69 protein-coding genes (2 of these 69 running past the window's edge) are annotated in these 55,312 nt (G+C 41.4%); 43 read left to right on the top strand and 26 right to left on the bottom strand.

Annotated features, from left to right (window positions below; all coding sequences use genetic code 11):
- From KF872_06045 to KF872_05985, 13 genes are all read left to right on the top strand, one after another.
- On the top strand, positions 1–32 hold the 3' end of the coding sequence (locus KF872_06045) for a hypothetical protein (GenBank protein MBX2903103.1). The gene continues 172 nt to the left of window position 1, outside the view; 32 of the gene's 204 nt are visible here — the last part of the coding sequence; its start codon lies off the left edge, out of view; it ends in the stop codon at positions 30–32.
- A gap of 12 nt (positions 33–44) precedes the next feature.
- Complete coding sequence (locus KF872_06040; protein MBX2903102.1) at positions 45–695, top strand: DUF3164 family protein; 651 nt, start codon at positions 45–47, stop codon at positions 693–695.
- Positions 692–922, top strand: coding sequence for a hypothetical protein (locus tag KF872_06035; protein ID MBX2903101.1), 231 nt, complete (start codon positions 692–694; stop codon positions 920–922). Before KF872_06040 ends, KF872_06035 begins: the two co-directional genes overlap by 4 nt.
- Before the next feature lie 66 nt (positions 923–988).
- Positions 989–1,255, top strand: coding sequence for a hypothetical protein (locus tag KF872_06030; protein MBX2903100.1), 267 nt, complete (start codon positions 989–991; stop codon positions 1,253–1,255).
- 50 nt (positions 1,256–1,305) lie between these two features.
- Positions 1,306–2,106 carry a site-specific DNA-methyltransferase gene (locus KF872_06025; protein MBX2903099.1) on the top strand — a complete coding sequence of 267 codons (801 nt, stop codon included), beginning with the start codon at positions 1,306–1,308 and terminating at the stop codon, positions 2,104–2,106.
- A gap of 92 nt (positions 2,107–2,198) precedes the next feature.
- Entirely contained in the window at positions 2,199–2,438 is a 240-nt protein-coding gene (locus KF872_06020; GenBank protein MBX2903098.1) for a hypothetical protein, read from the top strand.
- A 167-nt stretch (positions 2,439–2,605) separates the two neighbouring features.
- Complete coding sequence (locus KF872_06015; GenBank protein MBX2903097.1) at positions 2,606–2,899, top strand: hypothetical protein; 294 nt, start codon at positions 2,606–2,608, stop codon at positions 2,897–2,899.
- Positions 2,900–3,048: 149 nt separating this feature from the next.
- Positions 3,049–3,360: a hypothetical protein gene (locus KF872_06010; GenBank protein ID MBX2903096.1), complete on the top strand. Its 312-nt coding sequence runs from the start codon at positions 3,049–3,051 to the stop codon at positions 3,358–3,360.
- 66 nt (positions 3,361–3,426) lie between these two features.
- The gene (locus KF872_06005) at positions 3,427–3,621 is read left to right on the top strand and encodes a hypothetical protein (protein MBX2903095.1); all 195 of its coding nucleotides are present in this window, start codon (positions 3,427–3,429) and stop codon (positions 3,619–3,621) included.
- Positions 3,622–3,781: 160 nt separating this feature from the next.
- Complete coding sequence (locus tag KF872_06000; protein ID MBX2903094.1) at positions 3,782–4,189, top strand: hypothetical protein; 408 nt, start codon at positions 3,782–3,784, stop codon at positions 4,187–4,189.
- Between the two features lie 94 nt (positions 4,190–4,283).
- On the top strand, positions 4,284–4,502 hold the full coding sequence (locus KF872_05995) for a hypothetical protein (protein MBX2903093.1): 219 nt from the start codon (positions 4,284–4,286) through the stop codon (positions 4,500–4,502).
- A complete protein-coding gene (locus tag KF872_05990; protein MBX2903092.1) occupies positions 4,495–4,791 on the top strand; it encodes a helix-turn-helix transcriptional regulator in 297 nt (98 codons plus the stop codon). Before KF872_05995 ends, KF872_05990 begins: the two co-directional genes overlap by 8 nt.
- A gap of 44 nt (positions 4,792–4,835) precedes the next feature.
- Complete coding sequence (locus tag KF872_05985; GenBank protein ID MBX2903091.1) at positions 4,836–5,315, top strand: hypothetical protein; 480 nt, start codon at positions 4,836–4,838, stop codon at positions 5,313–5,315.
- Here the strand turns inward: KF872_05985 and KF872_05980 are convergent.
- From KF872_05980 to KF872_05955, 6 genes are read right to left on the bottom strand one after another with little or no spacing between them, the layout of a single operon-like run.
- Positions 5,289–6,032 carry a minor capsid protein gene (locus tag KF872_05980; protein MBX2903090.1) on the bottom strand — a complete coding sequence of 248 codons (744 nt, stop codon included), beginning with the start codon at positions 6,030–6,032 and terminating at the stop codon, positions 5,289–5,291. The two genes, KF872_05985 and KF872_05980, sit on opposite strands and share 27 nt — an antisense overlap.
- 41 nt (positions 6,033–6,073) lie before the next feature.
- A complete protein-coding gene (locus KF872_05975) occupies positions 6,074–7,270 on the bottom strand; it encodes a DUF935 family protein (protein ID MBX2903089.1) in 1,197 nt (398 codons plus the stop codon).
- Positions 7,271–7,275: 5 nt separating this feature from the next.
- Positions 7,276–7,749, bottom strand: coding sequence for a hypothetical protein (locus tag KF872_05970; protein MBX2903088.1), 474 nt, complete (start codon positions 7,747–7,749; stop codon positions 7,276–7,278).
- Positions 7,746–8,177, bottom strand: coding sequence for a hypothetical protein (locus tag KF872_05965; GenBank protein ID MBX2903087.1), 432 nt, complete (start codon positions 8,175–8,177; stop codon positions 7,746–7,748). Before KF872_05965 ends, KF872_05970 begins: the two co-directional genes overlap by 4 nt.
- A 3-nt stretch (positions 8,178–8,180) precedes the next feature.
- Positions 8,181–9,566, bottom strand: a complete 1,386-nt coding sequence (locus KF872_05960) for a terminase family protein (GenBank protein MBX2903086.1) — start codon at positions 9,564–9,566, stop codon at positions 8,181–8,183.
- Between the two features lie 2 nt (positions 9,567–9,568).
- Complete coding sequence (locus KF872_05955) at positions 9,569–9,973, bottom strand: hypothetical protein (GenBank protein ID MBX2903085.1); 405 nt, start codon at positions 9,971–9,973, stop codon at positions 9,569–9,571.
- Between the two features lie 100 nt (positions 9,974–10,073).
- On the opposite strand from KF872_05955, the gene KF872_05950 reads away from it, so the two are divergent.
- From KF872_05950 to KF872_05820, 27 genes are all read left to right on the top strand, one after another.
- Positions 10,074–11,000, top strand: coding sequence for a hypothetical protein (locus KF872_05950; GenBank protein ID MBX2903084.1), 927 nt, complete (start codon positions 10,074–10,076; stop codon positions 10,998–11,000).
- 28 nt (positions 11,001–11,028) lie between these two features.
- Entirely contained in the window at positions 11,029–11,973 is a 945-nt protein-coding gene (locus KF872_05945) for a hypothetical protein (protein MBX2903083.1), read from the top strand.
- A 68-nt stretch (positions 11,974–12,041) separates the two neighbouring features.
- A complete protein-coding gene (locus KF872_05940; protein MBX2903082.1) occupies positions 12,042–12,464 on the top strand; it encodes a DUF1320 family protein in 423 nt (140 codons plus the stop codon).
- 17 nt (positions 12,465–12,481) lie between these two features.
- The gene (locus KF872_05935; protein MBX2903081.1) at positions 12,482–13,021 is read left to right on the top strand and encodes a hypothetical protein; all 540 of its coding nucleotides are present in this window, start codon (positions 12,482–12,484) and stop codon (positions 13,019–13,021) included.
- Between the two features lie 72 nt (positions 13,022–13,093).
- Positions 13,094–13,288, top strand: coding sequence for a hypothetical protein (locus KF872_05930; protein ID MBX2903080.1), 195 nt, complete (start codon positions 13,094–13,096; stop codon positions 13,286–13,288).
- A gap of 18 nt (positions 13,289–13,306) precedes the next feature.
- Positions 13,307–13,954: a hypothetical protein gene (locus KF872_05925; protein MBX2903079.1), complete on the top strand. Its 648-nt coding sequence runs from the start codon at positions 13,307–13,309 to the stop codon at positions 13,952–13,954.
- Entirely contained in the window at positions 13,947–14,159 is a 213-nt protein-coding gene (locus KF872_05920) for a hypothetical protein (GenBank protein ID MBX2903078.1), read from the top strand. Before KF872_05925 ends, KF872_05920 begins: the two co-directional genes overlap by 8 nt.
- Positions 14,160–14,164: 5 nt before the next feature.
- Entirely contained in the window at positions 14,165–14,659 is a 495-nt protein-coding gene (locus KF872_05915; GenBank protein ID MBX2903077.1) for a hypothetical protein, read from the top strand.
- The gene (locus KF872_05910; protein MBX2903076.1) at positions 14,631–14,942 is read left to right on the top strand and encodes a GPW/gp25 family protein; all 312 of its coding nucleotides are present in this window, start codon (positions 14,631–14,633) and stop codon (positions 14,940–14,942) included. Before KF872_05915 ends, KF872_05910 begins: the two co-directional genes overlap by 29 nt.
- 14 nt (positions 14,943–14,956) lie before the next feature.
- Positions 14,957–16,192 carry a phage tail sheath subtilisin-like domain-containing protein gene (locus tag KF872_05905; protein MBX2903075.1) on the top strand — a complete coding sequence of 412 codons (1,236 nt, stop codon included), beginning with the start codon at positions 14,957–14,959 and terminating at the stop codon, positions 16,190–16,192.
- 30 nt (positions 16,193–16,222) lie between these two features.
- Positions 16,223–16,729 (top strand): phage major tail tube protein, encoded by a 507-nt coding sequence (locus KF872_05900; protein MBX2903074.1) that lies wholly within the window; start codon positions 16,223–16,225, stop codon positions 16,727–16,729.
- A 5-nt stretch (positions 16,730–16,734) separates the two neighbouring features.
- Entirely contained in the window at positions 16,735–17,388 is a 654-nt protein-coding gene (locus KF872_05895) for a hypothetical protein (protein MBX2903073.1), read from the top strand.
- Between the two features lies 1 nt (position 17,389).
- The gene (locus tag KF872_05890; GenBank protein MBX2903072.1) at positions 17,390–17,941 is read left to right on the top strand and encodes a hypothetical protein; all 552 of its coding nucleotides are present in this window, start codon (positions 17,390–17,392) and stop codon (positions 17,939–17,941) included.
- 29 nt (positions 17,942–17,970) lie between these two features.
- A complete protein-coding gene (locus KF872_05885) occupies positions 17,971–18,255 on the top strand; it encodes a phage tail assembly protein (protein ID MBX2903071.1) in 285 nt (94 codons plus the stop codon).
- Between the two features lie 76 nt (positions 18,256–18,331).
- Positions 18,332–20,173: a hypothetical protein gene (locus KF872_05880; GenBank protein MBX2903070.1), complete on the top strand. Its 1,842-nt coding sequence runs from the start codon at positions 18,332–18,334 to the stop codon at positions 20,171–20,173.
- 2 nt (positions 20,174–20,175) lie between these two features.
- Positions 20,176–20,706 (top strand): phage tail protein, encoded by a 531-nt coding sequence (locus KF872_05875; protein MBX2903069.1) that lies wholly within the window; start codon positions 20,176–20,178, stop codon positions 20,704–20,706.
- Between the two features lie 3 nt (positions 20,707–20,709).
- Entirely contained in the window at positions 20,710–20,925 is a 216-nt protein-coding gene (locus KF872_05870) for a hypothetical protein (GenBank protein MBX2903068.1), read from the top strand.
- 1 nt (position 20,926) lies between these two features.
- Entirely contained in the window at positions 20,927–21,877 is a 951-nt protein-coding gene (locus tag KF872_05865) for a hypothetical protein (protein ID MBX2903067.1), read from the top strand.
- Entirely contained in the window at positions 21,874–22,386 is a 513-nt protein-coding gene (locus KF872_05860; protein ID MBX2903066.1) for a hypothetical protein, read from the top strand. The genes KF872_05865 and KF872_05860 overlap by 4 nt, the downstream gene beginning before the upstream one ends.
- A 5-nt stretch (positions 22,387–22,391) precedes the next feature.
- Positions 22,392–23,228: a baseplate J/gp47 family protein gene (locus tag KF872_05855; protein ID MBX2903065.1), complete on the top strand. Its 837-nt coding sequence runs from the start codon at positions 22,392–22,394 to the stop codon at positions 23,226–23,228.
- The gene (locus KF872_05850) at positions 23,225–23,746 is read left to right on the top strand and encodes a hypothetical protein (GenBank protein ID MBX2903064.1); all 522 of its coding nucleotides are present in this window, start codon (positions 23,225–23,227) and stop codon (positions 23,744–23,746) included. The genes KF872_05855 and KF872_05850 overlap by 4 nt, the downstream gene beginning before the upstream one ends.
- Positions 23,743–24,540, top strand: a complete 798-nt coding sequence (locus tag KF872_05845) for a DNA adenine methylase (protein MBX2903063.1) — start codon at positions 23,743–23,745, stop codon at positions 24,538–24,540. Before KF872_05850 ends, KF872_05845 begins: the two co-directional genes overlap by 4 nt.
- Positions 24,541–24,584: 44 nt before the next feature.
- The gene (locus KF872_05840; GenBank protein ID MBX2903062.1) at positions 24,585–26,723 is read left to right on the top strand and encodes a T9SS type A sorting domain-containing protein; all 2,139 of its coding nucleotides are present in this window, start codon (positions 24,585–24,587) and stop codon (positions 26,721–26,723) included.
- 104 nt (positions 26,724–26,827) lie between these two features.
- Positions 26,828–27,100, top strand: coding sequence for a hypothetical protein (locus KF872_05835; protein MBX2903061.1), 273 nt, complete (start codon positions 26,828–26,830; stop codon positions 27,098–27,100).
- 8 nt (positions 27,101–27,108) lie between these two features.
- Positions 27,109–27,366: an IS30 family transposase gene (locus tag KF872_05830; protein ID MBX2903060.1), complete on the top strand. Its 258-nt coding sequence runs from the start codon at positions 27,109–27,111 to the stop codon at positions 27,364–27,366.
- 98 nt (positions 27,367–27,464) lie between these two features.
- Positions 27,465–27,848, top strand: coding sequence for a hypothetical protein (locus tag KF872_05825; GenBank protein ID MBX2903059.1), 384 nt, complete (start codon positions 27,465–27,467; stop codon positions 27,846–27,848).
- 14 nt (positions 27,849–27,862) lie between these two features.
- Complete coding sequence (locus KF872_05820) at positions 27,863–28,738, top strand: alkaline phosphatase (protein MBX2903058.1); 876 nt, start codon at positions 27,863–27,865, stop codon at positions 28,736–28,738.
- A gap of 24 nt (positions 28,739–28,762) precedes the next feature.
- On the opposite strand, the gene map is transcribed toward KF872_05820, so the two are convergent.
- From map to KF872_05760, 12 genes are all read right to left on the bottom strand, one after another.
- Positions 28,763–29,563, bottom strand: coding sequence for a type I methionyl aminopeptidase (gene map / locus KF872_05815; protein ID MBX2903057.1), 801 nt, complete (start codon positions 29,561–29,563; stop codon positions 28,763–28,765).
- Positions 29,564–29,653: 90 nt separating this feature from the next.
- On the bottom strand, positions 29,654–31,003 hold the full coding sequence (gene secY / locus KF872_05810) for a preprotein translocase subunit SecY (GenBank protein ID MBX2903056.1): 1,350 nt from the start codon (positions 31,001–31,003) through the stop codon (positions 29,654–29,656).
- 17 nt (positions 31,004–31,020) lie between these two features.
- Positions 31,021–31,470 carry a 50S ribosomal protein L15 gene (rplO, locus tag KF872_05805; protein MBX2903055.1) on the bottom strand — a complete coding sequence of 150 codons (450 nt, stop codon included), beginning with the start codon at positions 31,468–31,470 and terminating at the stop codon, positions 31,021–31,023.
- Between the two features lie 35 nt (positions 31,471–31,505).
- Positions 31,506–31,685 carry a 50S ribosomal protein L30 gene (gene rpmD, locus KF872_05800; protein MBX2903054.1) on the bottom strand — a complete coding sequence of 60 codons (180 nt, stop codon included), beginning with the start codon at positions 31,683–31,685 and terminating at the stop codon, positions 31,506–31,508.
- Between the two features lie 32 nt (positions 31,686–31,717).
- A complete protein-coding gene (gene rpsE / locus KF872_05795; protein MBX2903053.1) occupies positions 31,718–32,236 on the bottom strand; it encodes a 30S ribosomal protein S5 in 519 nt (172 codons plus the stop codon).
- Between the two features lie 121 nt (positions 32,237–32,357).
- Complete coding sequence (gene bioD, locus KF872_05790) at positions 32,358–33,008, bottom strand: dethiobiotin synthase (protein MBX2903052.1); 651 nt, start codon at positions 33,006–33,008, stop codon at positions 32,358–32,360.
- Entirely contained in the window at positions 33,005–34,150 is a 1,146-nt protein-coding gene (locus KF872_05785; protein MBX2903051.1) for an 8-amino-7-oxononanoate synthase, read from the bottom strand. The genes bioD and KF872_05785 overlap by 4 nt, the downstream gene beginning before the upstream one ends.
- Positions 34,151–34,266: 116 nt before the next feature.
- Entirely contained in the window at positions 34,267–35,217 is a 951-nt protein-coding gene (locus tag KF872_05780; GenBank protein ID MBX2903050.1) for an NAD-dependent epimerase/dehydratase family protein, read from the bottom strand.
- Between the two features lie 28 nt (positions 35,218–35,245).
- Positions 35,246–36,529 (bottom strand): ABC transporter permease, encoded by a 1,284-nt coding sequence (locus KF872_05775; protein ID MBX2903049.1) that lies wholly within the window; start codon positions 36,527–36,529, stop codon positions 35,246–35,248.
- 8 nt (positions 36,530–36,537) lie between these two features.
- Complete coding sequence (locus tag KF872_05770; GenBank protein ID MBX2903048.1) at positions 36,538–38,076, bottom strand: ABC transporter permease; 1,539 nt, start codon at positions 38,074–38,076, stop codon at positions 36,538–36,540.
- 120 nt (positions 38,077–38,196) lie between these two features.
- Positions 38,197–39,657 (bottom strand): cysteine--tRNA ligase, encoded by a 1,461-nt coding sequence (gene cysS, locus KF872_05765; GenBank protein ID MBX2903047.1) that lies wholly within the window; start codon positions 39,655–39,657, stop codon positions 38,197–38,199.
- Positions 39,658–39,730: 73 nt separating this feature from the next.
- Entirely contained in the window at positions 39,731–40,531 is an 801-nt protein-coding gene (locus KF872_05760; protein MBX2903046.1) for a tetratricopeptide repeat protein, read from the bottom strand.
- Between the two features lie 219 nt (positions 40,532–40,750).
- Here KF872_05760 and KF872_05755 point away from each other — a divergent pair, with 219 nt between their 5' ends.
- Positions 40,751–42,196 carry an amino acid permease gene (locus tag KF872_05755; protein MBX2903045.1) on the top strand — a complete coding sequence of 482 codons (1,446 nt, stop codon included), beginning with the start codon at positions 40,751–40,753 and terminating at the stop codon, positions 42,194–42,196.
- Positions 42,197–42,231: 35 nt separating this feature from the next.
- Here KF872_05755 and uvrB read toward each other — a convergent pair whose 3' ends face one another.
- Genes uvrB through KF872_05740 form a run of 3 tightly spaced genes read right to left on the bottom strand, consistent with a single transcriptional unit; the run spans position 42,232 to position 46,068 of the window.
- Positions 42,232–44,274, bottom strand: coding sequence for an excinuclease ABC subunit UvrB (gene uvrB, locus KF872_05750; GenBank protein ID MBX2903044.1), 2,043 nt, complete (start codon positions 44,272–44,274; stop codon positions 42,232–42,234).
- A 5-nt stretch (positions 44,275–44,279) separates the two neighbouring features.
- On the bottom strand, positions 44,280–45,545 hold the full coding sequence (locus KF872_05745; GenBank protein ID MBX2903043.1) for an aspartate kinase: 1,266 nt from the start codon (positions 45,543–45,545) through the stop codon (positions 44,280–44,282).
- Between the two features lie 37 nt (positions 45,546–45,582).
- On the bottom strand, positions 45,583–46,068 hold the full coding sequence (locus tag KF872_05740) for a GNAT family N-acetyltransferase (protein ID MBX2903042.1): 486 nt from the start codon (positions 46,066–46,068) through the stop codon (positions 45,583–45,585).
- Positions 46,069–46,279: 211 nt separating this feature from the next.
- Here KF872_05740 and KF872_05735 point away from each other — a divergent pair, with 211 nt between their 5' ends.
- Positions 46,280–47,530 carry a sterol desaturase family protein gene (locus KF872_05735; GenBank protein ID MBX2903041.1) on the top strand — a complete coding sequence of 417 codons (1,251 nt, stop codon included), beginning with the start codon at positions 46,280–46,282 and terminating at the stop codon, positions 47,528–47,530.
- Between the two features lie 5 nt (positions 47,531–47,535).
- Here KF872_05735 and KF872_05730 read toward each other — a convergent pair whose 3' ends face one another.
- The 5 genes from KF872_05730 to KF872_05710 form a co-directional block, all read right to left on the bottom strand.
- Positions 47,536–48,858 carry a TolC family protein gene (locus KF872_05730; protein MBX2903040.1) on the bottom strand — a complete coding sequence of 441 codons (1,323 nt, stop codon included), beginning with the start codon at positions 48,856–48,858 and terminating at the stop codon, positions 47,536–47,538.
- Between the two features lie 102 nt (positions 48,859–48,960).
- The gene (gene recG, locus KF872_05725; protein MBX2903039.1) at positions 48,961–51,069 is read right to left on the bottom strand and encodes an ATP-dependent DNA helicase RecG; all 2,109 of its coding nucleotides are present in this window, start codon (positions 51,067–51,069) and stop codon (positions 48,961–48,963) included.
- A gap of 2 nt (positions 51,070–51,071) precedes the next feature.
- On the bottom strand, positions 51,072–52,316 hold the full coding sequence (locus KF872_05720; protein MBX2903038.1) for an ABC transporter permease: 1,245 nt from the start codon (positions 52,314–52,316) through the stop codon (positions 51,072–51,074).
- Between the two features lie 35 nt (positions 52,317–52,351).
- Positions 52,352–53,122 carry an AMP nucleosidase gene (locus tag KF872_05715; protein ID MBX2903037.1) on the bottom strand — a complete coding sequence of 257 codons (771 nt, stop codon included), beginning with the start codon at positions 53,120–53,122 and terminating at the stop codon, positions 52,352–52,354.
- A 91-nt stretch (positions 53,123–53,213) separates the two neighbouring features.
- A complete protein-coding gene (locus tag KF872_05710) occupies positions 53,214–54,446 on the bottom strand; it encodes an iron-containing alcohol dehydrogenase (protein ID MBX2903036.1) in 1,233 nt (410 codons plus the stop codon).
- A gap of 214 nt (positions 54,447–54,660) precedes the next feature.
- On the opposite strand from KF872_05710, the gene miaB reads away from it, so the two are divergent.
- Positions 54,661–55,312, top strand: partial view of a tRNA (N6-isopentenyl adenosine(37)-C2)-methylthiotransferase MiaB gene (gene miaB, locus KF872_05705; GenBank protein MBX2903035.1) — the 5' portion only. 830 nt of this gene lie beyond the right edge of the window; the window shows 652 of its 1,482 coding nt (coding positions 1–652); the start codon lies at positions 54,661–54,663; its stop codon lies off the right edge, out of view.

Here is a 55,312-nt window from a genome sequence, read left to right as displayed (position 1 = left end):
ACGATGTAGAGAAACAAATTTCAAAACCATAAAAAACAAACAAAATGAAAAACAATGTAGATTTATCAACGGTTACAACCGAAGAGTTGGAAGCAATTTTAAAGCAAAAAAAAGCGCAAGAAATTGAAGCTGCCGCACAAAAAAGAGCGCAGTACGAGCAAGAAAGAGATTACTTAATTACTATGCTTGGCTTTCAGGCAAACGAGGCGTGGGGCGTACTTCGTGAACTCAAATGCGAAGCTATGCTTAGGCTTAAAGAGTTTCGCTCACAAATGCTTGAGTATGGCGATTTAAAAGGAGGCGAGAAAAACAAAGGAAACTTTCAAATCGAAAACGAAGCATTTAAAATTTCGTTTTCCAGCCAAGTTAAAAAAACGTTTGATGAGCGAAGCCAAACAGCCGAAGAGCATTTAAAGTTGTTTTTAAACGGCTTCGTAAAAAAGCGCGACCAAAAGCTGCATAAGTTCATTATGGGGCTGCTCGAAAGAAACAAGAAAACAGGCGAATTGGATATCGACAATATCAATCGTTTATACTCTATGGAAACCGATTTTGATGATGAAAATTGGCGCAAAGCAATAGAGCTATTTAAGGAAAGCTATAACCCCACAGAAACAAGCGAATACGTGCGTATTTACCGCAAAACAGAAAGTGGAGGTTGGGATTTAATTAACCTAAACTTTAGCAGCTTATGAGAACCTTAAAATTAACACCCGAAGAAATAGCGTTTATTCAAAGGGCTTTGGGCATCGCAGAAATGAAGTTTAATGAAATGAGGAAGAATTATCTTGAACAAACAGTAAATGTTCGCGGAGTAGATAACCTAACCGAAGCAAGAAAGGAAGCAGATATTATGCTTGCGATGGAAAATGAATGTTGCGATTTATTGCTTTCGATAAAAAAAGGTGAACGAGATGTTTGAAGAAGTGGGTAAAACGTTTCGGGTGTTTATGCTGTGCTTTTTAAAAAAGGTACAAAAATTTTTAAAATGAATATAGTAGAAAAGTGCGCAAAAAAAATAAAAATGATAAGCGAATTATTAGAAGCAACAATTACAGAATTAATGGATTCAAGGTTTGAAATTACAGAGTTTCAATTAGGCAAAACACCTTACGAAATATTAAAATTAGAAGCCGAACAAATTGCAGATTTCAAAGTGGATATTGCAAAAGTCAATTCATTTAAAAATATTCCTGTCAGTCTGCATAATTCTGATGATGCAGTTATGTATTGTTTAAAATTAAAAACCAAATAACGGTTTGGGTATTGCCGAAGGCAGGGATTTACAGCACAAAAGTAACATAGATGCAGAAAGTTGAATTACATACCAAAGTTTGTTCGGAGCAGGTCAGCCCTGCTTTTGGCAATACCTTGTTAGCACCAGTGCCTTTATCGGTGGTGTTCAATGAGGATTGTATGGTGGGGTTAAAACGCTTTCCTGATGGCTATTTTGATTTAGCAATTTGCGATATTCCTTATGGTATAAATGTGGGTAAAATGGCATACCTGAGGGAAACGAAAACCACAGTAAAGCAAAAGAACGGAACAAGGCTAAACGGCAATAAGAACAAGGAAGTTTATACTCAAAAGGATTGGGATAAAGAACCGCCAACACAGGAATACTTTGACGAACTGAAACGAGTAAGTAAGGAGCAAATAATTTTTGGTATTGAATACGTGAACTGGCAAATGGTAGGAACTGGCAGAATAAAGTGGAATAAAGGCGTTGCTGAAGGATTGAGTTTTAAGAAGTATGAACTTGCTTATTGCTCAATGATTGATGAAGAAATTGAATTGCCTTTATTGTGGGCTGGGATGTGCCAAGCTAAGAGCCTAAGCGAACCAATGACACAGCAAGGCAATAAGCAACTAAACGAAAAGCGAATACACCCTTGCCATAAACCTACTTTGTTGTACCAAAAATTAATTGCGGATTATGGATTTGAAGGATGCAAAATACTTGATACCCACGTTGGCGGTGGTAGCAGTAGGATTGCAGCAAAAAAAGCAAATTGCGAATATGTGGGGTTTGAAATTGACCCTGAATATTGGCACAAACAAGAAAAGCGTTTTAACATCTATGTCAGTCAGCTCACTTTATGGTAGGGTGTCCGCTGGCATTGGTGCTAACGTCCCGACAGCTTTGTGCAGTTTGGGGATAGAAAGTACAAATGTTTAATTTATAAATTAAGTTCAAAATGGAAAATAAAGTTCAGGTTAGCAATTCAGCCCAAATTGCACAAAACTGTTTGTTACCAGAAGTGCCTTTGTCAGACACTGAATTGGTAGCAAAATGTTCGGAATGGATTTCTAAATTATGTGAGAGTGGTGGCAAGGCTTGGTCTTTGCGTGTGCCAGTAGATTTTAAACACGACCCAGACGTTTTGTTCAGTGAACTTATTAAAAGGTTTGAAGCAAGCCGTAAGCGTGTCGGATAGGCATTTCTGGTAACGTTTCCGAGCATTGGCGAAGAAGCCGAATTTTAGTACAAAATTAAAATAGAAATACAAATGTTTAACCAAGCACAACAGTTCAATGATAGCACTTCAACGGCTTTTTTGCCAATGCTATGTTATGTGCCGTTTTTATTCAAAATTTCAAAATTATGATGTTACCAAGTGAGTGGTTAGAAAGAGCAACCACATTTGATTTAGGTACTTGTATTTTTTACAACCGCCCTATAAAAATAGAAGCAAGAGACCAAATTGACGGGAATAGATTATGGGTTCTCAAAATGCACGAGTGGGTTTTAGGAAAGGATGGTAAATTCCATTATGAACCAATACCGTCAAGTAGAACAGACAAATTTATAAAAAACACAAGGTTTGACAGTCCGAATGAAGCACACTCATTTTGGGTTGAAAACATTACGAAAGAAGAACCGCTGTATGTGTCTTAAAATGGCACATAACGGTACAATGCTTTGCGAAGAAGGGGATTTATTGCACTTCGCTTGGCATACTTACAAAAGTTGATTTATAAACAAATGCTGACTTACATCCGTCTGCCCCTTTTTTGCAAAGCAGATGTTAGCAGCAGCCTTTTAGTATGGGATATTCATTTTATATAGCAAGTAAAGAAAAGCCGATTAGTCAAAATGATTTTGATACGGCAATGGTCAATTTGTCAAAGTTTAGTAAACAAGGTTTAGCAGGTTTGCCTGTATGCGATGTTTACTTTGATAACCCGAATTACATTAGAGTAAGTGGCTCTTTTGGTGTTAGTGGTCAATATGCAGAAGGGTTTGTATTGAACCTTGTAATGTGTCTGCTTGATTTAGATTACAAACCAAAGGTATTGTCACACGACTGGGAATATGGCACTAAAGAAGATTTTGAATGGTTAGATAGCGTCCGTTAAGGTTGCTGCTAACTCCCAAATATGCGAAACAAAACACCATAGTATTAACTGCATAATGCCTGTATAATGCCAAACAAAGCCAAAATAACTGTAGAAGTTCCTTTGTACTTAAAGGAGTGGATAGATAATCACGATATATCGCAAAACGCCCTTGTGGTTATGGCGCTGCGTAGATTATACAGAGAAGACACCACAAACACACCACCGGAGCTGATGAAGGCACTACTACAAGAACTAAGCAACCATAAGCTACCATTTTAATTCTTTGGCGCAAAACAAGCATTTGCGCCACTTTCTTTTCTTCACCATAAATTTAATTGTTAAAAAACAACCTAAGTTTAATTTTTAACAATTAACCACTTGACAATATCAAAATTGATATTACTTTTGCATTATCATTTAAAACAAAAAACAACACAAAATGAAAACGCAAATTTCAAACCTCAGAAGCGGAACTAAGAACCAAATTCTAAACCCACAGATTGATTACGCAACATTGCCAAATGCTACATCACACGTTGGCTATAGTGGAAGTAATCGTAATGATGTTGATCAAGTTTGGGAGCAAATAATAGCTGAGAACCCCGAAACAATGAAAGTAGTTGTAAAGGGCATTGAAGTGGATTTGAAAGCTCATTGGAGTGTGTCGCGAAAATCTGTAAGTTACTTTGGAACTCTTTCAAAGGAAGATTTGGAAGATAAATTTTATTTTAAAGCATCAAAAAAAGAAACGCCATCAATTTCCGTTCAAAACGGGAATATTATTATAGTTTCTAATGGCAAAAATAGCTTTACACACATTTGCCCATCTTTAATTGAGATTTTATGAGGTTACAACTGGAAATGTGGCTGGTGAAATACCAGCCACATTAAAACATAAAAAACAACCCAAGTTTAATTATTAACCAACAAAATCAAACCAAATGAGTGAAATAATAATCAAACAAGCATTGGAAGGCTACACAAGAATTTCGTACAGAGGCGAAGAAATAGCTAAGCATCATTTATCTCCTACCACAGATGGTACTCGAGAAGCTTTTGAAATACCGGAAGAACAAAGTGTAGTTTCTTGGATTATGGAGAATTTTGCCGAAGAAATAAAAGCTATTGACGAAGCCAAAAGCAACGAAAGCAATGAATGATATTTCCAATCCAAAAGTTCAAATTCAACGCCAAGCGTTATGTAGCTACCTCCACAGGGTAGCTACATCGCGTAATATCACACACTCGCAAATAGCCGATAAAACAGGGCTTTTGCAGCCAAACGTAAGCCGAATGTTATCAGCCAAAAATTCACTTTCTTTAGATAACTTCTTAAAGCTGTGCGATGCCGTTGGCGTTCATGTTTTTGTAATAGATAAAGAAAAAGTTAGCTCGGATTTTGCAAAAACATTGCACAGTTACAGCAGCCAATCCGGCAATAAAGGTTAATGTTTTAATTTCAATTTTAATTCAATTTAAAACCAATTTTAAAAATGAAAACTACGGTAATTATAGCAGCAACACTATTGCTGCTTGCGGCTTGCTCGGAGCAGGCGGCAAACATGCGCAAAATGCAGCAGGTGCAACGCCAGTATATTTTGGATAGGGCATTTAAGGGAGATGGCGAAATAGATATTCAAGAACTAAAATCTTTAGAGGTAATTGCCAGTAACTATAATTATGTGGACACTTTGAGGGCTTCTGCCATACTTACCACAGGCAGCAAGTATATGGAGCTTTACAAAACTACCTCCAACAGCCGCTACTTAGATTCTGTGCAAGAATATTACCGAAAAGCCCGGCTTGCAGTTATTTTCCCCGAAATAGACCCAAAACCTGCTTTGCTTTACCGATACTTCATAAAGGCTTCTATATACGAAGGTGCAGGCGCAAGCCGCAAATTTTTGCGCAATTATATGGATACTTGCGTAGTGCCATTCACCACATCACTTGAGCGTATTGATATTGACTAAAAGTTCCTTCGCGGCATTTAGCAGCAAAGTCTTTGTTTTCGGCTCGGCTTCTTCGGCTCGGCTTTTTATCCATTTCACGAAATTTTTTTGTTTATTGCCTATAAACTCGCTGTTTTGCAAAGGCTCGTTTATGTTTTGCTTTTCGGAAACAAAATAATTCGGGTTTATTCGCTCGGCTTGCAAAGCTGTGAGCGGTATGGCTGTGCATCTGCAATTAAAGCCTATTGGAGGGTAAAACCTTTGGTCGCCTGTTTTAAATATTTTACCGTGCAGTGCCGCGTGGCTCGGGCGTGTAACGCTATCCATAATCGCGCTATATTGCCAATACGGAAAGTCATCAGATACTTCTATCATTTTGGCTTGCTGTGCAGCGCCAAACGCCAATGCCTGATTGGTTTCAAAGGTGGTTTTTAGCTTGCCTTTAAATGCCGCCAATTTTTTGGGCAAAGCCTTCAAAAAATCTTTCTTGGTAAGTCCGTTTTTTAACGCCTCTTCGAGCGACTTCTTTATGTTTAGTCGCAGCTTTTCATCTTCCACAACTGCCGTTGTAAACGATTGAAATTTAAGCCATTTCGCAGCATCAATGTTGCCGCTTTTTAGCTGCAAAGTATTAAAAGGCTTTCCGTGCTTTTTTTCGGAAAACGAAATATTGCGTTTTAAGGCTTTTAAAACACTTTCCTGCCCTTGTGTCCAACTATGCCACAAAGCCTCGTACAAGAGGCTGCTAAGCCCGCCTATGAAGGCGATAGACGGGCTTTCTACTTTGGGAAGAAGTTGTCGAAAAGCGTATCTAAATCACGGGAAGAAAACTCCGCATTACCCGGCAATGCCGAAATTGGATTTCCTATTTCAAATTCGCTTGGCGAGTAGCCTCTGTTTACGAAGAACTCTTTGGTAGGTTTTAAGCCCATTTGGAAGTAGATATTATCAACTTCGGCTTCTTCTTTAGTTACGCTTCGCGGACTGGTTAAATTAAGCCCTATATCTTCCAATAAAGAGCCGTTTATAGAAGCGATAAATTGGTTTATTTGCTCAAAGCAATCGCGCACCAAATTTACACCTTGAGCCAAAGCATCTTCGCGAATGTTAAAGCCTGTATTGCTGCTGCTGTAGCCGCCTTTGCCTTGCACCTGCATCATTAAGTCTGTGCCAAACCAAAGGTGTTCTATTTTGCGCAAAAACATTTCATCTATATTACCGTAAAGCTCGCTGGAGGAGGTTCTGCCTTTATACTCTATTGCCTCTACTTGTGAGCCTTGCGGCAAGGTTGCAACGCTGTTTTTTTTGAGCGTCAAAAGCGAGTTGAGCATTTCTGATTTTTCGGCAGGCGTGGCATCGGGATTGTAGTAGCCAACCCATTTATCAGCGCCATCGTATTCGCTTAAAGTGATAATACTTTCGTAGTTGCCGTTTAAGCCTACTGCTATCCAGTAAGCAATATCCAGCAGCGCAATACCGTAAGGCGAATTATCGCTTGCTTCGTTTTTTACCCAAATAAATTTATTTGGATAATCGGCTTGTATATCTATGCCTTCGGGTCCTGCATGTTTGGCTAAATAGCGCAATTCGCCTTTAGTGCCTATTGCAAATCTTTCGGGCTTGCAAAGTTTAAATTTGGTAGGCACGGTTTTGCCTTCCACAATATCGTAAGCAGTAATCTCTATAACCGCATAGCCGTAATCGCGAGCGCTCACTACCCAGCGAATTAACTCTCTAAAGTTTATGCCTTTGGTGCTTATGTATTTTTGAAAGAAATTGCTTGTAGATGTAACCGCCATGCCGCTTATAGCATCTTTGTAATTCTGCGAACGGCTAAATATATCATGCTGTTTTGCTACCTTGTGGTAAAGCTCTACCGTTGCCGATTTTGAACTTAAAACCGCAGATGGATTAGGCAATACTTTTAGTGCGCTATTTATGTTTTCGGCAGTAATTATTTTTTCTTGTTTTGGCATAAATTTTATTTTGAAAGTTTATTCATTCGTCTTGTAAAGGCATCGGTTACAAACCTCATAATATCAGGCACATCGCTGTTTCTAATGGTAAAAATCGGGCGGTGTGGCGCGGTGGACTTGCCTCTGTTCTCGAACTGGTGATATTTGGCATAGTCCATTGCCGTTAAATAGATAGTATCGCCTTTGCCTAATTCGTAGCTAATGGAGTTGCGCAGTACACCACTCATTACACCTTTTTGTTTTGCGCCAATAAGCGGCAGCGAAAAGCCTTTTTTGGCAACGGTTTTAGGGCTTAAAAGCGCATAGCTTGCAATGCCATCGGGCGAACCTTCGTTTATATTTCGCTTGCCTCCGCTTGCGAGTAGTTGCCCCACGGCTCTGCGCAACCTCGTTTCTTCTATAAACGAGGGCAGTTGCCGCTGCATAGTTCGCAGCTTTAGCCAGTCGCTTTCGTTAAACTGTACACTTATACCGCTCATGGCTTCACAATTAAAATATCGTTTAATCCAGTCCAACGGCAATCTAAGTGTACCCAAGTTGGCGCAAAATCTTGATGCTCCAGCGTGGTAAGTCCAAGCTGCATGTATCGTTCTTTGTGCTGCATTATCCATTCGCGCACCTCGTTTGCGTGAATGCCTGAAATAATAGTATCGGAAGCTCTGCCATGCCTGTGCTGGCTGTTTTTGCCTCCGATAATACTTGTAGGCGGTCGGTAGCCGCAGTATTGGCGTGTGCCTTTCACACTCCAATTATTGATAATTACGGCTCGATTAAAATCCTTCTTTAGCTCTGCGTTTATCCTCACAATACGTTCATCAATAAACCACCAAGAATTAACGCCATATCTATCGAAGATTTCTTTTGGCACAAACTCGGTTGCAAAGAAACCATGTTGAATTGCTTCCATAACTTAACTTTTAAAATCTTTTGAAAATCCTTTTAAACTGTATTTAAAATGCTCTTGCAAATTGCTGCTTGGTGTGCCAACTTCAAATTTTACAAAGGGCATAATTGCCCATGCTTCGGCTGCTAATGCTGCTGCCCAAAAGTAGTCGGCATGGCTTCCGGTATCGGCATCAGTATCTGCAATAAGCCTAATGTTGCCACCGCTTGTAGTGCTTTGTTTTACGCTGCTAAAATCTTCTTTTATGGCGTTATCGTTTGGCAAACCGAAAGCGTTATCTTCCATTAGTTTTTTAACTCTAAAACCTAACGCCTCTTTGTTTGCTTGCGTAAGCGTAACACCTTCTATACGTGCAGTGCCAAATGTTTTTTGAAGATAATCGGTAAGACCAATACCCATGCCCGTTTTATCCGTACAAACGCGGTGCAGGTTTGGCAGTTGCTTAATCAGCTTGCTTATTTCCCTTTCTTGTGTTGGAAAGTCAATGTTTTGCAGGGTTAAAATATACCGCACGGTTAGCGCGTTTTTGTTTGTTTGCTCTGCAATCCAAAACACCGTAAGGTTTTTAAAACGTCCAACGTCAATGCCGCCATACAGGCTTCGGCACTTCTTTAACTCTTCCAAAGAAAGCAGCGTATTTCGGGCGTTTAGCTCAATTATAGAGTACGGAATAAAAGACGCGGCATCTTCTGCCGGAACGCAGCAAAACTGCTGCTGCCACACTTGCTCATCGGCAACCGTTTCGCGCAGATTATCTAACCAGTTTTGGCGTTGTTTTGGTGTTAGCTTTTTGCCTTCAACCTTATCTGCCAAGCCTTGCGCAACGGCATCGTGTATAGAAGTTTTAAAGTGCTTCCACTTTAATTTGCCTTCGTGTATGCGGCTTATGAAGCCTTTAAACATTGACTTATTGCCGTTGTGCGTACTAATTATGCGCATTGGTCGCCCCCAAATTAATGCGGCTGGCGATGCTGCTTCCCACACATCAAATTCGCTATCTCTACGTGCAAATTCATCTAAGATTATTTTGCCGTTTTTGCCGTGAAGCTGCTCAGGATTAGAACTAACAGCAGTTATGCGTTTGCCGTTTGTAAACTCAATGCAGTAAATAGTTGTATCGCTCACAAAGTCGTGGCTTGTAAGGTCGTTTACAACCATTTGCAAGGTTTCTGCAAAACGCTTGCAATACCTTATGTATTCACGCGCATTGCTATCGCTGTTTGAGGAGAACCAAACATCGTAAAGTGCGTTAATCCCTGCATCTTCCACATCTTCAAAAGCCTGTGTGCGGCTAATGCCCACCTGCCTCGATTTCTCGTAAATTTTTATTTGCGATTTATCTTTTAAATAGGCAACCTGATAGGGCAAAAAGCCAAATTTTGAGTAATTCATAATTAGCTAAATGCTTGTTTTATGGCGGCTTTGGTAATCTCTTTTAAATCGGGTTTCTGCTGCTGCTCTTCGGCTTCTTTTTCCTTTTGTTTATCGAAGTCTTTCGCGGCTTTTAGTTCGCGCACAAGTCCGCGATAGGCTTGCAATGCCGGAATACTCGGCATTTCTTTTTTTGCTAATTGTTCGCTTAATAATTCGCCTAAGCTCTTGGTTACATACTCCGCTTGCAGCAATGTTGTTTTCTGGTTGGTGAGTACATCTTTTTTTATTGCAAACCAATTAAACTCCTTCGCCCATTTGCGTATGGTTTTATCGCTCACAGGAATTATTTCACTAATTTCCACAAACGTTTTATGCTCATAAATATATAGCCTCTTCGCCTGCTCCAAATAATCTCCTCTACTCATGTATGTGCGCTTTTTCCGTGCAAAATAAAATCATTGGCAGGGGTTTATTTTTTCAGCGTATTGATTAAAAAGCGCCACGCGCAACGCTTTTTTTTGCAGCATGAAATTTCGTTTATTTACGGCAGGCACGCACAACGGCTTAACCTTCTCTAACGAAGATGTGGCTGCAATACACACAGCTACCGTTGGTGCCGGCAAATTGCCCTTTGTAATCGGGCATCCTAAAAACGATTTGCCAATAGTTGGCTGGTTGCCAAAATCTGCAATTTCTATTTACGAAGAAAACGGCAAAAAAAGCATTGGTTTTAATAGAAGCGATGCCGAATTTAGTGCAGAATCCATAGAGGCATTAAAAGCTACTAAACAAGATAAAATTTCTGTTCGCTTGCTGCAAGGAGCAATTACGCACATCGGGCTTGTGCGCACGGCAGCCGTTGCTGAAAATAACTTTCAAAATTTTTCAGCCGAAGAAAAAAGCGGCATTGTTTGCTTTGGCGACAATATAAATTTTGAAGCCGAAACCGAAACCCCTGCTTGGTTTGAGAAGTTTAAGAGTTTAATTTTTTCCAACATAAAAAAAGAAACACCAATGAGTGAAGATTTAAAAAAGTTGCAGCAGCAATTAGATGCTGCCAATGCTCAAATTGCTGAATTTCAGAAAAAAGAAGAAGACAGCAAAGCTAATGCAGAGTTAGCCGCGTTAAAGCAAAAAGTTGCCGATTTCGAGAAAAAAGAAACGGAGGCTTTACAAGCTAAACTTAAAACCAAAGTAGAAGCATTAAAGCTATCGGCAGAAGATGCTAAAGCCAAAATGGACTTTGGCACAAACCTAATTAAAAGCAATGTGGATTTGGCTAAAACTTGGATTGCCGAGTTAAAACCTGCTGCACCTGCTGCCAACGTAAAGCAAGGCAGCGTAACCGATGCAGATGATGCTGCATTTGCAGCTAAGCCAAAAGACGTTTACAAAGCTGCTGAAGAGGAAGCCCGCAAACGTTTTGAAAGCATTAAAAAACAAAACGCATAAATTTTTAAACCAAATAAAATTTTAAAAAGTGAACATAAGACAAATAGCATCGGGGAATGCCAACACGGCATTGTTGCTTGAACGCATGTTGCGTTACTCGCCATTACTTGATTTATATGTGGAGTTCTTTCAAGGAAGTGGCGATGCTACTTCGCAACGTAAAGAGCAAGACGGTGTAAGTGCCGAAGCGCGTGCGTTGGATAGCCCATACACAGGCGAAGTATTATCGCCTTCCTACTTCACAAGCGGCAGAAAGCTAATTGGTGAAGAAATAAAGGTGGACGTGGCTCGCGAGCTGATGGGCAGTGATATACCAAGCGAGTTTACTGCACAATTAAGCAGATTAGCTCCGGGATTGGCAAACATTTTTAACGACACGCTTGTGAATGGCGATTCAGCCATTACGCCAACCCAATTTAACGGTTTAAAAAAGCTATCCACAGGCGGGCAAATAATTACCGCAGCAGCCAATGGCTTAGAAGTAATTCTTGGCAATAGCGATAACGCAAGAGCATCGCAGCAAGAGTTTTTGGAGCGTTTAGATGAGGTAATTGCTACCTGCAAAGGCATAAACAAAGTAGTTATTTTGAATGGCAAGGCATTGAGCCGTTTAAATACGATTGCTCGTGAGTATATCCAATACACCGACACTACTTTTGGAAAGAAAATTCCTGTGTATAATGGTGTGCCATTGGTAGATATTGAAGCAAACGGACAAACAGTATTGCCGTTTAACGAAACGGTAGGTACTTCTGCCGATACTTGCAGCCTTTATGTGGCTTCTTTTGAAGAGCGTGCAGGCTTTAGCTTCTTTACCACACGCGAAGGCTTAAAGGCTTACGATATGGTGCAGCAATCGAATTTCTACAAGTCGCATGTAGATTTCATTTTGGATTCTGCACTTTACCGCGACAAAGCCGTGGCAAGACTAAAAGGCTTAAAATTTGCGGCATACGTGCCTCCGGTTGAGTAGGTAATATATCGCATAGTGCCGGGTTTTTTTGGGAGGATTTTCCCGGCACTTTTTTTAAAAAAATAACCATGCAGTATCTATCGCAAGAAGAACTTAATTCTATACTTACGGAGCGTGATTTATTTGACCTTACGGACAATAAAGATGCTACCGAGCAAGCAGCTTTGTTGCTTGCAGTAAACGAAGATGCTGTTGGCTTAATACACGGTTATTTGCGCGGCAGATATGTACTGCCTGTTGCCTCGCCCGATTTGTTCTTTAAAGGCATTGTAAAAGACGTAATGAAGTACATGCTGTACAAACGCAGAGATGCTTTAAATGTGCCGGACACCTTGCTAAAGCTGCACGCGCAAACTTTGGCGCTGCTTAAAGATATACAAAGAGGCGTAATTGTGCTTGATGCCGACAAGGTAGAAACCACAAGCGGCAACAACGGAGGAAATCAAATTCTTTTTGGAGATCGAACAACTTTTAAAACAAACATTTTTTAAACCAACTTAAAAACGAAATGAAAAACTTTTTAACCGCAATTTTAATTGCATTTACGGCACTTGCCGCGCAAACAACAAACGCGCAAACGCAGGTCGAAAAGCCCGAGCAGGTAGTGGTAGCAATGCCTCACCAAGATTATGAACTTACAACCGTTGGCGAAATTCTTAACACCACCAAAGTGGCAACGTTTGCCGATAGCCTGCAAGTTGTTGCAAAATCGGTGAGCGACCCGGAGTTCAAGAGCTTGCTGCTGCAAGCTGCGCAAGCGGTAAACCAAAAGCCGTTATCCTCTTCACCGGAAAGCTGGATAAGTTGGATAGGCGCACTGGTGCTTACACTTGGAGCAGCGATAGGCTATTTAATAAGGGCATTGAAGCCATTAGGCAAAATACTGGCAGTGGTGTTGCTATTCCCGGCTTTGGCTCAATCGTGTGTTACTTGTGCATTCACAAGCGATTACAGCCAACAAAGCGATAGTGTGAAAGGTTGCGTAGAGTGCTATGGCGTAAGCAAGGCTCTAAAGGTGCAACCGCGATTTTTTAAGCTACAAAATTAACTCATAATACAAACACCGATAAGCGCGAAAGCATGGTGGCGAAAGCTGCCATGCAAGTAGCACCAAACAGCCATGAGCGCAACACAAACAATAGTAGTAGATACTGTAATGTACGGATTAACCAGCGTGGGCGTGAGCGCCACACCGGCAGTAACAAGCAGCGACCCTTTGGTGCAAATAGTTAGTATAGTATGCACAATGCTCGTTGCCGTTGCCAACATAACATTTGGCTATTTAATGCTTAAAAGTAAACGAAATAAAAATTAAAAAAAACGAAGAAAAAACATGAAAAAGGCATTGTACTTAATAGTGTGTGTAGTGTGCGCAATGCAAGCATCTGCGCAGTTTTACTACAACATGAAACCCTATAAATACTACTACCCCGATACCATACGGTTTAAAGGCGTGCGCGTAGAGAACCACTTGGAGCTTAGCAAGCTGCCTGTAAGCGGCAGCGATAGTGTGCTAACTATAAACAACGGCATAGTTGGCAAAAAGAAGCTAAATGCAAATGCAAATGCAGATACTGCCGCCATTAAAATCTACTCCAAAATGGTAACTGTGGATAGTGCGCAAATAGCTAACTGGTCGGATTACACAGGTTATGTTTTGGCACTAGACACTGCTCCCTATGGCTTTCATTATGATGTTTTCTCTGTATATGGGGTGAGAATTGGTGGAGTGACCGATACAGTTGGTTATATGGCGCTCGTTACCGGAGATACTGTATCAATAGGGCGTGGGGTCATCTGCTTTTCATCTCCCCTGAATGTGGACGAACCTAATTTTGTGTTTGAACGACTAGAAAATGGTATTGATATTTCTTACAGGAAAGGACCCCTGTATTTATCAGACGGGGAGGCTGTTTGGGAAGTACCTTCCGGCACGTATTTTAAAGTTTACATAATCTACGCATTGGTAAGAGATGAATAAACGAAGTGCAAAGTGGTATTACACAAGGTTTGTAAACGCCATGATATTGATTATAGTGCCTGCAACAGGAAGTGCAGTAGCGGCAATACCTGCCGATGTACTTAGCGATAAATGGAAGGTGCTGGCAGGCATTGCGGTGAGTTGGTTGGTGGCAACGCTTAAAGGCTTGCAGTATGTAATTGGAGAAACACAAGAAGCTAAATAAAAGATATGCAAGAAGTTTGGGAGCAAGAATTGATAAATGCCATTTCCGCAGCCACTCCGTGGTGTGGAGTGTTGCCTTATCCCGAGCGACCGGAGCAATATTTTTTAAAACACCAAGTGGGCGAAGTGCTGGTGCGTTACGAACGTACAAAATACAGCGAGGGCGATGCTGAGCAAGTGTTTCAACCGAGCGATGTGCAGATGGAGTTAATACTGGTGTTTAGGCGTTTGCGCGGCAAAGAGGCAGGAGCGCAAGGCTTATACTACACCACTACCGAGCTTCGCAATGCCTTGTATGGCGAAAGGCTAACCAATGCCACAAGCGGCATACAGTTTGTGCAAGAAGATATGCTTGGTGAGCATAACGGTGTTTGGCAGTATGGCATTAAATTAGGATTTAAAAGCATTTTGGTAAAAGGAGCAGAAAGCGAGTACCCTGCACCAACCGAATTAGATTTAACCTTAGAGCAGCATGAATATAATTTTAGCGGCACAGAATGATGAAAGTATTGCGCAGTGCATACGCACCATATTGCTTACCAATAAAGGCGATGTGCCTTTTTTGCCGAGCATGGGCGTTGGCTCGCACTTGCTGCTCGATAAGAGTTTAGATAAAATGGCTATGGCACTCGAAATAACTAACCAAATAAACACTTACGAGCCTCGCGTAAATGTGAAGCAAGTATTGTTTATGCCAACCGATACAGTTGGCAGCGTGCGGATAGCAATTAAATACAACAATAAAATTACGGGCATTGATGCCGCTTATTTTCATAATAACTAAAAAAAATAAAAGCTATGAGCTACTTACACGGAGTAGAAATTAAACAAAAAGACACGCTAAAGATTTTCCGCAACAGCGAAACATCATTAGTGGCATTGGTGGGTGTTGCTGCCGAAGGCGATAATGAGCTAACACTCGTTACCAATTTGGAGCAGGCAGAAGCAAAGTATGGCTTAGACCTTCCCGGTACAACGATTTTAAACGCTTTAAAATCGCTGTATAAAGACGGCAACGCTCCGGTAATAGTACTAAACGTGGCAGATGCCACAGACCAGTCTGATATGCTCGATGGCACTGCTGTGGGCGTAGAATCAAACAAGTACTACACCGAAATAAACGAGGAATCGCTCGGAGCTTTGGGTAACTCTTTAAGCGGCTTAGAAGCCAAACTAATTGCGGGTATTGAGTTGCTAAAAACAGCCGAAGCCAAATTTGGCATGAAGCCGAATTTCATAATTGCACCCGGCTACTCGCAAGTGCTAAGCATTGGTGCTAAAATGCGCTCCGTAGCCGCAACGCTAAAGGCAAAGGCGCTTATTGATATTTACGCGGCAAGTGTGGTAGATGCGATTATTTCGCGCAATACCAATTACAGTTACAGCGATAAGCGTGTAATACTTTGCTTTCCAAACATGTTGGTGCTTAACGAAGATTTTGGCGTAGATGTGCAAGCTCCTTTGAGCCAGTTGCTGGCTGCCGAATTTATTGCCACACACGAAGATGTTGGCTTTTGGCAAAGTCCGAGCAACCGCGAACTTACCAACGTAAAAGGCTCTGCAGTAGCTATTATTGGCAGCCTTACAGATAGCGGAGCAGATAACCAACTTTTGAACGCCAAGGGCATTGTAACTATTTTTAAAACGCAAGGCAACGGCACACGCCTGTGGGGCAACTGGACGGCTGCTTTCCCAACTGATGCGAGCCTAAAAGGCATGATTGCAGCTTCTATTGTGGAAGATGTGATAGAAGAAACCATACAACGAGAATCGCTTAGCTTTATGGATAAAAACATTGGCTATGCTGCGCTTGATTTTATAGTTGCCAGCGTGCAGAACTACTTTAACACCATGAAAGCGCAGGGTGCTATTTTGGACGCTAACATTTGGTACGAAAAAGCGAAAAACCCGATTGCCAATGTGCAAGCAGGGCAGTTTGTTTTCTCTTACGATTTCTGCGCCCACCCAAGTTTAGACAGGCTTACTTACGAAAGCTATTTAAACGTGCAGTATTTGGAGCAATTATTTCAATAAATTTTTAAAACGTTTTTAAAATAAAAAAAGATGGTAGCGTATAAAGTAACCAACGGCAATGTGTATGTGGAAGGAGGAAAGATTGCAGGTAAATTTTCCGAAATTACCTTTCCCGATTTTAAGTATAAAATGTCTGATTTTAAATCGCTTGGAATGTTAAGCGATATAGAGCTTCCGGCAGGCGTGGAGAAATTGGAAGTGCAGATTAAATTCAACTCGATATTTGCAGATGAGTTTAAAAAGCTAACCGATATAACCAAGCCGTGCAAGCTCATTTTTAGAGGCAACAAAGAAGGTTTTACACAAGCAGGCAGAACCACCGAAGAAAACATCACTATTGCCGTAACGGGCATTGGTAAAAACATACCGCTCGGAGGTTTTAAGGCAAACGAAATGAGCGAATTTACACTCATTATGAGCGTTTGGGCTTGCTCTGTAACCGATAGCGGAAAGCCTGTACTTTCTTTTGATGCCTTTAGCAATACTTTGGTTGTGGGAGGTAAAGATTTAACTGCCGGGTTTAGAATTAACGCGTAAGAATTATGTACGATATAGACGAAACAGATGCCGCAACGGTAGATTGGAACGAAGCCGTGCAAGGCTTTGAAGAAACCGACCTTGTGCAAGGAGGCGTGGGAGGTGTGGATAATATACCTCTTAGCCTGCTTGCGCTGCGCACCAAGAATTTGCACTTGCGCATGGCAGATGCAGAAGGTAAGGTGTTTGGCTTGGGCGGTGGCACTGTAGAAACGCTGCCGCAGCTTGTGAGTATATTTGCAGGTTGGGACCCTGGTGATGAACTTGAACCGATGGTTAGCGGACTTAGCAGCGCGGTAGCAGGTTTAATTTTAGACAAGGCAAACAAAACCGGAAACAACATTACCGATGCCGCTACATGGCTAAACAAGTTGGGTATTACGCACAAGGTGATAAGAAGTGGGGTAAGTCCTGATACCTATGTTAGTTCAGGAACTAATGTGCTAACTGTTTATTTGCCAAGCTCGTTTGTATTTGACCCGGCAAAGCACCGAATACTTTTAACGGTGGAGCATGTAGATGCTTATGCTGATTTAAGTGTGTGTTTAGATGGTTATCCTTCGGCAGGTGTATTGTCTTCATTTCCTGCGAGAGTACGGTCTTTTATACCGGGAAGTATTATTTGCAGAGTTCATTACATAATTACTGAAAAGCTATAAGATGCTATACGCCATAATAGACGAACTAACTTACGAATTTAAGGGGTTTTACGATACCGAAGTTGGCGGCTTAACGCCCGATGATAATTTTATTGAAATAACCGAAGAGCAGCGAACAGCCTTGCTCACAAACCCTAAGCAGCAATGGAGCGGCAGCGAGTGGGAGGTAATACCCGCCACGCTCGAAGAGCTAAAAAACGGCAAAAAGAAAGAGTTGGAAGCCATGCGCATAGCTGCGCTTACTTTTAACTGGGAGCGTGGAGCAGAAAGCGGCAGCGCATACATGAGCCGCTTGGAGCGAATGGAATTGAGGCAGGTGAGCGAATGTAGCGGAGGCGATACGTTTTACGTTTTTGGTTTTGCACTTGTAATTGACGTAACTAACCCTGTGCGCGATGCCATTGATGAAATGGAGGCTTACGAATACGCGCTGGATAATTGGTATAGAAGCAAGACAAACAACATAAATGCGGCTGCCGATTCTTCGGCATTGGATAGCATTGATTTGGCAGCAGGTAAACCTTCGGTAATAACCATTACGCTACCTATTTAAAACAAGTTTAAAACTCTTTTAAAACAGTTATGAAAATTACAAAGAAAGAAAGCACCTCACCTAAGTACAACGAGGTAGATATGCGCGAACCGCTGGTTGCGGATATGGTGCAGGCGCAACGGGTAAGCGGAGCAACCGAAGGCGCTAAGTTTGAAGCCGCTTTAATGGCTCAAATATGCACATTTGACGGGAAGCAGCTTGCTATGGAAGATGTGGAAGCTCTGAGTATAGATGATTTTTTTTTGCTAAAAGACACACTGTTTGGCGGGGCTTTGACGGCATTGGCAAAGCAGTTATCTACTTCGCAAGGGTAAGCGGCTTTAAGCCCGAAACGCTGCTTGCATTTACTATTAGCGAATTTAATTACTGGGCGAAAGAAATAGCCACATTATGAGTGCAACAGCAACCTTTTCTTTATCGGTAGTATTATCGGCAATAAACCGCACGGGCGGTGCTTTTGCCGCCTTGGAGCAAAACGCTAACCGCGTTCAGCACTCGTTTAGCCGGGCGAGCGATTCTTTTTCAAAAATTTTTAGTTTACAAAATGCCATACCTGTGGCAATGGGTGGGTACTTTGCTAAGCTCGGCATGGAGTTTGAGAAAACAAACATGCGGTTTAATGTTTTTTTGCGCGATGCCGATAAAGCCAAAATAATGATTGCAGAGTTAAACGACTTTGCAAACAAAACAATTTACAATAGTCGCGAAACATTTGCGGCAGCCACACCTTTAATGAACCATTACAAAGATGCCGATGTGATGCGCGAAAAGCTAATGATGCTTAGCGATGTGGCGCAAGGCTTAGGTACAATTACATTGCCGGAGCTTGCACAAAAGTTTGCAATATTTCGTTCGCAGCAAACGCTGTACTCGCAAGATATAAAAGAGATGACCAACAGAGGTTTCGATATGGAGTACTTTGCAAAGGCGCTCAATACTACCGCAGACAAAGTATTTGATTTTGCAAGCGAAGGGAAAATTAAGTTTAAAGATTTTGAAAAGGCGTTGCAGCTTGCCACGCAAGAAGGTGGTGCTTTTTACCAAATGACGGAAAAGATAAGCACTACATCTGGAGGAAGGTTTGATGCCGCCATTGGTGAAATGCAGCAAAGTTTAACCGAATTATCTATACACGGATTGCCGCTTATTACATCTATGGTAAAAGAGCTGGTAACGCCATTTGCGGCATTTACGAGCGAAGCGGTAAAGGCACACCCGGCACTATCTAAATTAGTAGCAAGCAGCTTGCTGCTTGGAGCGGTTGCAGTGCCTGTTTTTAATGTTGCAAAAGGGTTTTGGTTTTTGGGCGCTGGCATGGTAGGCGCAGCTACAAAGGCGGTGCAGTTTACTAATGTGGTGGCTACACTTACCAAAGCTATGGTTACTGGCGATATAGTGGCATATTACTCCAACATTGCCAAAGCAAGCCCGGCAGCACAGGCATTGGCAAGAGGTTTGAGCGCGGTAACTTTGCAGCAGTATGCTTGGAACGCTGCAATGGCTGCAAACATTGCGCTTGGAGCGGTTGCGGTAATTGCAGCGCTTACCGCAGGTGTGGCTTACTATGTATGGCAGAAGAAACGTGCAGCCGATGCGGTTGCTTACGAAAATAGGCTAAATATTGAAGCCCAAAAACGAGCGCAAGAAAGTACGCTTGAAAAGAAAGCAGAACTAAAAGAGCAAATGGAAGCGCTGCGCAAAATGCGAGAAGGCAGCGAAGAATTTAGAGGCGCTTTGCGAAAATTAAAATCTGAATATCCAGAATATCTGAAGAACATAAATGTAGAGAAGGCTACCATGCAAGATTTGCCCGGCATATATGCAAAAGTAGCGAAAGGACTTGATGATTTAGCAATGGCGCAAGCACTTGCAGATATGAAGAAGGAAGCATTTATGGAGATGGCGAAAGCCGAAAAGGATAAGCAGATTGCGCTTATGAGCGAAAACAATTTTGGCGATAAACTTGTGAATACTTTCGGTGTTGGTAACGCATTTGGAAATATAGGTTGGGAGTTTAGCACCTTAAAAGATATCGCAGATGCCAACGAGCGAAAGAAAAACGCGGAGTTTGATAACGAAAACATCAATAAAATGATTGAGCGCCACAAAGCAGATACACAAGGAAGTCCGCAGCAAATAGTGATACACTCGCACTTAAATTTAAACGAAAAAGAAATAGCCGCAGCCACCAACAGAGTAAACAGAGTAGATGGCAGAGGCTCGTACAATTAGCCATGATTAGAGATAGTAGAGATTATTTGCAATTTGGGAATTTAAAGCTGCCTGTAATGGGCGGCTTACATGCGTTTGAAGGCGCTCGCGGCTACGATTATGCAGAGTATAGCATTGCTACCGGAAAGCCTCTTCTTGGCTCGGTTGGCGCTAAACTGAATGAGCTAACCTTGCGCGTATCGCTACACTACTATTTAGGTGATAAAATTAGCGAAGTAATTAACCAGCTTGAAGAAATGCTGCTTAGTGGCGATGCGTTTGATTTGATATTTGTAAATGGCTTGTATAAAGGCAAATACAAGATAGTAAGTATAAGCGATTCGATTAAAAGAACGCTGCCAAACGGAACGATTACTCAGTATGATTTTGATTTAAACATTAAAGAATTTGCCGCACGGAGTGCCGTTGCTTTAACCGAAAAGAAAAAGGTAGCAAAGGGCAAAGGCTCAAAAACAAAACGGCAGGCAACAAAAAAAATAAACGAGAAAACACACCAAGTGTATAGTAATTATCCTGTGAATGTAATTTTTTAAAAAATGATGTACATAGAACACACAACTAAAGAGGGCGAAAGGTTAGATACTATTGCGTTCAAATACTGGGGCGATACTAATTTAGTGCCGCTGCTTGTGCTTGACAATCGCCATTTGCCCACCTACGAAGAAGCCGCTCCCGGTACTGTGGTGTATGTACGCGATAGTGTGGAAGATGTAACATTGATAAATAAAGAAAGTTTACCGCCTTGGAGATAAAATGAAAGCAGTATTCAGCATAATATATGAGGGTAAAGATGTAACGAATGACCTAAGCGATTTGGTTGAACGTATAGAGTTTACAGATTGTTTGGAGGGTAGAGCAGGTTCGCTATCTATAACTTTTGCAGACCATGAACAAAACTTTTTAAAAGCGTGGATGCCGCTTGCAGGCGATACCATGCAAGTGTATTTGGGGGTAGAAGGCAGCGCACTTTTAGACACACAAACATTTTGGGTAGATGAATTTAGTATGAGTGGCAGCAGAGGCGGCAGCAGGTGTGTAATTAAGGCGTTAAGCACTTCGCCCAAAAACATTGTAACTACGCCAAAAAGAAGCAGCGCAAGCCAGTCGCTGCAAACGCTTGCAAATACGGTTGCAAGTCAATTAGGATTAACTTTAAAAGGCAATGTGAGCGGCAATGTGGTTGGTAATCAAAATGCCGCCAATCTTCAATATTTAATGCAGCAATGCCACCGCAACGGCTACATACTAAAGGTTGAAGGAGGTAATCTTGTATCTTACGAATACAGTAAGCTGCGCAATTCAAATTCATTAAAAATAAGCCTGAATGATGTGGTAGATTGGGACTATGAAAGTAAGGCAGAAGGCAGGTTTGCAAAGTGCGAAGTTCGCTGGTATGATGCTCAAAAGAAGAAGCTGTATAGCGGTGTTGCCAATGCAGGTGGAGAAGGCTCTACGGCAACGATATACGAGCAAGTGGATAGCAACGAAGATGCAGCCAAACGAGCCACCAAATGGCTGGAAAACAGAGCAAAAAAAGAAGTAGATATACGCTTGCGGCTTGCCGGAGATGTGCGGCTTTTAGCAGGTGTGGCGGTAGAGCTAACCGATGCCGGTAACATTAACGGTAAATATGTAGTTAAGGAGGCTCGCCATCAAATAGATAGAGATGTATTATTTGAAACCGAAATAGCACTTCAAAAATGATAGTATTTGGAAAGATAAAATCGCTGAATGACACCACCGCCAACGTGGAAGTAGAGGAGCATGGCAATGCGGTGTATGAGTGCTATATTTTGCAGCCATCTACCGGAAAGAATAAAGTAGATTTCCCTTACCACACCGATGATTTGGTGTGTGTGATTTTGGCAGACCGAAATTTGATTTTAGGGGCTATTTACAGCGATATAGACACTCGCGATGCAGATGCAGGAGAAGAAACGATAGTTAATTCTGCAAAGAAGATATATGCGAAAGCAAGCGATTTATTTCAATTTAATGATGGCGCAAATGGCGGCATCATTAAGAATGAAAATCTTGTAAATAATTTGGATAAAATAAAAACCTATTTGACGGCATTGGTATCGGCTACTTCAACAGCTATTGGAGCAACAGGCGCAACAGGAAGTGCAGGCGCAAAAACTGCTTTTGACACCGCTATGAGTTCGCAAGAAATAACTTACGAAAACATGAAAAACGATAAAGTAAAACACTAAATAATATGGCATTTCAGTTTTTAAATGTAAATCCGGCACAAGCTATTGCCGAAACAAAAGCATACTACGAAGGGCTTGCAGGTTACCCACTAAGCACCGCAGATGTAGAGATGATAATGATTAACGTGATTGCATATCACGAACAACGAGTTTTAGCCAAAATGGAATCGTGCTTGCAGCAATCGTTTCCGCAGCTTGCCAACGGTGTAGCACTCGACTACTGGGGCGAAATTTTTAATGTTGCGCGGCTTCCAAACGAAGAAGATGATGATTACCGCGTGCGCGTGATGGCGGCTAATGGTTTTGCACCAATAGGCACAAGAGCAAGCTATATAGCCAAAGCTAAAGGTGTGCTGGGTGTGCTTGATTGCAATTTACAAACGAAGCAAGATAATCCTTCTATGGCTCCGGGAGTGATAAAAGTGTGTGTATTGCAACGGGTGATAGATATTGGCACAGGAACGGTGCGCGGCACTCCGGCAGATGCCACAACCAACGGTTTTGTATTAGATGCTTTATCGGACACCAAACAAAACATAGTGGGCGATATGTTTACTATTGAAACAGCCGTTGGCGTGTCTTTAGATGGTACTATTGAATTTAAAAAAGTGATTGGAAGCAACAGCGTTACTGTTGCAAACGATTTGCAGTTTGCAGCCACAAAGTATCTGAATGAAATTAGCGTAAAATTCAAAGGTTCGTTTGATATAAATGAGCTTCACCGGAGGCTGCTCGCTGTGCCTAATGTGTATTCTATCGTGAATGTAAATTTCCCTTCAGTTCCGGTTCTTAGCTGGAAACAGTTTTACGAAAAAGGCAGCATTGTAATTACAGAGGTATGAGTAATATAGTCCCAAATTCAATAAAAGACAATCGCACCGCAGCGTATGAAGATACGCTGCTGTACAGATTAAAAGGTATTAGTTTGCTACAGCTAAAAGTGTGGGTAACAACGGAGCAAAACCCGATAAAGCTGCAAATGTTGCTGGAGGTGTTTGGCATTGATGCTACTATATTTAATTTCTTGTATTTAAGCGAAGCAAGTAGGCTTGCGCTATTCAGAACTTTGCTGGAAGTGATGCGGTTTTCCGGTACTGAATGGAGCATCATAAACATGGCAAAGGCGCTTGGTGCAAGTGATGCAACCATAACTTACGCTCCTGCTTTGCACAGAGATGGAACTGCGCATTACAACGCTGCTTACACGCACGGATTTGGCTCTTACAGCCGCTTCTCAATAACGGTAAACGTGCAAGGTGTGCCTGTGCATTTGCGCACCGCTTTTGAGAGCAATTTCAGAAAGCTAATGACACGCTGGCAGCCTGTGCGTATTCACTTAAACGAAGTAGTATTTACATGATGAAAACACCTATAAAGTATTGGGGAGGAAAACAGCAGTTGGCGGATTTGATATTGTCGCTACTGCCGCCACATAAATGCTATACGGAAGTGTTTTTTGGCGGGGGCGCAGTATTTTTTAAAAAGCCAATTTCGGAGGTAGAGATAATTAACGATATTAGTGATAATATGGTTAATTTCTATCGTGTGATTAAACGAAACTTTGAAGGCTTACACGATGAGATAGATGTAACGCTGTATAGTGAGTTTCAGTATCGGGAAGCTCGCAAACTGTGGCTTGCAGGCATGGGTAATGATGTGCTTAGGGCGTGGGCTGTATATGTATTATCGCACCAGTCTTTTAGCGGTAATTTGGGGCAGAGTTGGGCGCACTCCGACACCAAGAACTTGGCTAAGAAATTCGACAAAGAAAAGAAGATGTTTGACCAGCGATATGTGAAGCGATTGGCTAATGTGCAGATATTTTGCAGAGATGCACTATCTGTGCTTGCTGCTTGCGATGGTGTAGATGTTTTTCACTTTATAGACCCTCCTTATTTTAATGCAGATATGGGGCATTACGATGGCTACACCGAAAGCGATTTTAAAGAGCTTTTAAATCTACTTGAAACGTTGGAGGGTAAGTTTATGCTAACCACTTACCCAAGCGAGCTACTCGCTGAATACACGGCAAGAAACGGCTGGCATACGATAAACAACGAGATGCACTTAACCGCCTCAAACAAACCGGGTAAAACAAAAACGGAAGTATTTACAATGAACTACAAACCAACTACCCAAGCTAAATTATTTTAAAATATACATTTTGTTTTCCAATTTTTTCGCGCAGCTTTGGAAATATGTACTATACATTTTGTTTTGGTAGAAATATTACCCAAGCCCAAGTTGGCGGCACTTTTGATTTGAGTTTTAATAACACGGGTTACCGCCTTGCAACTATTAGTGGAGGGGTTTCAAAAGCCAGAGCTATTGCATTGTTGAATGATGGTTCTTTTTTGGTTGCCGGCTCAACTTACAGCAATAGCACAGGAGAGGATGTTTTTGTTTTAAAATTAGACAGCGTAGGAGCATTAGTTACTTCATTTGGCATAAATGGCGTGGCAAAAGTGGACGTTCAATCGGGCAGTGATGATATTGCCTATTCGATTGCTGTGGATGAAAACACCGGGAGTTTTTTTGTGGGAGGAAGCACTAATAACGGAACTAAACAATCGGGAATGGTTTTAAAATTTAACTCCACAGGAAGTTTGGACAATACATTTGGAAGCAGCGGAAAAGCGATCACAAGTGTATCGGGATCAAACACAGAAACTTTTTTCAAAATTAAATTCCATCCCGCAACAGGAAAAGTGGTGGCAGTAGGTTCATCAATGGTAAACAGCGCTTCATCAAAAGGAGCAGTAGTGCGCTACAAAACCAACGGAACGTTAGATAGCACTTTCGCCACAAACGGTGTTTCTACACTTACGGGTTTGGGAAACAATAAAGATTACCTGCGGGATGTACATGTTTTCCCTAATGGAAAAATTCTTGCAGCAGGACACAGCTATAGGAATTATTTAAGTGTTCTTTACGGTTGGGTAATTCAAGTGAACGAAGACGGAACTGCCGACAATTCTTTTGGAACCAACGGTCAAACGCTTTGGGATGCGCACACTTACATCAACGCAATTTTGTATGATAATGCCAACAGCAAAATTTACCTCGCTGGTGGGCACAACTCCTACTTTGATGGTTTCAATCGCGAAACAAGATTAAAGTTAACTCGCTTAGGCACTAATGGCACAACCGATTCTTGGAACGCTTCAGGAGGCACTTCGTGTTGTTATTACATAGGCGGCTACTATGAAGGCGAGGCCAATGCTGTTGCTTTTAGCCAGGATGGTGGTTTTTTTATGGCAGGCGAGGGCTACGAAGTGGGTGAAAACATTGGCTTTGTTTCAAAATCAAAGAGCGATGGCAGGCCCGATTTAACCTTCGGAACCGACCCTAATGAAAATGATATGTTGTTTGGAAGCGCCAACGATAATTTTAAGTTGTTTGACATGGTGATTCAGCCGGACAATAAAATTGTGGTGGCGGGCTATTCCGATAATAATTACATAGTGGCAAGGCTTTTTGGCTCAACAGTGCCACAGTTAGATTCATTCAAACTTCTTGCCCCCGCAAACAATGCCTTGGAGGTGCCAAACGATACGGAATTGAGATGGACAAGAGCGATTGGGGCGGATAAATATGAGGTGAGTTTTGACACTTTGCCTTCCTTCCAAACAGCCAAAACTTTTGAACTATCAGATTCAGTGGCGCCTGCCTACATGACGAACTTTAAAATCAATAAAACTTATTATTGGAGAGTGCGCGCAAAGAATGGAAACCAAGTGGGTGCATGGAAAGGTCAGTGGGCGTTTTCAACTGTTAAAGATTTAATAACTCTGCTTAGCCCACCAAATGGCGCAAACAATGTAAATCCGGCTTCCGCATTCTTTGATTGGACAGATGTAACCTATTTTCCCTCAATTGTTTCATTACATCTGTTTGAGGGAGAGGTTGCCAACAATCCTAATTTTAATGGCTCTATGCCGCTTAGTATTTCTATGCCGCAGAGTAGCTACACTTCGGTGAATCAGCTTGGATTCAACACTACTTATTTTTGGCGTGTCCGCACAAGAAGGGGAACTGAATTTGGACCTTGGTCGGCTGCATTTTCTTTCACCACCATCAATCCAACTTCTGTTGCAGAGGTTGAAGACAACAACTTGGTTGTTTTGTTTCCCAATCCGGCTTGGAACACTGTTACCGTGCTTTCAGCTAAGCCAATAAATGATAAAGCTATTCAGGTGTTTGACATTCAGGGCACAGCAGTTCCTGTTGAATTTGTTAATGGAGTGGCTGACATCAGTAACCTGTCATCGGGTTTTTACTTTATTCAAAGTGCAGAGAAAGATAACAGTTTCAGATTGAGGTTTGTGAAAGAGTAAAAGTTATTACAGACCTTCCGTTTTCTTTCATCATGCAATAAGCATTTAACTATTCGTAGAAGAGGGGACGAGCCATAATTGGGTTCGGTTAAAACCTTTTCAAAATGTCTGGCGAAGGCGTTGTAAAACTTGATGAAACTATCACTGCGGAAAACGTGTCTGCCAAGGTGCACACCATGTTTTCGCAGGCGCAAAGTTTGGTGAACATAGACGCCAACCTTGCGCTGAGCTACATCAGGCAAATCACTGCAGCTTCCAATAAATTCAAATATGATTTGGGCATTGGCACATCCGAATTGCTTTATGGCGCATACCATTGGTTTCATGGCGACATTGAAAGTCGCTGGAAGCTAACCAAACAGCATAGGAATTTATAAAAGCCTTAATGCCTATCAAAGATTATATACACACTATCACATCTGACAACGGAAAAGAATTTTCCCAACATGAGTTTGTTGCCAAATCTTTAGACGCATCCCTTTATTTTGCCACACCTTATCATAGTTGGCAAAGAGGTGTAAACGAAACCTATAATCGGTTGCTTCGCCAATATTTCCCAAAAAGACTTCTTTTGAAGACATCACACAAGAACAACTACTGGCTGTTCAACACAAACTCAACAACAGAGAAAGAAAACGACTAGGATTTCTTTCTCCTATTAAATATCTTCAATCTTTATTATTAACCCAAGTTGCATTTGCAACTTGAATCTTGCAATTACAAACTAAACAATGAAATGATATGAAAGCAGTTTATCTTTTACTTGCAGCTGTATGTTTTGCCACAACTGTTTCTGCACAAGTGGCAAGCACACTAAAAGCAAAGCCGGATTCCACCCAAAAGCTATTGGTAGTAGAGGCTTCGTGCGGAGAGTGTAATTTTGGTCTTCCGGGCAACGATTGCGATTTAGCCATACGCATGAATAAAAAGGCATATTATGTAGATGGCGTAGGCATTAAAGAGTATGGTCATCCACACGATAAAAATGGGTTTTGTGTAGCTGTAAGAAAAGCGGAAGTACAAGGAGAAGTAGTTGATGGGCGATTCAAGGCAACCTATTTTCACCTCTTGGATATAGATACTAAAGGCGCTAAAGGTCCTAAAGAATCCAAAGGCAAAAAATAAGCAGCATAGTTATTATGAAGTATGTATCGCTTATTGTTGCTTCACTCATTGTATTAAGCACAGCAGCACAAAAAGTAATTGTATTGGGTTTTGATGGTATGAGCGGCATGGGTGCACAGCGAACTCATACGCCTCATATAGATTCATTGAAGGCTCATGGAGCTTATACCTACAAGGCTCGCGCAGTGGTGCCTACTATGAGTGCGCCCAACTGGGCAGCTATGATAAGCGGTATGCCACCTGCCCGCACTACTGTTCTTAGCAATGGATGGACGCGTGCTAAAATTGCCAACCGAAGATTTTGTGGACAGCCAAAGGGAGCATTGTTTCCTACAATATTTAAAGTATTGCGCACGCAGAAACCAACTGCAACTATTGCATGTGTGCATCAGTGGAAAGGCTTTGCGCCATTGGCAAACACCGAAGCTATGGATACTATTATTCACACCAAAGATGAATTTGCTACCTGTGCCCAAGCTTGCGAGCTTATTAAAAATATGAAGCCCGATTTTCTGTTTGTGCATTTCGATCATGTAGATCATACAGGGCATACCATCGGGCATTTTACCGAAGCCTATTATAGAAGTATTGAAGTAGCTGACTCCTTGGTTGGTGTGGTGCTGCAAGCAGTAAAAGAAGCCTCGTTAGACAAAGAAACTTACATACTCATTACTGCCGATCACGGAGGTATATTTAAAGGGCACGGAGGACTAACCAAAGCAGAATTTCAAATCCCGTGGATATTGAGTGGCCCCAAAACCAAGAAGAATTACGAAATAAAAAAGAAGGTAAAGCAATACGATACCGCAGCTACCTTGGCACACATTTTCAACCTTCAAATTCCTGCATGTTGGAAGGGGAAATCGGTAGCCGATGCCTTTGCGGAATAGCGTGTAAACTTTTTAAAAGTGTTGCTACACGAATATAAGTTCCTTATTGCCTTTTATACCGGCTTCAATAAATTCAAAGGAGGTTAAAATTTCGGCCTTGTTTGGTTTTACGCAAACTGTATGTTCAAAGTGAGCAGAGGGTTGCCCATCTCGGGTTACTACCGTCCAGTCGTCTTCTAAAGTATAAACATCTCTTACGCCCATATTCACCATAGGTTCAATGGCAATGGTAAGATTGGTAATTAGCTTTTTGCCGTCACCTCTTCTGCCTACATTAGGCACTTGCGGGTCTTCGTGCAGTTCTTTACCTACGCCATGCCCAACTAGTTCTTTCACACAAGTGTATGGGTGTTCCTTTTCGCAAAAATGTTGTACTGCAAATGAAATATCGCCTACACGGTTATTGGTAATGGCTTTTTCTATGCCCAGGTACAAACTTTGTTTAGTTACGCGCATAAGTTCCAATGTAGGCTCTTTTACTTCGCCAAAGGCAAAGGTATAAGCCATATCACCGTGGTAGCCATTCAAATATACGCCACAATCTACGCTCACAATATCGGTTGGTTCATAAGGGCGGTTGTTGGGAAAGCCATGCACTACTGCCTCGTTTACCGAAATACAAAGTGTGTATGGATAGCCATGGTAGTGTAAGAACGAAGGTTTTGCTCCGTGGTCGCTAATCATCTCAAATGCCAGTTTATCTAATTCTAAACCGGTTTTGCCTACTTTTATTTCTTTGGCAATTTCGCCCAATACTTTACTTACCAACTTGCCGCTTTCGCGCATTTTAGCAAGTTCTTCTTCTGTTTTTGCCTGTAGTCCCATAATTGTTTTAATAAACGAAAAAATCACTTTTAAAGGAAATTAAAAACCCTCTCTGTTTAGAGAGGGTTTTTTCAAAATAATGCTTATTGTTTACATAGAAGCCATGGCATACCCTTGTCTTCCTTTTATTCTGCCGGAAGAGGTTAAACCATCGTAATGGCGGTTCAATAAATGTGTTTCAATACTTTGTAAGGTATCTAAAATTACACCCACCATGATAATAAGTGAGCTGCCTCCGTAGAATAATGCAAAAGATTGTTGCACGCCTACTAGCATTACCAATGCAGGCATAATAGAAACAAATCCCAAGAAAATAGCTCCGGGGAGTGTGATTCTAGAAATTACCACATCAATAAAATGAGCCGTTGCTTTGCCCGGTTTTACTCCCGGAATAAATCCATTGTTGCGTTTCATTTCGTCAGCCATTTGTACCGGGTTAATAATTAACGCAGTGTAGAAATAGGTGAAAGCAACAATAAGGATAAAATAAGTTACGTTGTAGGGAATAGATTGAATATCGTTGAAGGCAATCAAGAATTTGCTGTTTTGATCCATACCTGGAAGAAACTGTGCAATAGTTGCCGGTAAAAACATAATGGCTTGAGCAAAGATAATTGGCATTACTCCAGCTGCATTTATTTTTAATGGAAGGTATTGGCGAACGCCTCCTGCTTGCATCATTCTGCCGCCTTGCACAATATTTCTTTTAGCGTATTGTACAGGAATTCTTCTAGTGCCTTGTACTAAAATAATACAACCAGCAATTACAACCAGCAAGAAAGCCAACTCCAATACAAATACAATTAAACCACCACTTTGCAAGCGCGAAGTAGCTTCTTGTATAAGCGACTCTGGCAAACGTGCCAAAATACCAATCATAATAATGAGTGAAATACCATTGCCTAAGCCTTTATCGGTAATTTTCTCTCCCATCCACATTACAAAAAGTGTTCCGGTGGTAAGCACAATTACAGTTGAAATAGCAAACAAGGTAGAAGGAATTAAAATTGCCTCGCTATCTACGCTGGTTAAGTAAACCACATAGCCCATACCTTGGAAAGTAGTAACGGCAACGGTTAGCCAACGAGTATATTGGTTAATAAGTCTTCTGCCGCTTTCGCCTTCTTTTTGTAGCTTCTGGAAAAAAGGAACTACAATAGTTAGCAATTGCATGGCAATAGAAGCAGAGATGTAAGGCATAATACCCAATGCAAATACAGAGGCACGGCTAAATGCACCACCTGCAAATAAGTTTACTAAGCCTAAAATACCTCCGCTGCCTTGGCTTTTTACAGTTGCCAATGCACTAGGGTCAATACCCGGAAGGGTAATATAGGTTCCAACTCTGTAAATTAAAATAAGCCCAAGCGTGAGTAAAATTCTCTGCCTGAGCTCCTCGATTTTCCAAATGTTCGAGAGGGTTTCAATAAGTTTCTTCATCGAAAGTAGATATGATATTATTTCACAATTGTAACAGTACCGCCCAATGCCTCAATTTTTTGTTTAGCACTTTCGCTAATGGCATGAACACTTACATTTACTTTTGTTTTCAACTCACCGTTTCCTAGTACTTTTACAAGTTCGGTTTTCCCTAATTGTTTGTTGGCGCGAAGATTTTCAACTGTAACTTCAGTTAAGTTTAATTTCTCTGTTAAATGCTGAATTTTACCTAAGTTCAATTGTGTGTATTCTACACGGAATGGATTTTTAAATCCAAATTTAGGTAAACGTCTTTGCAATGGCATTTGCCCGCCCTCGTGTCCTTTTTTGGTTTTGTAACCAGAGCGGCTTTGTGCACCTTTATGACCACGTCCGGCAGTACCTCCGGTAGTGCTTCCTTGTCCGCGACCTAATCTTTTTTTAGTTTTTGTTGCGCCTTCGGCAGGTGCTAAATTGTATAATTCCATTTCGCTTAATTTCTTTTTGTGTTGTTGGGTGAAAATTAAATGGCTTCAACCTTTAGTAAGTGTTTTACTTTGGTTATTTGACCTTCAATAGATGGATTCAATTCCACTTCTTTTGAAGAGTTCATTTTCTTTAAACCAAGAGCCGCAAGCGTTCTTTTTTGTCTTCCGGTATGGTCTATTTCACTTTTTACTTTTGTGATGCGAACTTTAGACATGTTGGTTGCTGTTTTTAATAGTTTTGGTAGAATTAACCTTTAAACACTTTTTCTAACGAAACAGTTCTGTTTCTTGAAATAGTAACTGGGTCGCGCAAACTACTTAATGCAGAAAGCGTAGCCTTAATTACGTTTGCAGGGTTAGAGCCGCCTAAAGATTTTGCCAATACGTTTTTAATGCCGGCACTTTCTAAAACTGCACGCATAGAACCTCCGGCAATTACTCCGGTACCGTGTGTAGCTGGTTTTAGCATTACTTTTGATGCTCCAAATTTTCCGTGCTGTACGTGAGGAATTGTTCCGTTGTGAAGCGGAACGCTTACTAAGTTTTTCTTAGCATCGTCAATAGCTTTTTGGATTGCTTCTTGAACCTCGCGGGCTTTTCCAAGACCTTCGCCCACAATTCCGTTACCATTACCTACTACTACTGTAGCTGAAAAAGAGAATGTTCTGCCGCCTTTAGTTACTTTGGCAACTCTGCGAACATTTACTACCTTTTCTTTCAGTTCAAGTTCGCTGGCTTTTAATTTTGTTACGTTTAAACGCGCCATTTTTATTGATGTTTTACTTAAATTTTCGGACTATTTCCGAAAAAAGGACTGCAAAGATAGTTTTTTGCTACATAAATGCAATAATGTAGTTTTTTTATTTTGAAGTTGTAGCTGTGTGCCTTTAAAATTCGTAGCCGTGTGCCTTTAAGTGGTGGGTTAATTGTATGGTTTCTGCTTGAATAAAGTCGGAATTGATGGTTTTTGCCATGCTTATTTTTCCTAAAAGGGGCAGATTGGTATAATTTAGAATAAAATTTTCGGATGCTTCGTTGGCAATGCCGTTAAAAATAATTCCCGCAATTGGTACTCCTGCTGCGTGCAGCATTTCGCAACTGAGCAGGGTGTGGTTAATGCTGCCAAGGTAGTTTTGCGATACCAGCACTACAGGTATTTGCCATTCGGCAATTAGGTCTAAAACAACGGTTTCGCTGTTGAGGGGAACCATAATGCCGCCAGCGCCTTCTATTACCAACTTGTTTAAAGTGTAGGGTGGTGTTATTTTTTCTATTTCAATGGTTTGGTTTTCTAAGGCTGCTGCCTCGTGTGGCGAAACTGGGGCTTTTAAATTATATACCGATGGATGTATAGTGGTATTTTCTGTAGTAAACTGCTTTACAAAATGGCTGTCGGTGCCAAGAGAACTGCCACTTTGCACCGGTTTCCAATAATCGGCTTTTAGTGCGCGGCAAAGTATGGTTGCCGCTATCGTTTTACCCACATCGGTGCCAATGCCGGTTACAAAGATATTTTTCGGAAATGCTTGTGTTTTCATGTAATGGCAGCAATGGTATGCATTAAATACTTAATTTCTTCGCTTGTGTTGAAGCTGTGTAGGCAAATGCGTATTCTTTCTGTTCCTTTTGGTACTGTGGGCGAAAGAATGGCTCTTACTTCCAGCCCTTTACTTCTTATTTGCATGGCTGCATTTTTGGCTGCTTCGTTACCTGCAATAAAAAGGGTTTGTATGGGTGAATCTGAAACTGCAAACTGGTAGCTCTTTGTTTCGCTAGCCAATTGCTTAAAGTATTGTATGTTCTGTTGCAGTTGCAGGCGCTGTGCTGCGCAGGCTTTAGATTTCATAAAGTTATAGCTGCATTGAATGCTGTGTACTGCGTATGGCGGCATGGCGGTACTAAAAATAAAAGGGCGGCAGTAATTGATTAAAAATTCTTTGGTGGCTTGGGTGCAAAGTGCCACTGCTCCGTGTATGCCTGCCGCTTTGCCAAAAGTGTGTATGCGTATAAATATGTTTTTATGCAGCTGCAAACTTTGTGCATAGCCTTCGCCTTGTGTGCCATAAATGCCGGTGCTGTGGGCTTCGTCTAATATAATGGCAGCATCGAATTTTATTGCCAATGCAATAATTTGCTCTAAGGGGGCAAAATCGCCATCCATAGAGTATAGTGCTTCAATAGCAATAAATTTTAGTTCGGCAGGGGTGTGTAGTTTTTCTTCTAAATCGGCAATGGAGTTGTGTTTAAAAGAAACGGAGTGTGCCTTGCTCATATTGATGCCGTCTAACATGCTGGCATGTACCAATTCATCGTAAACAATAAGAGCGTTTTTATAGGGCAAAGCACTTAAAATACCTAAGTTGGCATTGTAACCAGAATTGAATAGCAGTGCGGCTTCTGTTTGGTGCAGTGTTGCCAGTTGCTGCTCTGTGGTTTCAAACAAGGTAGAATTTCCGGAGAGTAAACGCGAGCCGGTGGCACCATGTATAGGTGTGTGTTCTGGTGTGTTTTCTAGTTGTTGTAAAACAGCGTGGTGCACACTTCGGTTGGTGGCAATTCCTAAATAATCGTTGGAAAAAAAATCTGTTTTTCCTTCGGGAAGAAAGAGGCTTCGGAATGTATTTTGAGTTTTGCGTTCCTGTATTTTCCCAATAATATATTGATGAACAGATTGGCTCATTCTTTAAGTAGAAACAGCAATACTACAAATTGTTTAGTTGTTTTAATTTTTTGAAAAGCAATAGCACTGTGTACATTGCGAGTTGCAGTAAATATGGTAGGAGTAAATAATATTATTTACACAACCGATTCGGGCAATTTTACATTGCTAAGCATATCTGCCACGGTTTTATCTAAATTGAAATTTGGTTGCCAATTCCAATCTAGGCGGGCAAAAGAATCGTTGATGCTTTGGGGCCAACTTTCTGCAATTTGCTGGCGAAAATCGGGTGTGTAGTTTATGGTGAAATCGGGTAAGTGCTTCTGGATGGCTGCTGCCATATCTTTGGGCGCAAAACTAAAGCCTGCAAAATTATAGGCGGTGCGCACGGTTATTTTTTCTGCCGGTGCTTGCATGAGTTCTATGGTGCCGCGCACGGCATCGGGCATATACATCATGGGCAGAACGGTATCGTCTTTTAAAAAGCAGTGGTAAGGTTTTCCGGCTAAGGCATCGTAAAAAATTTCTACGGCATAATCGGTAGTACCGCCACCTGCTTTGGTTTTGTAGCTAATTAAACCCGGATAGCGCACGCTGCGCACATCTAAACCTTTATTTTTATGATACCATTGGCACCATTGCTCGCCAGCTTGTTTGCTAATACCGTAAATAGTATTGGGTTCCATGGCGGTATATTGCGGAGTATCTATTTTAGGTGTAGAACTTCCAAATACGGCTATGGTAGAGGGGAAGAAAACTTTTTTTACACCAAAGGCAGCACTGGTATCCAATACATTCCTTAAGCCTTTCATGTTGATGCGCCAAGCCAATTCGGGTTGCTTTTCGCCAGTGGCAGAAAGTATGGCGGCTAAATGGTAAACTTGGGTTACATGTTCCTTTTCAATTATTTCTGCCAAACTTGGCTTGTGGAGTACATCTAATTTTCTAAACTCTGTATTGCCTAATGCCGGAACTGCATCTTTTAAATCGGTAGCAATTACACGTTTATGAATAGTGCAAAGGGCTTCTGTAAGTTCGGTGCCTAATTGTCCGCAGGCTCCGGTAATTAAAATAGTTTCGTTCGTCATGTTCTTTCCAATAAAATTGAAAAGTCCTTTATTGTTTTAAGCGAGGATCCATAGCATCGGTTAAGCCTTCGCCCAATAAATTGAAAATGGTAACGGTAACAAAAATAGCAAGTCCTGGAAACACTGCCAACCACCAAGCGGCTGAGTTTTCGCGTGCACTACTTAGCAGTTTTCCCCAAGTAATTACTTCAGCTTGCACACCAATTCCTAAAAACGATAAAGAACTTTCTACCAGAATAGCACCTGCCACACCAAACGCAATTGCAATCAACACGGGAGTGAGTGCATTGGGAATAGCATGTTTTAATATAATTCTCCATTCGCTGAAACCGAGAGCTTGTGCTGCTTCAATATACTCTAAGCTGCGAACGCGCAAAAGCTCGGCACGAATGTATTTGGCAATACCTGTCCATCCGGTTAAACCAATAATGACCATAATAAGAATAATGGAAGGTTTTTTTACAATAGCCGTAATGGAAAGAATTAAAAGTAGGGTTGGAATGGAAATGATAATTTCGATAGCACGCGAAATAATTATATCTACCGGAACCACCACCTTAGCCGAAAGGAATGGTATCTTCTTTAATGGTATTGCCAATATGTTGGGAATAACCATAATAAAGCAAAACAACACTAGCGACCACAAAAACTGCAAGGTAAATGTACCAAAACCTTCTGCCAGAGCCTGTTCCATTACATAGCCACGTACACTAAATGCATAGAACCAAGCAAAGAATATAAAGAGGATATTAAGCAGTAAGCGAACTCTTGAAACCTGTAAGCGACTATCGCCAAAATAGCCGGCAATTGCTCCCAACAAAATTCCAATAACAGTAGCTATAACCATACTTACCACGCCAACAAGCATGGCAATGCGCGTGCCGTGAATAAGTCCTGAAAGTACATCGCGGCCAATTTGGTCGGTTCCCAAATGGTGCCTCCAGCGCCACGAAGCTACTTCTTGTTCGCCACCCGGGCTGGCATAGTCGCCATTGGTTAAATCTACCGTGGTGGGTAAATATGGAATTGGAGGGTGTACGGCAAAATCATATTGCATGTTGAGCCAATCGGCATTTTGTAAATCTTTAGGCCAAGCACCTACGCCTAAATCTACTAAATACTGCCTAAAAATAGGGAAGTAGGTATTGCCTTTGTATTTACAAACAAGTGGTTTTTCGTTGGCAATAAAATCTGCCATCAACCCAATAAAAAGCAATACATACAGCACTCGCAGCGATAGCACCGCCATTTTATTTTTTCGGAACTGCCGCTTTACAATATCCCAATAACTTTCGCCAGTTTTCGCAGCCATTTATATTGTTATTTCTTTTTAGTGAATGAAATTCGAGGGTCTATAACTCCGTATAAAATATCGCTGAGTAAGTTACCTACCATCGTTAAAATGGCAGAAAACATCAGCAAGGTAAACAGTACAGGGAAGTTACGCGCTACCACACTTTCGTAGCTTACTCTACCCATGCCCGGAATGGTGAAAATATATTCAATGATTACCGAGCCGCTAATCATGGCAGGTAAAAAGCTGGCAAACATGGTAATAATAGGAATGAGTGAGTTGCGGAAAGCATGTTTCCAATAAACAGTGCCCGGCTCTAAACCTTTGGCAAAGGCGGTTCTAATAAAATCTTGCCTTAATACGGTAAGCATACCACCACGCATTTGGCGCGAGATGTAAGCAAAAGAACCATATACCATACAGAACAGTGGTAAAATAAAGTGGTAACTACGGTCTGTAAATTGTTCCCAAAAACTGTAATCGTCTCCGGTTTTTCCTACTCCGTGCGTAGGGAATAAATCCATCCAATTGGCATAGTAATCGCTGGTAAAGAATGTAATAAGTAAAGTAGCTATCCAAAAAGTTGGCAGCGAGTAAAGTATAAAATTAACGGTAGTAGTAATACGGTCGTAAGTAGTATCTTTTTTTACAGCCAACGAAACGCCCATTGGAATAGAAACTGCATAGGTAATAATGAAGGCAATTAAATTTAATAGCAATGTCCATTTTATGGCATCGCCAATAATAGAAACCACCGGACGACCATCTAAATAAGAATGACCAAAATCGCCTCTAAAGAAACCTTTGGATGTTTTAGTTGGATCGTTGTTTTCGCCAAACCAAGGTTCATCGCCAAAAAGCCAGCGGTGATATTGGTTAGCCGTGCCATACCAATAAAATGCAGGAATATATTTTGCGCTGTTGTTTGCATTGGCTCGTACGGCTTCATAGTTTTTTTCTACATTATTTACCAAAGGAAGAATATCGACCAAGCCATTATAGGCGGTGGTTTTTCCGGTGGCAGAATCTGTAATTTGTATGCTTGAAGCAGCGGCAGTTTTTATTTCGGAAATATGCAGTAATATGTCTCCATGGTCGTGGTTGCGGTACAAATAATTGCATGCCTCGCGAATGGTGCGCGTGCGTTCAAACAGTGTATTGTCAATTGTATCGGGATGGCGATCGTAGAGCGCAAATTCTAATTGCTTGGCAGAATAAAAATATCGGCTGATGTCGTTCCAGTTTCCGTATTGCTCAATTAGCTTTTCGAGATTTTCGCGCTGGTCTTTTTTATAGATTTTATACAGCGTATCGGGAAAAGCCTTAGAAGTAATGCTGAAATAGAATGGAGGTAAGTGCCTGCCCAATTTTTGACTTAGTTCAAAATAGGCTTTTTCGCCTGCAATTTTTTCGCTGGATTGACCACTATCGCCTCGCAAACCACCTTGCAATTTTAGTTCTACAGGGTCGCCAGGAGCCATTTGACTTAATAAAAAAGTAAATAGCGATATAATAAAGAATGTGGGAATGAAATATAATATCCGCTTGAGTATGTATGTAAGCATATCTAAATGAACGGGCAATTATACCAAAGTAAAAATAAAATTGAACAAAATGTTAGCAACAGGTACTTAATTCCGGTAAAATGAAGGCATAAATGTTGATTATACATGCATTTGGAGTACTTAATTGCTGATGCTCCAAGTGGCTCCTTCTTTACTGTCTTTTATTTGAATACCGTTTTTTAGCAATTCATCGCGTATTTTATCGGAGGTAGCAAAATCTTTTTTGGCTTTTGCCTCGGCTCTTATTTCTAAGATAACTTTCATGATGCCGTCTATATTGCTGCCGGTTTGAGTTTCGTCTTGCAAGCCCAATACATCAAAAATTATTTCATTAAAGAGTGTAAAAAGCAATTGCTTGTGAGCCTCTGTAATGGTTTCTTTTCCATCATTGATGCTGTTGATTATACGCACACCTTCAAACAAATGTGAAAGTGCAATAGGTGTATTTAAATCATCGTTGAGTGCTTCGTACACTTTGGTTTTGAGTGCTTCGATATTGGAAGTAGAGGTGGCCGATGTTTTAAGAGTTGGAAGTAACTTGGCAGCAGCCATAAGGCGTGCAAAACCTTTTTCGGCAGCTTGTAAGGCTTCGTTGCTAAAATCGAGGGTGCTTCTGTAGTGCGCTTGCAGCATAAAGAAGCGAACGCTCATGGGCGAATATCCTTTTTCTAACAATGGATGGTTGCCTGTAAATAATTCGTGCGGTAAAAATGAATTGCCGAGGCTTTTGCTCATCTTTTGCCCGTTTACGGTGAGCATATTGGTATGTACCCAATAGCGTGCAGGCGATTTACTGCAACATGCTATATTTTGTGCAATTTCGTTGGTATGGTGGGTAGGGATTAAATCCATGCCACCTCCGTGAATATCAAATTCTTCGCCTAAATATTTTGAACTCATGGCGCTGCATTCTAAATGCCAACCCGGAAATACTTTACCCCACGGAGAACTCCATTGCATAATATGAGTAGGCTTAGCTTTAATCATGAGCGCAAAATCGAGCTTGCCTTTTTTGGCTTCTTGTCCGTCTAGGTCGCGGGTATTATTGTATAGTTCATCTAAGTTTCTACCGCTTAATTTTCCATACGGAAAATGTGCAGCAAGTTTTTCTACATCAAAGTAAATGGCATCATCGGTTTCGTAGGCATAACCGTTACTGAAAATCTTTTCGGTCATTTCAATTTGCTCAATGATGTGGCCGGTTGCCGTAGGTTCAATGCTGGGCGGCAGTGTATTGAATTGTTCCAGTACTTTATGAAAATCTACTGTGTAACGCTGTACAATTTCCATGGGTTCCAACTGTTCCAAGCGAGCCTTCTTTGCTATTTTATCTTCGCCCACATCGGCATCGCTTTCTAAGTGCCCTGCATCGGTAATGTTGCGCACGTAACGCACTTTGTAACCTAAGTGCAGCAGGTAGCGATATAGAACATCAAAAGATACAAATGTGCGGCAGTTGCCTAAGTGTACGGAGTTGTAAACTGTGGGGCCGCAAACATACATACCTACTAGAGGTGCATTGAGTGGTTTGAAAATTTCTTTTTCTCTGGAAAGCGTGTTGTAAAGTTGTAATTCTGCCATAAGCGGGGCTAAAATAAAAATGTGCGGCTATGAAAGCCACACATTCAAAATTTCATTTGCAAAAATATGTTGTTTAGTTGAACATAGATACTGCTGTTTCTCTTGATTTAGTACGGTCTGTATTCGATTTTTCGATATCGCCCAGTTGTCCATATAGCAAACTTCTTTCCATGTAAAGTTCGCTTACTTTGTTTTTGGGTGAAAGTTCTATCATGGCAGAAAGGCTTGCCACTGCTTTTTCCGGTTGATTGGTTTGCACGTATAGTTCATACAGTTTTACATGTATAAGCAGGTTGTTTTTTTTGTAGGGCAGCGCTTTGTTTAAGTCTGCAATTGCTTCATCGTAGTGTTTTATGCTGGCATTCGATAAGCCTTTGTAGTAGTAGGTGTCGCCATCGCCACCGGTTGCGCCAATGTATCGGTTAAATGCTTGCAGGGCATGTTCGTAAATTCCGGCTCGGTAGTAAACCAACCCTAAGTAGTATTGAATGTTTTTAAAGTTGTCTTTTGAAATTTTTACGTCTTCAAAATCGCTTTTGGCGGCATCCATATCGCCATTGCTTAAATGGATAATACCGCGTTCATACAGCGCTTCGGCAGTTGGTTTTAGTTTAATGGCACGCGAAAAGTCTGCAATAGCGTCATCGGTTAGTTCCATTTGTTTATTGGCCAAGGCACGCATGTAAAAATATTTGTAGCGGTCTTGTGCTTGAGAAATTGCAGTATTAAAATACTTTACGGCCTCTTCGTAGTTACCGGCAATAAATTCTTGTTCTCCTTTGTGAAAGGCCTCTTCGTGTTTAGTGAGTGTGGGTGCTGCAAAAATATTCCACGATAGTGATACAACGGCAAAAGTAAATACAATCTTGCGCATAAGTCTTTTGTTTTATGCTTTGCATTACGGTTTATTCATAAAAAGGTTTCATTTTATATAGTAAAGTAAGGTTGCTTTTTATGGAAGAAACCAGCAGTAGTGGTGGTTTAAATCTATAAAAGTGTTGGTGCGGCAGTGTGTTTGAATAATTGGGGGCATAGACACTATTATCTAGGGTTTGAAAAAAAGCTATTTTGTGCCACACATTTTTTTGAGAACATGGCATTGTTTAGTAAAAAATCTATTACACAGCTTTTAAGTGAAAGCGAAGAAGGTGCAGATACACTCAAACGTACACTTGGCGCAGGTGCATTGGTGGCATTGGGAATTGGCGCCATTATTGGCGCAGGACTTTTTGCAATTACGGGTGCGGCAGCAGGCTATAATGCAGGGCCGGCAGTTACCATTTCATTTGTTATTGCAGCTATTGGGTGTGCATTTGCAGGGTTGTGCTATGCCGAGTTTGCGAGTATGATTCCGGTTGCAGGAAGTGCTTACACTTATTCTTATGCTACCATGGGCGAGTTTATTGCATGGATTATTGGTTGGGATTTAGTGCTGGAATATTCAGTGGGAGCGGCAACGGTTGCTATAAGTTGGAGTCGCTATCTAAAAAAGTTTTTGGAGGCATTGCATATTTATATTCCTGATGCATTGGCAATGTCGCCATTTGATTCGGCAACTCTAGCCGATGGCAGTATAGTAAGCGGTATTGTAAATTTGCCTGCGGTGTTGATAGTGGTATTGATGTCGCTCTTGCTTATGAAGGGAACGAAAGAATCTACTTCTTTTAACAATGTAATAGTGGCCATGAAAGTAATAGTGGTTTTGGTGTTTATTGCGTTGGGATGGTCGTATATAAATCCTGCAAACCATACACCATATATTCCGGAAAATACAGGTAATTTTGGTGAGTTTGGTTGGAGCGGTGTGGTGCGAGCTGCGGGTATAATATTTTTTGCATACATAGGTTTCGATGCGGTTTCTACTGCTGCGCAGGAGGCTAAAAACCCTAAACGCGATATGCCCATTGGCATTTTGCTTTCGTTGGCAATTTGCACGGTGCTGTATGTGTTGTTTGCGCATGTAATGACAGGCCTTGCTAATTACAAAGAGTTTCAAGGGCAAGACGGTATTGCTCCGGTAGCGGTGGCTATTGAGCACACGCCTTATACTTGGTTAAAACAGGCTATTATATTGGCAATTTTGGCGGGTTACTCATCGGTAATTATGGTGTTGCTGATGGGGCAAACCAGGGTGTTTTACTCTATGAGTAAAGATGGATTGCTACCATCTGTTTTTTCTGAGGTGCATAAGAAGTTTAAAACACCATTTAAGTCGAATTTACTTTTTATGATTTTTGTAAGCCTCTTTGCGGCATTTGTGCCTGCCAGGGTGGTGGGCGAAATGACTAGTATTGGAACGCTCTTTGCCTTTTTGCTGGTATGTGCCGGCATTATAGTAATGCGCAGAACCATGCCCGATGCGCCACGCAGTTTTAAAACGCCATTGGTTCCATTGGTGCCAATTTTAGGTATAATAATTTGTTTTGTAATGATGGTGTCGCTGCCGGCAGATACATGGTTGCGCTTAATTGTGTGGATGGCAATTGGTGTAGCTATTTATTTTATGTATGGTAGAAAGCATAGCAAATTAAACAAGTAGTATATTGCTAAGGAAAGGGGAGGAGCGGCATTCCGTTATTCGCCAAATTTTTCTTTTTGCAGGCGTTGCATGGCAATCATTTCATCGCGTAGTTTGGCTGCCTGTAAGAAGTCGGTGTCTTTAGCTGCTTGAAGCATTTTTTCTTTAGTGGCTTCAATAGATTTTTGCAACTGTTCTTTATTCATGTATTGAACAATAGGCTCGGCAGCAACTGTTACGGTTTCTTCTTCTTCGCTTTCGAGATATTTTACAGGGTCTCTACGAATATCGAGTACGCCTGTTTGCTTCATTATTTCTTCTTTGCTTTTAAATACGGTTTCTGGAGTAATGCCATTTGCTTCGTTGTATGCAATCTGTTTTTCTCTCCTGCGCTGGGTTTCGTCTATAGTAAGCTGCATGCTGTTGGTAATGGTATCTGCATACATAATTACCAAGCCATTTGCGTTGCGGGCGGCTCTTCCGGCAGTTTGAATAAGAGAGCGTTTGTTGCGTAAGAAACCTTCTTTATCGGCATCTAAGATGGCTACTAACGATACTTCAGGAAGGTCTAAGCCTTCTCTAAGTAAGTTTACGCCAATGAGTACATCAAATTTTCCAAGCCTTAAATCGCGTATAATTTCAATTCGGTCTAAAGTATCTACTTCGCTATGAATATAGCGGCAGTTAATGTTGAAGCGTGTTAGGAATTTGGTAAGCTCTTCAGCCATTCGTTTGGTAATAGTGGTAACTAAAACGCGCTCTTTAGCAGTAATGCGTTTATGAATTTCTTCCATTAAGTCATCCATTTGGTTTAGGCTCGGACGTACTTCAATTGGAGGGTCGAGCAGACCTGTGGGGCGCACTACTTGCTCCACAATAATGCCACCGGATTGTTCTAACTCGTATTCGCCCGGAGTGGCGCTTACATAAACAAGCTGTGTATTGATGGCTTGAAATTCATCGAAGTTGAGTGGGCGGTTATCCATTGCCGATGGTAGGCGGAAGCCGTGTTCAACTAAGGTCATTTTGCGCTGTTTATCGCCACCGCTCATGCCTCTTACTTGCGGAATGGTAACGTGGCTTTCATCAATTATCATTAAAAAATCTTCGGGGAAATAATCGAGCAGGCAGTATGGGCGGGTGCCGGGGAGCCTACGGTCTAAATAGCGCGAATAGTTTTCTATACCGCTGCAATAGCCGAGTTCGCGCATCATTTCCATATCGAATTCCACGCGCTCTTTAAGGCGTGCAGCTTCTATATGTTTTCCAATTTCTTTGTAGTAATGAACTTGTGCATCGAGGTCAAGTTTTATTTCATTCAATACAAGTTTTAGTAAGTCGCGCGAAGTTACATACATGTTTGCCGGGAAAATGGCCACGTTTGCAGGGCGGCCAAGTGTGCGCCCGGTGGTAGGGTCGAAACTTTCTACCATTTCAATTTCATCGCCAAAGAATGTAATGCGGTAGGCATAATCGGCATAGGGCAATACAATTTCTACGGTGTCGCCTTTTACGCGGAAGGTGCCGCGGTTTAATTCTATATCGCTGCGGGAGTATAATGCATTTACCAAGTGGTGGAGTAAGGTGTTGCGCGAAATTTTTAGCCCTTCGTGAATGCGCACAATTCCACTTTCGAAATCTATGGGATTGCCCATACCATAAATGCAACTTACCGATGCCACTACTATAATATCGCGCCTGCCCGAAAGTAGCGATGCTGTGGTGCTTAGCCGGAGTTTATCTATTTCTTCATTTATAGAGAGGTCTTTTTCTATAAATGTATCGGAGGATGGAATATAGGCTTCGGGTTGGTAGTAATCGTAGTACGATACAAAATACTCTACGGCATTTTCCGGAAAGAACTGTTTGAACTCGCCATACAATTGGCTTACCAAAGTTTTATTGTGCGAAAGTATAAGCGTGGGGCGGTTTGCTTGGGCAATTACGTTGGCCATTGTAAAGGTTTTTCCGGAGCCGGTAACGCCTAAAAGCACTTGGTGTTTTTCACCGGATTGCACACCTTCGGTAAGCTGCTCAATTGCTTGAGGTTGGTCGCCCGATGGTTTGTATTTGGTGTGCAATTTAAATTCCATAAACAGTGGTTTTAGATTTCGCGCAACAGCAGTTGCAAGGTAGTGCGCGATAGTTGGCGGAGCAAAATATCTTTTCCGCTGGTAAGTTTATTTACAATGCTTTCGTTGTAATGGCGGATGGTGAGCAGTGTAAGGTTTTCGTTTCTTGTAATGGAGAAATCGTTTGAAAGTTCTTCTATTACATTGTCTATTTTTTCGCGTTTAAAATCTACTGCCACACTAAAACTGATGGCTTGGTTTTGCATCATATTGATGCGCAGGCGGTGTTCGGCAAATTTGGTAAAGAGAATGCTTAAATGGTCTTCTGCTATAAAGGAAAAATCTTTTACGGTGAAGGATAGCAGTACCTGCTGTTTCTTTTTAATAATTACAGGCGGCAGGAAATTACTGTTGGCATTGGCGCTAATAACAGAGCCGCGTTTAGCGGAGTTTACAAAGGAGCGAACTTCGAGCGGGATATTTTTATTCTGTATGGGTTTAATGGTTTTTGGGTGTATTACGCTTGCGCCATAGTAAGTCATTTCTATGGCTTCGTGGTAGGAGAGTTCGCTAATAAATTGTGCTTCGGGAAATTCTTTTGGGTCGGCATTCATAATTCCTTCTACATCTTTCCAAACGGTCATACGCTCTGCATTGAGTGCGTAGGAAAAAATGGCAGCGGTGTAATCGGAACCTTCGCGCCCTAAAGTGGTGGTGAAATCTTCGGGTGTGCAACCTACAAAACCTTGTGTGATAATGAAACCTTGCTGTGTGAGGAGTTGTACTTTTTCGGGAATGGCTTTTTCGGTTTTGCGCCAGTCTATTTTTCCTTCGGTATAAGCATTGTCTGTAAACACGCAGTCTTTGGCATCGAGCAGGGTGTTTTTTAAACCTTCTTTGTTGGCAAAATGGCTTACAATGGTGGTAGAAATATATTCGCCAATGCTTACTACTTGGTCGTAAATAAAGTTGTAATGACGCGAATTGTTGTGTGATAAAAATTCAGCCGTTTTATCTGTAATTAGTTTCACGGCATTGATTACTTCTTCTTTTTGGGTGTCAAACAATTCGTTGATGATGGCAAGGTGTTTTTCGAAAACAGTATGGAGCAGGTTTTTCCATTCTTCGTTTCCTGCATAATAGGTGTTGATTACGGCTTCTAAATCGTTGGTGGTTTTTCCCATAGCAGAGATAACAACTACCTTGTTGTTTCCGGGATTTTCGCCCAGGATTTTAATTACATTTCTTACTGCTGCGGCATCTTTTACCGATGCTCCTCCAAATTTGTAAACGTTCATTGTTGTTGTGAAATTTATGATTGCTTGCTGTTGTTTTTTAATAATTTGAATTGCCAATATAGTTTGCAATGGTTTCTTTACTCATACGGCAGTTAATCCATTGTGCATCGAATTCTACGCCTATTTTTTTATAGAATTCAATGGCTGGTGTATTCCACTCCAATACTTGCCAGCGAATTTGGTTTACACCTTGCTGGTGAGCTTTTTTTAAAACGTTGTGAATAAGCTGCTTGCCAATGCCGGAACGCCTTTGGCTTTGTGTAACCACAATATCGTCTAAGTACAAAATTTTTCCTTTCCAAGTTGAGTAAGCAGTATAGTAAAGTGCAATGCCTACAACTGTATGGTTTATGGTAGCTACAAAGGCTTTGTAAATAGAGTTTGTGCCAAAGCCGTCTTCGAGCATCATGGCTTCGGAATTTATTACGGCTTCGGGTTCGCGCTCATAAGCTGCCAGTTCCTTAATTAGCAGCAGCATGGCGGGTACATCTTCTTTAGTTGCTTCTCTTATAGTTATACTCATAAAATGGAGGTGCAAAAGTAATAGCGGCAGCCAAAGATGAAAGTTGTTTTTACTATTTTGTTTGATGGGCAATTGTTATTTATTGTTGGTGTGGAGGCGCTGGCTTGCCTTGTTTTTTATGTAGGCATAAATGTGTTTAAAGATTTTGCATGTTGCGTTTGTATTTTTACTTTAGAAGCGCAGTTAATATTTCAAATTAAAGTGGGTGTATATGCAGGCTGTTTATATCTTAATCGCCATTCCTTTTTTCTTATTAAGCATTGCAGTTGAATACTGGCTTGGTAAACGGAAACATTTAAAGTTGTATCGCTTAAACGATACGGTAAACAATTTGCTCATTGGCATTGGGCAGCAGGTTTTTAATTTGTTTAGCAAGGTGTTGCTGTTGGGCTTGTTTGTTCTTATTTATGATAATATTCGGCTTATTAGTATTCCTACAACTTGGTGGAGTATTTTGCTGTGTGTGGTAGTGTATGATTTTATTTTTTATTGGGCACACAGATGGGGGCACGAGGTGAATTTATTCTGGGGAGCGCATGTGGTTCACCACCAAAGCGAGGAGTACAATTTGAGTGTGGCATTGCGCCAGTCGTGGTTTCATAATTTGTTGGCGTTTTTTCTGTTTTTGCCTTTGCCGCTATTGGGTTTTTCGCCTCTAACTTTTGGTGCTGCTGCTGCGATACAAACTATTGGGCAGTTTTGGATTCACACAAAAATGGTTGGTAAATTGCCTCGTTGGTTTGAGTTTGTGTTTAATACGCCTTCGCACCATAGAGTGCACCATTCGCGCGATCCAAAGTATATTGATAAAAACCACGGTGGCATTTTTATTATTTGGGATAGAATGTTTGGAACTTTTAAAGAGGAAGAAGTTGCCAATGAAATTACTTACGGTATTACCACTCCGCTAAAAAGTTGGAATCCCCTTTGGGCTAATGTACATTACTATGTTGAACTTTGGAATAAGGCAACCGGCTTTACTTCATTTAAAGATAAAGTAAGAATTTTGTTTGCTAAACCGGGTTGGCAGCCTGAAAATGCAGGTGGTTTTCAAGCGCCAGCTGAAGTAGATAAAGCTACTTATACTAAGTACAATAAAGATGTGGCTACCAATTTAAGGTGGTATGCAGCTATTCAATTTGCTGTTGTGTTGTGCGGCTCGGTAACATTTATGTATCATTTCGAAAATGTATCTATTTTTTACAGACTGGTTTTTACGAGTGTAATTTTTAGCTCTATGCTAATTATTGGAGGTATTTTCGAAGGTAAAAAATGGATTTGGACAGCAGAGTATTTGCGTGTAACGGCTATAGTTTTAAGCCTAAATACCTACTATTGGTATTGGCATATAAACTGGTTTAGTGTAATGCTCGGAATATCGGTGGCCGCAGGAATTACTTGTGTAATATGGCTTACGGTTCATTATATTTTAAACCGCGATTATTACGTTAAGGCGCTGTAGTGCGTTTACAGTTTTCCGTTTGCTTTTTTCCATTCCACTTCGGCAACCAAGTAATCGTGCAGTGCCGTAAAGTAAAGTACCTCGGCATCTTTTAGTACATTTTCTGCATCCAATACTTCTTGGTAGGTAGCAAAAGCATTTTCGTAACGTACTTTTACATCGCTTAAAATTTCTTCGGCAAGTGCCATGTTTTGTTCTTGAACTTTTACGTTTCGAGCCGTATTGGCAAGGCTTAATGCCGAAGATTGCAGTTGGTAGTTTACAGTTTGTTCAATTTGGCGTAGGTTGTTGTTGCTCTTTTTTAATTGTAGTTTTTGCTGCTGTACCAAGGTGGCCTTTTGTAAACCATCGAATATCGGCATAGCCAAACGTAAACCAACATACGAAACCTGGTTCCATTTTGAAGCAAACACATTAGCATCGTTTGAGAATCCTTGCCCGCCTACATAACCGAAAAATGAGATGCCGGGTGCATATTGCAAATTTATTTTGCGTATTTGCCAATGGTTGAGTTGCGCCTGCTGTTGCTCGATTTTATATTCAATGCGCGATGAAAAAACGGTTGAATTTTCTGCTAATTGAATTACAGTATCGGTATTAAAGTGTAGCGGAAGTTTATCTGCAATTTCTAATTTTTGATTTAGCGGGAAGCCAATTTGCTGCATTAGTGCCAAGGTTGATTGCTGGAGCAAATCGGTTGCCAATTGCTGTTGGTACATAGCTTGCTGCCAGTTTAAATAAGCTCGGTTTACATCGGTTTTGGTAGCATGTTGGTTGTTGAATTTTACTTGGGCTTCTTGGTGTATTTTTTGATTGCGCTCAGCAGTTTTATTGGCTTTTTCTACTTTTTTGGCATTGAGTTGGGCATTGTAATACGCCTTGGTAACATTGGCTTTTAGTTCAATTGTAGCTTGCTGTATTTGATACTCGCTCAGCAGCTTTCCCTCTTTGCTGTAAAGAATATCGCCAATGGTTCCGGCATCAATAATAGGTTGTGAGAAATCCAATCCTGCGGAGGAGTTGTATTTTACTCCAAATTTTATGTCTTTGAATTCTCCGGGTTTGCCGCCAAAAAACTCTGCGGGAATTTGATTTACCGCTAGGTTTAAATTGTTTCTGTATTCTGCGTTGCCATTTACTTTGGGCAGGTATTTGGTAATACTTTCAAAATGGCGCGATGCTGCCAGTTGCCTGTCTATTTTATTGTTTTGAAAGCTTGGTGCTTGCTGCATGGCATACGCAATGGCTTGCTCTAATGTAAACGACTGTTGTGCGCAAAGCGCAATATTTATAGCAATGGAAAGGAGTAGCAGAAAGCAGTGTTTCATGAATGAAAATTTTGGCAAAGGAAAAGAATATGTAGGTTCATAGAAAGCAATTGCTGTGAGTTGAAAGAAAGTAAGGTTAAGCCGAAAACCAAGAAACTGCCATCACGATATTTTCGACCATATAGCTTGGTTGTTCATAGTTTGCAAATATGTATGAAGCGCAGTGTTTTCGGGTTGTTGGAGCATTGGGTCTGTTTCAATAATTGTAGTGGCTGCTTGGCGTGCAGCTTCGAGTAGTGCAGTGTCTTGAACCAGGTCGGCAATTTTTAGTGCAATATCGCCACTTTGGCGGGTACCGTCAATTTCGCCAGGTCCGCGCAGGCGCAAATCTTCTTCTGCAATTACAAATCCATCGTTGGTATGGCACATTACTTTTAGCCGCTGCTGTGCGGTATGGCTTATTTTTTCGTTGGTCATTAAAATGCAAAAAGATTGTTCGGCTCCTCTGCCAACTCTGCCACGCAATTGGTGTAGTTGCGATAAGCCAAAGCGCTCTGCATTTTCAATAATCATTACCGATGCATTGGGCACATTCACGCCCACCTCTATTACGGTGGTGGCAACCATAATATCGGTTTCGCCACGTACAAAACGCTGCATTTCGTAGTCTTTAGTGGCGGGTGGCATTTTGCCGTGTACCACACTCACGGCATATTCGGGTAGCGGGAACCAACGCGAAACAGATTCAAATCCCTCCATCAGGCTTTTCAAATCCATTTCTTCGTTTTCTTCAATAAGTGGAAACACAACATAAATCTGCCTGCCTTTGGCAATTTCTTCTTTTAAAAAATTGAATACGGCTGTGCGCGAATTTTCTGTTCGGTGTACGGTTTTTACGGGTTTTCTGCCGGGTGGCAATTCATTGATTACACTCACATCTAAATCGCCATAAACCGTCATGGCGAGTGTGCGAGGAATGGGGGTTGCCGTCATTACCAATACATGTGGCGGCTGTATATTTTTTGCCCATAGCTTTGCACGTTGTGCCACACCAAATCGGTGTTGCTCATCAATAATAGCCATGCCTAGGTTGTTGAATTGAACGGTATCTTCCAGCAGTGCATGTGTGCCAATAGCTATTTGAAAAGTTCCTTCTTTAAGATTGGCGAGTATGGCTTTGCGTGCAGCGGTTTTGGTACTTCCTGTAAGTAAAGCCACATGAATGCCAAGTGGCTTTAGCAAGGCGGCAATGCCTTCGTAATGTTGGCTTGCCAAAATTTCGGTGGGTGCTAGCAGGCATGCTTGGAAACCATTATCCAACGCCATGAGCATGGTAATAAGTGCCACCATGGTTTTGCCGCTGCCAACATCGCCTTGCAGCAGGCGGTTCATTTGTTTTCCGCTTAAAGTATCGCGCCTTATTTCTTTAAGCACTCTTTCTTGTGCGCCCGTAAGTTTAAATGGCAAATGCTGTGTGTAAAAATTATTGAAGAACTTACCGAGCGAGGGAAATACAAAGCCTTTGGAGCTTGCAATCCGCACCGATTTTTGCTTTTGCAATTTGAGTTGAAGCAAAAAAAGCTCCTCGAATTTTAAACGCTGCTTTGCGGCAAAGAGTATGCTTTCGTTGGTTGGGTAGTGTATGTTTTTATAGGCTGCGAAGCGGCTAAGCAGTTTTTGGGCATGCAGTATAGGAGACGGTAAAAATTCCGGCAAATCGTTTTCTGAAAGTTGGGTTACTAATTGCTGCGTTAGTTTTTGAATTCCTTTAGAATCTAAGTAGCGCTTGCGCAAGGTTTCGGTAGAAGAGTAAACGGGTTGTAGTCCTTTTCCTGCTTCGTTGGGCGCTTGTTGTTGCAATGGTTCAATATCCGGATGCGGAATATTGAAAGTGTTTTTAAATAGTTGCGGCTTGCCAAAAATTAAATACGGCACGTTTGGGTTAATGGTTTTTAGTATCCAATCTACGCTTTGAAACCATACTAAATCTATGCTTCCGCTGGCATCGGTAAACTTGGCAACCAATCTTTTGGCACGTTTGTCGCCCACAATTTTGGCATGGCTTATAGTACCTTTCAGTTGAATAAACTGAGTGTGCTCGGTAATATCGGCAATACGGTTAATTACAGAGCGGTCTATGTATCTAAAAGGAAAAAAATCTAATAAATCGCCACAGGTATGAATGTTTAAATGCTTGCGCAGTATTTCTCCGCGTTGCGGACCTACACCTTTTAGGTATTCAATGGCTGAAGAAAGAAATACACTTTTCATGATTATTCATATCGCAGCGCTTCTACCGGATCTAAGTTAGAAGCTTTAATTGCCGGATACAGGCCGGCTGCAAGTCCAACAATAAAGGTAAACACAATGCCGGATAACACCCAAACCCATGGAAACACAAAGCCGCTTTGCGTAATTAAACTTACCACATTGCCCAGCATAACGCCAACTATAATGCCAATTACGCCTCCAATTTGGCAAATAACAATGGCTTCGGTAAGAAACTGTATTCTAATAATGCGCTTGGTTGCTCCAATGGCCTTGCTGATACCAATTTCGCGTGTGCGTTCATTTACGCTTACAAGCATAATATTCATCAGTCCAATACCTGCACTCAGCAGGGTTAGAATACCAATAATAATGGTGGCATATTTTACAGATTTCAGTTGGTCTAATATTTTATTGGCAAGGCGTTCGCTTTTGGCAATTTCAAAATCGTTTTCATCGGCCACGTTTAGCTTTCGGATATTGCGCATGGCGCCAATGGCTTCGTCTATGGCTATGTCTAATTCTTCGGTGCTTTGGGTCATTACGTTTACAATAAAATTGGCATTTTCTGAAGGATAGAATCTTCGTGCGGTGGGGTAGGGAAGCAGTATTTGGTTATCGGTGCCGCCCTGGCTGGAACCTTTGGCTGCCTGTAATCCAATAATGCGAACTTTGTTGCTGCCGAGGCTAATGAATTCACCAATAATATTGTCTCCGGGTCTAAATACTTTTGCAATTACATCTTTTCCTACAATGGCTACTAATTGCCCGTTTTCTACTTCTGCTTTAGTGAAATTTCTGCCTTTGCCAATGTTTAAACCGCTCACTTTTAAATAATTTTCGTCCACACCCCACACGCGCACATTGGGATTGGTTTTGTACGATTCGTGCTTAACGGTTACGCTGCCTTGTGCCATCCATGAGAGCGAAATGGTGGCAGGATATTTGAATGTCTTGGCAAACTGCACGGCCTGCTGCGGAGAAATATATGGGTTTTCTGCTTTTTCTCTTTTGCCTCCTTCTTTTGGTCCGCCACCTCTTTTAATAAAACCTTCGTTTCTAATTCCAAAAGTATTGCTACCCATTTGTTTAAAATTTTGAATCATACTTTCTTTTATGCCGTCGGTGGCAGTGAGTATGCCAATGAGTGCCATTATTCCAAACGAAATAATAAGCAGCGTAAGCACCGTTCTAAGCATATTGCTTTGAATAGAGCGGAGCGCCAAGCGGATATTTTCGTGTAAATTCAAAATTGAGAATTAAATAAAGAGGTGTAAGGCGGCAGTTAAAATCTTAAATGCTTTACGGTAGCACCATTATTGATGAGTTGCTTAATTGAATCTATGCCAATACGCAAATGCTCATCTACATAGTTTTTGGTAACGCTGCTGTCGCTGGCATCGGTTTTTACACCTTCGGGAATCATGGGTTGGTCGCTTACCAGCAGCAATGCACCTGCCGGAATTTCGTTTTTAAAGGCGGTGATAAAGACGGTAGCAGTTTCCATATCTATAGCCATTGCTCTAATTTCGCGCAGGTAGTCTTTAAACTTTTCGTCCCATTCCCACACCCTTCGGTTGGTAGTGTAAACAGTACCGGTCCAATAGTCTTTTTCGTGTTCGCGAATGGTGGTTGAAATAGCCTTTTGCAACGCAAAGGCAGGCAATGCAGGCACTTCGCTGGGAAAATAATCGTGCCCGGTTCCTTCGCCTCTTATGGCTGCAATGGGAAGTATTAAATCTCCAATTTCATTTTTCTTTTTTAGTCCGCCACATTTGCCTAAAAATAATACGGCTTTGGGTGCAATGGCAGAAAGTAAATCCATGATAGTGGCTGCATTGGGGCTGCCCATGCCAAAGTTAATAATGGTAATGCCATCGGCAGTGGCACATTGCATGGGGCGGTCTTCGCCAATAATTTTTACATCATGCCAGAGTGCAAACTTTTTTACATAATTATTGAAATTGGTGAGCAGGATATATTGTCCAAAATCTGCCAATTCCATACCGGTATAGCGTGGCAGCCAATTGTTTACTATTTCTTCTTTAGTTTTCATTTTTATGTATTGAAGTAAATCGAAGGTAATACAAACAAGTTGTGTGCCGTTTGGGTTGTAAACGCTTTTTTAAAAAAGTGAAGGAAGAAAGCTACAATGCTTCTTCGTATAACCTTTTAAAATCTTCGCGGCTTACAGGCTTAGGATTATTGGGGTGTGCAAAATCTGCAAAGGCAAGGTCTGCCAATGTTTCTATATGTTCTTGCTTTACACCAATATCGCGCAGCTTATGCGGTATGCCAACTTTGGTATTTAATTCAAACAAGTAGTTTACTACAGCTTCGCCTGTGTGTTCTTGCAAGCCAATGGTTTGTGCCATGCGTGCAAAACGGTCTTCAAATCCTGCAATATTAAATTGCATACCATAAGGAATATTTACGGCATTTGCCAAGCCGTGATGGGTGTCTAGCAAACTCGAAAGCGGATGCGCCAAAGAGTGTACCACGCCCAGCCCTTTTTGGAAGGCAATAGCGCCCATCATGGAGCCTAAAAGCATATCGGCACGGCTTTGTGGAGTAGGATTGTTTACCGCTTGCTCCAATGCTCCGGCAATAAGTTTCATACCTTCTAATGCTATTCCATCGCAAATGGGGTGATAGTTTTTGGCAAGGAATGCTTCCATGTTGTGTGTGAGTGCATCCATACCGGTGGCAGCGGTAATAAAAGGAGGTAGTTCGTATGTAAGTTCAGGGTCGGCAAAAACTACTTTAGCCAAGAGTTTGGGCGAAAAAAGAATCTTCTTTTGGTGGGTTTCGTCATCGGCAATAATGGCGCTTCTGCCCACTTCGCTTCCTGTGCCCGAAGTGGTTGGTATGGTAATAAAATGTGGCACATCGTTGGTTACATACACATCGCCACCAATTAAATCATCGTATTTAAAAAGCTCTTCGCGGTGGTTTACGCGCAACACAATGGCACGCGCCACATCCAGCGCTGCGCCTCCGCCCACGCCAATAATACAGTCGCTGTTGGTTTGGTCAAAAGCATCGGTACCGTTATACACATCGCTTTTTACAGGATTTTTGTGAATGTTGTGAAACACCTCGGGCTTAAAACCTTGTGCCGTAAGGTTTTCTACTATTTTTTTAAAGAAAGAAAGTTGAGCCACATTGGGGTCGGTAACCAATAGCGGCTTGCTCAATTTATGGGTAGAAAGGTAAGCAGGAAGCTCGTTTACTGCACCTGCTCCAAAACGAATAACTGTTGGGAAATTAAATTGCCTTATCATGTTTTCTAATTGAAATTTTAGATAGCAAGAATAATACAATCCGTGCAAGTAGAAACGAGAAAGCAATTTTCTTTTTTTGGGGAGCTTACCCAGCATTTACGGCTTTTATAGCATTAACCCTAGATTGTTTAATAAGTTGAATGATGTCCATAAAGCGATGGTTCATTACTTATTTCTATATGCACGAATTATGTTTTTTTCAGTCGTGCTTATCTTTTGGAGTCGGTTTTCTGCCATTACTGCTAACTACTAAATGCCCGAAAACATGCTTGGGAATATATTCGTTCATTCGTTTATCTTTGCTGCGTTTATGAGTGATTCTTTGTATAATAATGAAGTAGCTTTTGAGCTTCAACCCAAAAAGATTGATGAAGCAAGACAAGGCGAAACGCTCACTTTAGAGCGCCCGCAGCATGTAATTTCTAACGGAAAGAAATTTTACATAGAAAGTTATGGCTGCCAAATGAATTTTTCGGACAGCGAAGTGGTGGCTTCTATTTTGGCAGGTGCCGGTTTCGATTCTACTTCAGATTTTTACGAAGCCGATTTAATTTTAATAAACACTTGCGCCATCCGCGATAATGCCGAGCAGCGTATTCGCCATCGCTTACAGCACTTAAATGCAGTTAAGAAAAAGAAGAAAGCCTCATTGGTGGGCGTGTTGGGTTGCATGGCAGAACGCTTGAAAGACAAGTTTCTGGAAGAAGAAAAAATAGTAGATATTGTTTGCGGACCCGATGCCTACCGCGCACTTCCGAGCATGGTAGAAGAAGCCGAAACAGGACAAAAAGCCGTAAACGTATTGCTTAGCCGCGAAGAAACTTATGCCGAAATAAATCCCGTTCGTTTAAACTCCAATGGCGTGTCGGCATTTATTTCCATTATGCGCGGTTGCGATAATATGTGTGCATTTTGCGTAGTGCCGTTTACACGCGGCAGGGAGCGGAGCCGCAACTGGAAAA

Source organism: Chitinophagales bacterium (genome assembly GCA_019638515.1).
Lineage (GTDB): Bacteria > Bacteroidota > Bacteroidia > Chitinophagales > LD1 > UBA7692.
Note: the sequence above shows the minus strand (reverse complement) of the source record. Positions and strands in the feature narration are given on the sequence as shown.

Excerpts from the sequence above, each read along its gene's own strand:
- KF872_06040 (MBX2903102.1), top strand. The coding sequence starts at position 45 with ATGAAAAACAATGTAGATTTATCAACGGTTACAACCGAAGAGTTGGAA.
- KF872_06035 (MBX2903101.1), top strand. The coding sequence starts at position 692 with ATGAGAACCTTAAAATTAACACCCGAAGAAATAGCGTTTATTCAAAGG.
- KF872_06030 (MBX2903100.1), top strand. The coding sequence starts at position 989 with ATGAATATAGTAGAAAAGTGCGCAAAAAAAATAAAAATGATAAGCGAA.
- KF872_06025 (MBX2903099.1), top strand. The coding sequence starts at position 1,306 with ATGCAGAAAGTTGAATTACATACCAAAGTTTGTTCGGAGCAGGTCAGC.
- KF872_06020 (MBX2903098.1), top strand. The coding sequence starts at position 2,199 with ATGGAAAATAAAGTTCAGGTTAGCAATTCAGCCCAAATTGCACAAAAC.
- KF872_06015 (MBX2903097.1), top strand. The coding sequence starts at position 2,606 with ATGATGTTACCAAGTGAGTGGTTAGAAAGAGCAACCACATTTGATTTA.
- KF872_06010 (MBX2903096.1), top strand. The coding sequence starts at position 3,049 with ATGGGATATTCATTTTATATAGCAAGTAAAGAAAAGCCGATTAGTCAA.
- KF872_06005 (MBX2903095.1), top strand. The coding sequence starts at position 3,427 with ATGCCAAACAAAGCCAAAATAACTGTAGAAGTTCCTTTGTACTTAAAG.
- KF872_06000 (MBX2903094.1), top strand. The coding sequence starts at position 3,782 with ATGAAAACGCAAATTTCAAACCTCAGAAGCGGAACTAAGAACCAAATT.
- KF872_05995 (MBX2903093.1), top strand. The coding sequence starts at position 4,284 with ATGAGTGAAATAATAATCAAACAAGCATTGGAAGGCTACACAAGAATT.
- KF872_05990 (MBX2903092.1), top strand. The coding sequence starts at position 4,495 with ATGAATGATATTTCCAATCCAAAAGTTCAAATTCAACGCCAAGCGTTA.
- KF872_05985 (MBX2903091.1), top strand. The coding sequence starts at position 4,836 with ATGAAAACTACGGTAATTATAGCAGCAACACTATTGCTGCTTGCGGCT.
- KF872_05975 (MBX2903089.1), bottom strand. The coding sequence starts at position 7,270 with ATGCCAAAACAAGAAAAAATAATTACTGCCGAAAACATAAATAGCGCA.
- KF872_05970 (MBX2903088.1), bottom strand. The coding sequence starts at position 7,749 with ATGAGCGGTATAAGTGTACAGTTTAACGAAAGCGACTGGCTAAAGCTG.
- KF872_05965 (MBX2903087.1), bottom strand. The coding sequence starts at position 8,177 with ATGGAAGCAATTCAACATGGTTTCTTTGCAACCGAGTTTGTGCCAAAA.
- KF872_05960 (MBX2903086.1), bottom strand. The coding sequence starts at position 9,566 with ATGAATTACTCAAAATTTGGCTTTTTGCCCTATCAGGTTGCCTATTTA.
- KF872_05955 (MBX2903085.1), bottom strand. The coding sequence starts at position 9,973 with ATGAGTAGAGGAGATTATTTGGAGCAGGCGAAGAGGCTATATATTTAT.
- KF872_05950 (MBX2903084.1), top strand. The coding sequence starts at position 10,074 with ATGAAATTTCGTTTATTTACGGCAGGCACGCACAACGGCTTAACCTTC.
- KF872_05940 (MBX2903082.1), top strand. The coding sequence starts at position 12,042 with ATGCAGTATCTATCGCAAGAAGAACTTAATTCTATACTTACGGAGCGT.
- KF872_05935 (MBX2903081.1), top strand. The coding sequence starts at position 12,482 with ATGAAAAACTTTTTAACCGCAATTTTAATTGCATTTACGGCACTTGCC.
- KF872_05930 (MBX2903080.1), top strand. The coding sequence starts at position 13,094 with ATGAGCGCAACACAAACAATAGTAGTAGATACTGTAATGTACGGATTA.
- KF872_05925 (MBX2903079.1), top strand. The coding sequence starts at position 13,307 with ATGAAAAAGGCATTGTACTTAATAGTGTGTGTAGTGTGCGCAATGCAA.
- KF872_05920 (MBX2903078.1), top strand. The coding sequence starts at position 13,947 with ATGAATAAACGAAGTGCAAAGTGGTATTACACAAGGTTTGTAAACGCC.
- KF872_05915 (MBX2903077.1), top strand. The coding sequence starts at position 14,165 with ATGCAAGAAGTTTGGGAGCAAGAATTGATAAATGCCATTTCCGCAGCC.
- KF872_05910 (MBX2903076.1), top strand. The coding sequence starts at position 14,631 with ATGAATATAATTTTAGCGGCACAGAATGATGAAAGTATTGCGCAGTGC.
- KF872_05905 (MBX2903075.1), top strand. The coding sequence starts at position 14,957 with ATGAGCTACTTACACGGAGTAGAAATTAAACAAAAAGACACGCTAAAG.
- KF872_05900 (MBX2903074.1), top strand. The coding sequence starts at position 16,223 with ATGGTAGCGTATAAAGTAACCAACGGCAATGTGTATGTGGAAGGAGGA.
- KF872_05895 (MBX2903073.1), top strand. The coding sequence starts at position 16,735 with ATGTACGATATAGACGAAACAGATGCCGCAACGGTAGATTGGAACGAA.
- KF872_05890 (MBX2903072.1), top strand. The coding sequence starts at position 17,390 with ATGCTATACGCCATAATAGACGAACTAACTTACGAATTTAAGGGGTTT.
- KF872_05885 (MBX2903071.1), top strand. The coding sequence starts at position 17,971 with ATGAAAATTACAAAGAAAGAAAGCACCTCACCTAAGTACAACGAGGTA.
- KF872_05880 (MBX2903070.1), top strand. The coding sequence starts at position 18,332 with ATGAGTGCAACAGCAACCTTTTCTTTATCGGTAGTATTATCGGCAATA.
- KF872_05875 (MBX2903069.1), top strand. The coding sequence starts at position 20,176 with ATGATTAGAGATAGTAGAGATTATTTGCAATTTGGGAATTTAAAGCTG.
- KF872_05870 (MBX2903068.1), top strand. The coding sequence starts at position 20,710 with ATGATGTACATAGAACACACAACTAAAGAGGGCGAAAGGTTAGATACT.
- KF872_05865 (MBX2903067.1), top strand. The coding sequence starts at position 20,927 with ATGAAAGCAGTATTCAGCATAATATATGAGGGTAAAGATGTAACGAAT.
- KF872_05860 (MBX2903066.1), top strand. The coding sequence starts at position 21,874 with ATGATAGTATTTGGAAAGATAAAATCGCTGAATGACACCACCGCCAAC.
- KF872_05855 (MBX2903065.1), top strand. The coding sequence starts at position 22,392 with ATGGCATTTCAGTTTTTAAATGTAAATCCGGCACAAGCTATTGCCGAA.
- KF872_05850 (MBX2903064.1), top strand. The coding sequence starts at position 23,225 with ATGAGTAATATAGTCCCAAATTCAATAAAAGACAATCGCACCGCAGCG.
- KF872_05845 (MBX2903063.1), top strand. The coding sequence starts at position 23,743 with ATGATGAAAACACCTATAAAGTATTGGGGAGGAAAACAGCAGTTGGCG.
- KF872_05840 (MBX2903062.1), top strand. The coding sequence starts at position 24,585 with ATGTACTATACATTTTGTTTTGGTAGAAATATTACCCAAGCCCAAGTT.
- KF872_05835 (MBX2903061.1), top strand. The coding sequence starts at position 26,828 with ATGTCTGGCGAAGGCGTTGTAAAACTTGATGAAACTATCACTGCGGAA.
- KF872_05830 (MBX2903060.1), top strand. The coding sequence starts at position 27,109 with ATGCCTATCAAAGATTATATACACACTATCACATCTGACAACGGAAAA.
- KF872_05825 (MBX2903059.1), top strand. The coding sequence starts at position 27,465 with ATGAAAGCAGTTTATCTTTTACTTGCAGCTGTATGTTTTGCCACAACT.
- KF872_05820 (MBX2903058.1), top strand. The coding sequence starts at position 27,863 with ATGAAGTATGTATCGCTTATTGTTGCTTCACTCATTGTATTAAGCACA.
- map (MBX2903057.1), bottom strand. The coding sequence starts at position 29,563 with ATGGGACTACAGGCAAAAACAGAAGAAGAACTTGCTAAAATGCGCGAA.
- secY (MBX2903056.1), bottom strand. The coding sequence starts at position 31,003 with ATGAAGAAACTTATTGAAACCCTCTCGAACATTTGGAAAATCGAGGAG.
- rplO (MBX2903055.1), bottom strand. The coding sequence starts at position 31,470 with ATGGAATTATACAATTTAGCACCTGCCGAAGGCGCAACAAAAACTAAA.
- rpmD (MBX2903054.1), bottom strand. The coding sequence starts at position 31,685 with ATGTCTAAAGTTCGCATCACAAAAGTAAAAAGTGAAATAGACCATACC.
- rpsE (MBX2903053.1), bottom strand. The coding sequence starts at position 32,236 with ATGGCGCGTTTAAACGTAACAAAATTAAAAGCCAGCGAACTTGAACTG.
- bioD (MBX2903052.1), bottom strand. The coding sequence starts at position 33,008 with ATGAAAACACAAGCATTTCCGAAAAATATCTTTGTAACCGGCATTGGC.
- KF872_05785 (MBX2903051.1), bottom strand. The coding sequence starts at position 34,150 with ATGAGCCAATCTGTTCATCAATATATTATTGGGAAAATACAGGAACGC.
- KF872_05780 (MBX2903050.1), bottom strand. The coding sequence starts at position 35,217 with ATGACGAACGAAACTATTTTAATTACCGGAGCCTGCGGACAATTAGGC.
- KF872_05775 (MBX2903049.1), bottom strand. The coding sequence starts at position 36,529 with ATGGCTGCGAAAACTGGCGAAAGTTATTGGGATATTGTAAAGCGGCAG.
- KF872_05770 (MBX2903048.1), bottom strand. The coding sequence starts at position 38,076 with ATGCTTACATACATACTCAAGCGGATATTATATTTCATTCCCACATTC.
- cysS (MBX2903047.1), bottom strand. The coding sequence starts at position 39,657 with ATGGCAGAATTACAACTTTACAACACGCTTTCCAGAGAAAAAGAAATT.
- KF872_05760 (MBX2903046.1), bottom strand. The coding sequence starts at position 40,531 with ATGCGCAAGATTGTATTTACTTTTGCCGTTGTATCACTATCGTGGAAT.
- KF872_05755 (MBX2903045.1), top strand. The coding sequence starts at position 40,751 with ATGGCATTGTTTAGTAAAAAATCTATTACACAGCTTTTAAGTGAAAGC.
- KF872_05745 (MBX2903043.1), bottom strand. The coding sequence starts at position 45,545 with ATGAACGTTTACAAATTTGGAGGAGCATCGGTAAAAGATGCCGCAGCA.
- KF872_05740 (MBX2903042.1), bottom strand. The coding sequence starts at position 46,068 with ATGAGTATAACTATAAGAGAAGCAACTAAAGAAGATGTACCCGCCATG.
- KF872_05735 (MBX2903041.1), top strand. The coding sequence starts at position 46,280 with ATGCAGGCTGTTTATATCTTAATCGCCATTCCTTTTTTCTTATTAAGC.
- KF872_05730 (MBX2903040.1), bottom strand. The coding sequence starts at position 48,858 with ATGAAACACTGCTTTCTGCTACTCCTTTCCATTGCTATAAATATTGCG.
- recG (MBX2903039.1), bottom strand. The coding sequence starts at position 51,069 with ATGAAAAGTGTATTTCTTTCTTCAGCCATTGAATACCTAAAAGGTGTA.
- KF872_05715 (MBX2903037.1), bottom strand. The coding sequence starts at position 53,122 with ATGAAAACTAAAGAAGAAATAGTAAACAATTGGCTGCCACGCTATACC.
- KF872_05710 (MBX2903036.1), bottom strand. The coding sequence starts at position 54,446 with ATGCTGGGTAAGCTCCCCAAAAAAAGAAAATTGCTTTCTCGTTTCTAC.